The organism is Nostoc sp. (assembly GCF_036917535.1).
In the GTDB taxonomy this organism is placed as follows: domain Bacteria; phylum Cyanobacteriota; class Cyanobacteriia; order Cyanobacteriales; family Nostocaceae; genus Nostoc.
Genome location: NZ_JBALDA010000068.1, coordinates 1 through 57,671, shown reverse-complemented (window position 1 = coordinate 57,671; position 57,671 = coordinate 1). Strand labels below are relative to the sequence as shown.

45 protein-coding genes and 3 pseudogenes (1 of these 48 running past the window's edge) are annotated in these 57,671 nt (G+C 42.2%); 19 read left to right on the top strand and 29 right to left on the bottom strand.

Annotation, left to right across the window (positions count from 1 at the left end; genetic code table 11):
• Nucleotides 1–87, top strand: partial view of a hypothetical protein gene (locus V7K56_RS22490; RefSeq protein WP_094348875.1) — the final stretch only. The gene continues 105 nt to the left of window position 1, outside the view; only the last 87 of its 192 coding nucleotides appear in the window; the start codon falls outside the window, past its left edge; the stop codon is at nt 85–87.
• Nucleotides 88–496: 409 nt separating this feature from the next.
• A pseudogene (locus V7K56_RS22485) lies at nt 497–598 on the top strand (IS5/IS1182 family transposase); the annotation flags it as partial.
• A 320-nt stretch (nt 599–918) separates the two neighbouring features.
• Here the strand turns inward: V7K56_RS22485 and V7K56_RS22480 are convergent.
• Nucleotides 919–2,400: a GTP-binding protein gene (locus V7K56_RS22480; protein ID WP_334913727.1), complete on the bottom strand. Its 1,482-nt coding sequence runs from the start codon at nt 2,398–2,400 to the stop codon at nt 919–921.
• 302 nt (nt 2,401–2,702) lie between these two features.
• On the opposite strand from V7K56_RS22480, the gene tpiA reads away from it, so the two are divergent.
• Both tpiA and folP read left to right on the top strand, forming a co-directional pair.
• On the top strand, nt 2,703–3,434 hold the full coding sequence (tpiA, locus tag V7K56_RS22475; RefSeq protein WP_442940145.1) for a triose-phosphate isomerase: 732 nt from the start codon (nt 2,703–2,705) through the stop codon (nt 3,432–3,434).
• A gap of 52 nt (nt 3,435–3,486) precedes the next feature.
• On the top strand, nt 3,487–4,347 hold the full coding sequence (gene folP / locus V7K56_RS22470; protein ID WP_334913725.1) for a dihydropteroate synthase: 861 nt from the start codon (nt 3,487–3,489) through the stop codon (nt 4,345–4,347).
• Here the strand turns inward: folP and V7K56_RS22465 are convergent.
• Nucleotides 4,344–5,189 (bottom strand): SPFH domain-containing protein, encoded by an 846-nt coding sequence (locus tag V7K56_RS22465; RefSeq protein ID WP_334913723.1) that lies wholly within the window; start codon nt 5,187–5,189, stop codon nt 4,344–4,346. The genes folP and V7K56_RS22465 overlap by 4 nt on opposite strands.
• A 406-nt stretch (nt 5,190–5,595) precedes the next feature.
• Here V7K56_RS22465 and V7K56_RS22460 point away from each other — a divergent pair, with 406 nt between their 5' ends.
• Nucleotides 5,596–5,940, top strand: a complete 345-nt coding sequence (locus V7K56_RS22460; protein WP_334913722.1) for a hypothetical protein — start codon at nt 5,596–5,598, stop codon at nt 5,938–5,940.
• Between the two features lie 304 nt (nt 5,941–6,244).
• Nucleotides 6,245–6,424, top strand: a complete 180-nt coding sequence (gene rpsU, locus V7K56_RS22455; RefSeq protein ID WP_069073049.1) for a 30S ribosomal protein S21 — start codon at nt 6,245–6,247, stop codon at nt 6,422–6,424.
• Between the two features lie 271 nt (nt 6,425–6,695).
• Here rpsU and pth read toward each other — a convergent pair whose 3' ends face one another.
• The 10 genes and pseudogenes from pth to psbH all read right to left on the bottom strand — a co-directional run bounded on the left by pth (nt 6,696) and on the right by psbH (nt 14,033).
• Nucleotides 6,696–7,337, bottom strand: coding sequence for an aminoacyl-tRNA hydrolase (pth, locus tag V7K56_RS22450; protein ID WP_334913720.1), 642 nt, complete (start codon nt 7,335–7,337; stop codon nt 6,696–6,698).
• Between the two features lie 33 nt (nt 7,338–7,370).
• Entirely contained in the window at nt 7,371–7,643 is a 273-nt protein-coding gene (locus V7K56_RS22445; protein WP_334913718.1) for a TatA/E family twin arginine-targeting protein translocase, read from the bottom strand.
• A 213-nt stretch (nt 7,644–7,856) separates the two neighbouring features.
• Nucleotides 7,857–8,000, bottom strand: coding sequence for a hypothetical protein (locus tag V7K56_RS22440; protein WP_334913716.1), 144 nt, complete (start codon nt 7,998–8,000; stop codon nt 7,857–7,859).
• 171 nt (nt 8,001–8,171) lie between these two features.
• The gene (locus V7K56_RS22435) at nt 8,172–9,230 is read right to left on the bottom strand and encodes an RNA-directed DNA polymerase (RefSeq protein ID WP_334913714.1); all 1,059 of its coding nucleotides are present in this window, start codon (nt 9,228–9,230) and stop codon (nt 8,172–8,174) included.
• Nucleotides 9,231–9,251: 21 nt separating this feature from the next.
• Nucleotides 9,252–9,482: pseudogene (avd, locus tag V7K56_RS22430) on the bottom strand (diversity-generating retroelement protein Avd); the annotation flags it as partial.
• A 2-nt stretch (nt 9,483–9,484) separates the two neighbouring features.
• A pseudogene (locus V7K56_RS22425) lies at nt 9,485–10,132 on the bottom strand (formylglycine-generating enzyme family protein); the annotation flags it as partial.
• Nucleotides 10,133–10,543: 411 nt separating this feature from the next.
• Nucleotides 10,544–10,699, bottom strand: coding sequence for a hypothetical protein (locus V7K56_RS22420; protein ID WP_334913712.1), 156 nt, complete (start codon nt 10,697–10,699; stop codon nt 10,544–10,546).
• Nucleotides 10,700–10,776: 77 nt separating this feature from the next.
• Complete coding sequence (locus V7K56_RS22415) at nt 10,777–11,349, bottom strand: hypothetical protein (protein ID WP_334913710.1); 573 nt, start codon at nt 11,347–11,349, stop codon at nt 10,777–10,779.
• 536 nt (nt 11,350–11,885) lie between these two features.
• Nucleotides 11,886–13,445: a GMC family oxidoreductase gene (locus tag V7K56_RS22410; RefSeq protein WP_334913708.1), complete on the bottom strand. Its 1,560-nt coding sequence runs from the start codon at nt 13,443–13,445 to the stop codon at nt 11,886–11,888.
• A gap of 384 nt (nt 13,446–13,829) precedes the next feature.
• Complete coding sequence (gene psbH / locus V7K56_RS22405; protein WP_094348882.1) at nt 13,830–14,033, bottom strand: photosystem II reaction center phosphoprotein PsbH; 204 nt, start codon at nt 14,031–14,033, stop codon at nt 13,830–13,832.
• Between the two features lie 85 nt (nt 14,034–14,118).
• Here psbH and psbN point away from each other — a divergent pair, with 85 nt between their 5' ends.
• Nucleotides 14,119–14,250: a photosystem II reaction center protein PsbN gene (gene psbN / locus V7K56_RS22400; protein ID WP_109011889.1), complete on the top strand. Its 132-nt coding sequence runs from the start codon at nt 14,119–14,121 to the stop codon at nt 14,248–14,250.
• Nucleotides 14,251–14,476: 226 nt separating this feature from the next.
• Here psbN and V7K56_RS22395 read toward each other — a convergent pair whose 3' ends face one another.
• From V7K56_RS22395 to V7K56_RS22380, 4 genes are all read right to left on the bottom strand, one after another.
• Entirely contained in the window at nt 14,477–15,481 is a 1,005-nt protein-coding gene (locus V7K56_RS22395) for a transaldolase (protein WP_334913705.1), read from the bottom strand.
• Nucleotides 15,482–15,630: 149 nt separating this feature from the next.
• Nucleotides 15,631–17,061, bottom strand: coding sequence for a pyruvate kinase (pyk, locus tag V7K56_RS22390; protein ID WP_334913852.1), 1,431 nt, complete (start codon nt 17,059–17,061; stop codon nt 15,631–15,633).
• Between the two features lie 242 nt (nt 17,062–17,303).
• The gene (gap, locus tag V7K56_RS22385) at nt 17,304–18,347 is read right to left on the bottom strand and encodes a type I glyceraldehyde-3-phosphate dehydrogenase (RefSeq protein WP_334913703.1); all 1,044 of its coding nucleotides are present in this window, start codon (nt 18,345–18,347) and stop codon (nt 17,304–17,306) included.
• Between the two features lie 266 nt (nt 18,348–18,613).
• Entirely contained in the window at nt 18,614–20,458 is a 1,845-nt protein-coding gene (locus V7K56_RS22380; RefSeq protein WP_334913701.1) for a vWA domain-containing protein, read from the bottom strand.
• A gap of 259 nt (nt 20,459–20,717) precedes the next feature.
• Here V7K56_RS22380 and V7K56_RS22375 point away from each other — a divergent pair, with 259 nt between their 5' ends.
• Complete coding sequence (locus V7K56_RS22375) at nt 20,718–21,077, top strand: Rieske (2Fe-2S) protein (protein ID WP_334913699.1); 360 nt, start codon at nt 20,718–20,720, stop codon at nt 21,075–21,077.
• A 454-nt stretch (nt 21,078–21,531) separates the two neighbouring features.
• Complete coding sequence (locus tag V7K56_RS22370) at nt 21,532–27,336, top strand: PAS domain S-box protein (RefSeq protein WP_334913850.1); 5,805 nt, start codon at nt 21,532–21,534, stop codon at nt 27,334–27,336.
• Nucleotides 27,337–27,690: 354 nt separating this feature from the next.
• On the opposite strand, the gene V7K56_RS22365 is transcribed toward V7K56_RS22370, so the two are convergent.
• From V7K56_RS22365 to V7K56_RS22355, 3 genes are all read right to left on the bottom strand, one after another.
• On the bottom strand, nt 27,691–29,337 hold the full coding sequence (locus tag V7K56_RS22365; RefSeq protein ID WP_334913697.1) for an ABC1 kinase family protein: 1,647 nt from the start codon (nt 29,335–29,337) through the stop codon (nt 27,691–27,693).
• 32 nt (nt 29,338–29,369) lie between these two features.
• A complete protein-coding gene (yidD, locus tag V7K56_RS22360) occupies nt 29,370–29,666 on the bottom strand; it encodes a membrane protein insertion efficiency factor YidD (RefSeq protein WP_334913695.1) in 297 nt (98 codons plus the stop codon).
• Nucleotides 29,667–29,744: 78 nt separating this feature from the next.
• Nucleotides 29,745–30,911 carry a mannose-1-phosphate guanylyltransferase gene (locus tag V7K56_RS22355; RefSeq protein WP_334913693.1) on the bottom strand — a complete coding sequence of 389 codons (1,167 nt, stop codon included), beginning with the start codon at nt 30,909–30,911 and terminating at the stop codon, nt 29,745–29,747.
• A gap of 115 nt (nt 30,912–31,026) precedes the next feature.
• On the opposite strand from V7K56_RS22355, the gene V7K56_RS22350 reads away from it, so the two are divergent.
• Complete coding sequence (locus V7K56_RS22350; RefSeq protein WP_334913691.1) at nt 31,027–32,547, top strand: LCP family protein; 1,521 nt, start codon at nt 31,027–31,029, stop codon at nt 32,545–32,547.
• A gap of 255 nt (nt 32,548–32,802) precedes the next feature.
• Here the strand turns inward: V7K56_RS22350 and V7K56_RS22345 are convergent, their stop codons facing one another.
• Nucleotides 32,803–33,003: a hypothetical protein gene (locus V7K56_RS22345; protein ID WP_334913689.1), complete on the bottom strand. Its 201-nt coding sequence runs from the start codon at nt 33,001–33,003 to the stop codon at nt 32,803–32,805.
• A gap of 11 nt (nt 33,004–33,014) precedes the next feature.
• On the opposite strand from V7K56_RS22345, the gene V7K56_RS22340 reads away from it, so the two are divergent.
• The gene (locus V7K56_RS22340) at nt 33,015–33,521 is read left to right on the top strand and encodes a pentapeptide repeat-containing protein (protein ID WP_334913687.1); all 507 of its coding nucleotides are present in this window, start codon (nt 33,015–33,017) and stop codon (nt 33,519–33,521) included.
• Between the two features lie 274 nt (nt 33,522–33,795).
• Here the strand turns inward: V7K56_RS22340 and V7K56_RS22335 are convergent, their stop codons facing one another.
• Nucleotides 33,796–36,813, bottom strand: coding sequence for a GAF domain-containing sensor histidine kinase (locus tag V7K56_RS22335; protein ID WP_334913685.1), 3,018 nt, complete (start codon nt 36,811–36,813; stop codon nt 33,796–33,798).
• Nucleotides 36,814–37,577: 764 nt separating this feature from the next.
• Here V7K56_RS22335 and murJ point away from each other — a divergent pair.
• From murJ to V7K56_RS22320, 3 genes are all read left to right on the top strand, one after another.
• Nucleotides 37,578–39,182 carry a murein biosynthesis integral membrane protein MurJ gene (gene murJ, locus V7K56_RS22330; protein ID WP_334913683.1) on the top strand — a complete coding sequence of 535 codons (1,605 nt, stop codon included), beginning with the start codon at nt 37,578–37,580 and terminating at the stop codon, nt 39,180–39,182.
• Between the two features lie 329 nt (nt 39,183–39,511).
• A complete protein-coding gene (locus tag V7K56_RS22325) occupies nt 39,512–40,024 on the top strand; it encodes an outer membrane beta-barrel protein (RefSeq protein WP_334913681.1) in 513 nt (170 codons plus the stop codon).
• 208 nt (nt 40,025–40,232) lie between these two features.
• Complete coding sequence (locus V7K56_RS22320) at nt 40,233–40,517, top strand: hypothetical protein (RefSeq protein WP_334913679.1); 285 nt, start codon at nt 40,233–40,235, stop codon at nt 40,515–40,517.
• 1 nt (nt 40,518) lies between these two features.
• On the opposite strand, the gene V7K56_RS22315 is transcribed toward V7K56_RS22320, so the two are convergent.
• The 4 genes from V7K56_RS22315 to V7K56_RS22300 form a co-directional block, all read right to left on the bottom strand.
• Complete coding sequence (locus tag V7K56_RS22315; RefSeq protein WP_442940143.1) at nt 40,519–43,692, bottom strand: DUF3769 domain-containing protein; 3,174 nt, start codon at nt 43,690–43,692, stop codon at nt 40,519–40,521.
• Between the two features lie 137 nt (nt 43,693–43,829).
• Entirely contained in the window at nt 43,830–43,946 is a 117-nt protein-coding gene (locus V7K56_RS22310; RefSeq protein ID WP_334913846.1) for a photosystem II reaction center protein I, read from the bottom strand.
• A gap of 568 nt (nt 43,947–44,514) precedes the next feature.
• A complete protein-coding gene (locus V7K56_RS22305) occupies nt 44,515–45,216 on the bottom strand; it encodes an acyltransferase (protein WP_334913677.1) in 702 nt (233 codons plus the stop codon).
• 665 nt (nt 45,217–45,881) lie between these two features.
• Entirely contained in the window at nt 45,882–46,019 is a 138-nt protein-coding gene (locus V7K56_RS22300; protein WP_174707946.1) for a hypothetical protein, read from the bottom strand.
• A 622-nt stretch (nt 46,020–46,641) separates the two neighbouring features.
• Between V7K56_RS22300 and V7K56_RS22295 the strand changes: the two genes are divergently transcribed.
• The 3 genes from V7K56_RS22295 to V7K56_RS22285 all read left to right on the top strand — a co-directional run bounded on the left by V7K56_RS22295 (nt 46,642) and on the right by V7K56_RS22285 (nt 50,972).
• Nucleotides 46,642–46,965 (top strand): hypothetical protein, encoded by a 324-nt coding sequence (locus tag V7K56_RS22295; protein ID WP_334913675.1) that lies wholly within the window; start codon nt 46,642–46,644, stop codon nt 46,963–46,965.
• 721 nt (nt 46,966–47,686) lie between these two features.
• A complete protein-coding gene (glgP, locus tag V7K56_RS22290; RefSeq protein ID WP_334913673.1) occupies nt 47,687–50,251 on the top strand; it encodes an alpha-glucan family phosphorylase in 2,565 nt (854 codons plus the stop codon).
• 190 nt (nt 50,252–50,441) lie between these two features.
• Nucleotides 50,442–50,972, top strand: coding sequence for a hypothetical protein (locus tag V7K56_RS22285; RefSeq protein ID WP_334913671.1), 531 nt, complete (start codon nt 50,442–50,444; stop codon nt 50,970–50,972).
• Between the two features lie 236 nt (nt 50,973–51,208).
• Here the strand turns inward: V7K56_RS22285 and V7K56_RS22280 are convergent, their stop codons facing one another.
• Complete coding sequence (locus tag V7K56_RS22280) at nt 51,209–51,943, bottom strand: DUF429 domain-containing protein (RefSeq protein ID WP_334913844.1); 735 nt, start codon at nt 51,941–51,943, stop codon at nt 51,209–51,211.
• A gap of 150 nt (nt 51,944–52,093) precedes the next feature.
• On the opposite strand from V7K56_RS22280, the gene V7K56_RS22275 reads away from it, so the two are divergent.
• Together V7K56_RS22275 and V7K56_RS22270 are read left to right on the top strand one after the other, a co-directional pair.
• A complete protein-coding gene (locus V7K56_RS22275) occupies nt 52,094–53,353 on the top strand; it encodes a glycosyltransferase family 4 protein (protein WP_334913669.1) in 1,260 nt (419 codons plus the stop codon).
• Between the two features lie 165 nt (nt 53,354–53,518).
• Complete coding sequence (locus V7K56_RS22270) at nt 53,519–54,385, top strand: calcium-binding protein (RefSeq protein ID WP_334913667.1); 867 nt, start codon at nt 53,519–53,521, stop codon at nt 54,383–54,385.
• 132 nt (nt 54,386–54,517) lie between these two features.
• Here V7K56_RS22270 and V7K56_RS22265 read toward each other — a convergent pair whose 3' ends face one another.
• The 3 genes from V7K56_RS22265 to V7K56_RS22255 all read right to left on the bottom strand — a co-directional run bounded on the left by V7K56_RS22265 (nt 54,518) and on the right by V7K56_RS22255 (nt 57,617).
• The gene (locus tag V7K56_RS22265; RefSeq protein WP_334913665.1) at nt 54,518–54,994 is read right to left on the bottom strand and encodes a hypothetical protein; all 477 of its coding nucleotides are present in this window, start codon (nt 54,992–54,994) and stop codon (nt 54,518–54,520) included.
• Between the two features lie 80 nt (nt 54,995–55,074).
• A complete protein-coding gene (locus V7K56_RS22260) occupies nt 55,075–56,658 on the bottom strand; it encodes a B12-binding domain-containing radical SAM protein (protein WP_334913663.1) in 1,584 nt (527 codons plus the stop codon).
• Between the two features lie 140 nt (nt 56,659–56,798).
• Nucleotides 56,799–57,617, bottom strand: coding sequence for a PepSY-associated TM helix domain-containing protein (locus V7K56_RS22255; RefSeq protein ID WP_334913842.1), 819 nt, complete (start codon nt 57,615–57,617; stop codon nt 56,799–56,801).
• Nucleotides 57,618–57,671: the final 54 nt, after the last annotated feature.

Here is a 57,671-nt window from a genome sequence, read left to right as displayed (position 1 = left end):
ACATTGGTTGCTCTGGCTGCTGCTGCCATGTTAGTAGTTTACTTTTTGATGGGGCATTGTATGACCTATTTGTTGCAAGTATCCTAGAGAGTACTGAGTGCGAGAGGAGATATTTAAAATTTAGTTTCCAGAAAAAGCTTGACAAAGTAATACCAATTCAAAATTCACGCATTCAAAATTCATGCATTAAAAAAGCCAGACAGAACAAAGGTATGTCCGTATGTATCTGTCACATTCTTTTTTCAAATTGGTATAATAATACAGCAGTTTTCTTTTACATGAAGTACAAAGTTACGGGTTTTGAGGCAGGAGGCAGGAGGCAGGAGGCAGCAATGCTGGAGGTAGAAACTATTTTTATCTGATGTTGAGTCTTGCATTTTGTACCTCATTTACTTGCAAACTGCTGTAATTAAGCAATTATATAGGACTTATTTTAAGGGGTTATAGTGCGGTTGGTAGCGCATCTGTAGATTCACAAATTAGATGTCGCAATTGATTTCGGCGTTTGAGTAAGGGTTATGAGTTTTACACAGAGCTAAGTGAAGCAATGATTTATGGCTCACTGATTCGTCTGATAGTAGAGCAAATGGCATCTTAAGTTTTTCTTGACCGAAAACGAAAAGGATACAAGCCCCTCTCTTACAAAGATAGGAATGCCTGCGGCGGGCTGCGCGAGAGCGTGGAAACCTCCGCTCAACGCCAGGAAAGCCCAAGTCGGGAAACCCTGACTGTGCGACTGGCTCGACTTTGCGCTAAATTTATTTATGGGAGATGATTAATTTTAAATTTTGAATGCGTGAATTTTGAATTCGGAGCGTACCCCTTTGGGGAAGCAAGCTACGCGCAGCGTCTCGTAGAGAAGCGACGTGACGAATCAGCTCTAAGGATAAATATGGCTAACCAAACCTTATTTATGCATCACTTTTTAAGTTTTACTTTGTGGAATAATTCATCTTTAATCCGGTTAAGAATTGAAGTCTCATCCAAGTTTGTCAAAATCCGATTAATCACTGCTTTCGGTCCATCAGGCCCCCAAGTTGCGCCATTGGCTAAATAAACTTTAGTAACTTGTCCAATCCCGTAAGAAGAAACACCAGCTACTCCCCCTTGGGTGATTGCTACCGATATATAAGGGCCTAGCGCAATACCACCTGTAGCTGTTGCAGAGATTCCAAGTAAAGTTTTTAATCCACTCAAGCCTAAATTTGCTAACAATTCACTAGCACCGATGCCGCCCATACTCAGTGCGATTTTCTGTAGCAATTGTACAGCCCCAGCTTCCGTCATGGAGAAGCCATAGAGTTTAGATAAACCTAAAATTAGAGCAATATCAATTACCACACTACTGAGAATATCTACCACAGTTACGGGATTAAGTGCGATCGCTAATGCCTTAGTCATCACAGCCTTCCAAATCAACTGATTGGCATTCTGTTCCCGAATCATCAGTTTTCGTTCTATTAACTGCTCATTTACGATATCGGCATAAAGCATGGTATTAAGGGCAACCAAGGCTTTACCTTCACGATGCAGAATTTCCAATATTTTCAGCTTCAGTTCCTCGACTTGGGCATTTCCTGTACGTAACTGTATGCCCCTCGTACCATCAGGGCGACGAATTGCCGTCTTCACCAATGGCGATGCCGCAGCCATAACAATTTCTAAAGGTGTGAGTAATTCCCGCACCCTTTCATCTCGGATTTTGTGATAAATTGCCATCCGGTCTACTTCTGGATACTGATCTACTTTATTAAACACCAGAATGATCGGTTTACCTGCTTCCCGCAATTGAGAAAGGGCGCCGTATTCCAGCTTTGTCATATCACCAGATATCACAAACAGAATCAAATCCGCTTGTTTGGCAATCTGTTCAGCTAAGGCGGCGCGGGTTGCACCATCTACTTCATCTAACCCGGGAGTATCAATTAATTCCACTTGTGATTGACCTACACCAGGGAGAGTGACACGCAAAGCACGTTCACTTTCCCCAATCGCCTCCTCACTAATACTCCAATTAACTCTTTGTGCAGTACGAGTAACACCGTGCAGCGGCCCAGTTTCAAATACCGTTTGTCCAACCAAAGCATTGAGTAGCGAAGACTTACCACGTCCCACCATGCCAAAAGCCGCAATCTGCACCACCATGCGGTCTAACTTTCCCAGCATGGTTTCCAAATCAGCAATTTCTGCCTCCAATCCAGTTTTTTCCTGGGGAGTGAGGTCGAGATTTGCTACCAAGTTTCGCAACGCTGTTTGTGCTTGTTTATAGCTTAATTCCGTCTGAATGTCTTCAAAACTGAAAATAGCACTATCCAATTCTTCCTCCCAGCTGAGAGAATTTGCGTCAGTGTTAGCAGAATCGCTTTGATCAGGTTCAGGCACGGGCAATATCGAAGTCATATCAATTTGAATTTTGAAATTTAGGATTTTTAAATTAGCCCTGTCTCTTATCCTAGTTATTTTTAACAAGGGTTTGTGGAGATGAGGGAGCAGGGAGAGCAGAAAAGACAAGAGGGATAAGGGGGACAAGGGTGAATTATTGAACAAGTTTCTCTGTTATCTCCCCTCACTGACTTGTCTTTCTTGTCTCTTCTCCATGCCCAATGCCCAATTCCCAATTCCCAGTGAATAATAACTAACAAAAAGTCATAAACTGAAAAATGCATCTAATATAACGCGTTAGGATCTTGACTAAATTACCTGTGCGGAAAATCATTATTGCCGGCAACTGGAAAATGTTCAAAACCCAGGCAGAGACCCAGGAGTTTTTACAAGGATTTCTGCCCCACTTAGAGGAAACCCCCCAAGGGCGAGAAGTGATATTGTGTCCTCCTTTCACTGATTTAAACGTTTTGTCCAAGACTTTGCATGGTAGCCTCATCCAATTGGGGGCACAAAACATCCATTGGGAAGAATATGGAGCCTATACGGGTGAGATTTCTGCCCCAATGCTGACAGAAAGTGGTGTGCGCTTTGTGATTGTCGGTCATAGCGAACGACGGCAATACTTTGCAGAAACGGACGCCACCGTTAATCTGCGCCTCCGAACTGCTCAAAGGTTTGGTTTGACTCCAATTCTCTGTGTTGGCGAAAGCAAACAACAACGAGATGCAGGAGAAACTGAATCTCTGATTACTCTCCAACTCGACAAAGGCTTGGTAGATATCGATCAAGATAATTTGGTGATTGCCTACGAACCGATTTGGGCCATTGGCACTGGTGACACTTGTGAAGTAAAGGAAGCTAATCGAATAATTGGCTTAATTCGCAGCCAGTTGACTAATCCGAATGTATCAATTCAATATGGCGGTTCAGTCAAGCCGAATAATATTGATGAGATTATGGCTCAACCAGAAATTGATGGTGTCCTCGTGGGAGGAGCAAGTCTAGAACCTGAAAGTTTCGCTCGGATTGTGAATTTTCAATCAGTGTGATGTGCTTTTTTCTTGTTCCCATGCCCTGCATGGGAATGCCTAATGTAGATTTATGCCAAGGAACTTGATAATTCGAGGACGCTGTTTCGATTGGGGACAGCGGACTTATTTAATGGGCATTTTAAATGTAACGCCCGATAGCTTTAGTGATGGGGGTGAGTTTAACACTTCCTCTACCGCTTTAGTACAGGCGCAAGCACTGGTGGCTGCTGGTGCTGACATCATTGATGTGGGCGGTCAATCAACTCGACCAGGGGCAAAACAAATAACTCTGAGGGAGGAACTTGACCGGGTACTATCGGTATTACAGGTGCTAAGACCAGAGATTTCAGTCCCGATTTCTGTAGATACAACCCGTGCTGCTGTAGCCCAGGCATCTGTAGCAGCTGGAGCAGATATTATTAATGATATTTCTGGCGGTACTTTTGACTCAGAAATGTTGGCAACAGTTGCAGAGTTAGATGTGCCGATGATTTTAATGCACATCCGAGGAACACCACAAACAATGCAACAACAGACTGATTATCAAGATTTGCTCGGTGAGATTTCTAGTTTTTTGGCTCGGCAAATTCAGGCAGCAACTACTGCCGGCATTGACCTGGATAAAATTATTATCGATCCTGGTATTGGTTTTGCTAAAAACTATGAGCAAAATTTAGAAATTTTTCGCGGCTTGCGATCGCTCGCCTCACTCAACTGCCCTATCTTGGTAGGAGCATCTCGTAAAAGTTTCATTGGTCGGATTTTAAATCAACCAGATCCCAAAGCACGAGTTTGGGGAACGGCAGCAGCTTGTTGTGCTGCTATTTTTAATGGCGCTGATATCCTCCGAGTTCACGATGTTCAAGAAATGCGTGATGTTTCACTAGTAGCCGATGCTCTATTGAGACAAGCCGCACAAGGTAATTGTTAAGTATTACCGTTTTCGAATTTTTTGCCGTTACCTTCTAGATTTTCTCCTGGGTGGGCTATCAACTCCTGAAACATTTCACTTGAGTTAGCTGGGTCTATAAAGACAATTTTGGCATTACTGCTCTCACCAAGTTTTTGGCTAGCATCTACATAATCTTGAGCTACAAGATATCGCAGAATGTCCCTACTTTCGGGATTGGAACGTAGAGCTTGAGAAATGATTTGCACTGAAGCCATAGTTCCTTCTGCTTTTTTAATCGCAGCTTCCTTTTCCCCTTCTGCTTCGGTAATCAGTGCCCGTTTTTTGATGACGGCAGCTTGTTCCTCTTCCCTAGATTGTCGCACACTCTCAGGTAGAGTAATTCTCTGAATATCTAACCGGAGAATATCAACTCCCCAATCTGCCGTTACACTATTCAACTGGTCTAAGATAGCTGAGTCCATCTCCGTTCTAGAGACGTTGGTCTGCTCTAAAGTATTCTGAGCAATGATTTCTCGCAGCGTGGTTGTAGTTATCTGTGTCAATGCCCCTTGCAGATCTTCAATTGCGTAAAAGCTTCTCTCAATATCTCGAATCCGCCAGTATACAATAGCGTCTACTTCTACGTAAATATTATCTTGGGTGATCACATTCTGAGGTTTGATGTCTAAAAACTGCTCTCGTGTGGTATCTTCCATCACAATCTGATCGACCAAGGGAACAATAAAGTTCAGCCCCGGTTTAAGTTTCCGATGATACCGCCCTAAGCGTTCAACTAGGGCTTCATTTCCTTGATTAATCAGTTTTGCAGAACCTAATGCATAACCTATAAGGGCTAAAACTATAGCAATAATTGGCTCCATGTATGCTCCTATTCAGCTTTAGGGAGAATTTAATGTCAAAGATATGCTACTAGCTTGTCATATCTTTGAGTTTAATGTTTTGAGTCTGTAATTTTATCATCACCAGCAGCGATGTCGAGTCACTGCAAGTTTTGTACATATTCTGTAAGTGAGACTGTTTTGCAGAATGCGTAGAAGCTCTGCTTCTTGTCGTCAGACATCGCTATTAAAGCACCTTGATAAAACGCTGGCAAGGACTAATTGATGTAATCAACATTACTTGTACTGACATTTTCAGACATTCGGAATTTTTATTAAGTATATTCACGTAATATAAATTAATTACAGGTAAATTTTTGCATGATTTTAAAACCACCACTATAATCGGATAAAAATTGGCTTGGGCCATTAAAAATATCAAAATATTATGGACAGGTTGTTAATCAAACTCATAGGTTTAATTTTACTTTTGACAGGATTGTACTTTTTTGGTCAAAACATCATATTTGTTAGCGGCTACTATTCATATTTTTATCGTAGCTTACCTGCTACAGCTTCAGTTTTGGCAACGATGATAGGTATATTTGCATTAATCTTTTTTCAAAGAGAAACTGGTAACTTGGGATGGATTTTTCTAGGCATTAGCATAGTACTAGTTTTCTTAAGCGGTGGAGTTATTTTAATGCCAACTAGCTTATGGAATTTCATAATTGCTTTTACCACATTAGCATCTGGATATAAATTACTAAATGAAGGCAGAATCAACTTTTAAAATCTGTAAATATAGTCATATTAGCTCATCTACCTTAGTAGCTAAGATTACATTATTCGCTAGTTCCTAGTACAGCCAGAAAAATTTAGTATTATAATTTCCCCATCTTCTCTATTGCTTCTGAGAGTGCATTAGGGCACTTAGATTAACTTTTAATTAAGTACCGATTTCAAGAGGCAGAAGTATACAGAACCCGCCTCAACCGCAGGAATAGCCTCTTAATCATGACTTGAACTCAGAGGTTTTTACTAAGGTTGAGGGTAATATTAAAATGGAAACTATTGATGATGAGGAAAAGGGAAGAATGACCCAGGTGGTTCTAGGAGAGAACGAAGGAATAGACTCAGCTTTGCGTCGGTTTAAACGCCAGGTTTCCAAAGCTGGGATATTAGCTGATGTGAAATATCATCGACACTTTGAAACACCAATAGAAAAACGCAAACGTAAGGCAGTGGCAGCTAGACGCACAAGACGTTTTAAATAAACCTATTCGGTGTGATATCGGCGTTGCTTGAGGTTATGACCGAAAACAGGCAATAGCGCGAGCGCCATTATTCTATACAAACATTAAGCAAAGTCTGCCGCACTGCTAATTAGGGTGTAAATGAGTTACTTTTCCTATACTTAGAGCGCGTTAGAGGCTTTATCTTGGTTAGATGGAGTAAGCTAAAATCGCTGCCCATCAACCAAAATAAGCGCCTTTAAACATCGGTTAGCTTTCTTTAATAAGCTGATAGGACAGTATTCATCCAGCCCTAAGACTCAGAATTATTAATGGTGCGGCTATTACAAACATTCATTGCCTTTTCTACTCCTTGTTTGAGACTTAGTTCAATACACTCAACTACGAACTGAAGTACAAAAGACATCTGCTGATTTTCGGCAGCGGAAAATCGCCCCAGTACATGGGAAATAGCACCGGAATCATCGTTATTAGCTGTATCTTTGGGTTTACCAATACCGATTCGCAAACGGGGAAAGTTTTGGCTACTAAGATGTGCGATCGCACTTTTCATACCGTTATGTCCCCCTGCCGAACCAGATAAACGCAAACGAGTTTTTCCCAAGGGCAAATCCATATCGTCATAAATCACCAACACTGACTCAGGCGGCAATTTATACCAACTTGTCACCGCTTGTATTGCTTGTCCTGAGCGATTCATATAAGTTAACGGCTTTAGCAAGCGAATCTTACCTCCATTTGGGGCCATACCCTCACCATACTCACCCTGAAACTTCCGGTTTTCTGTTAAGGAAATGCGCCAAGAATGGGAGAGAGTTTCTAAAGCAGCAAAACCAATATTATGGCGTGTTTGGTCGTACTTAGCTTCTGGATTCCCTAACCCGACGATTAGTTGTGGAATCACCAAAGCTGGTTGCGTAACAGCTTCTGTCATTTTGCCTATAGTCAATTGATATGAAGCATCCTACTAGCTAGGTTGGGAAGAACTAGCGGTATCCTGCTCAGATTTAGCAGGGTGGATTTGCTTAGGTTCCAATTCAGCAGTAGTTTTTACAGTTTCTTCTAACTGTTCTGCTTCTTTTTGAAACTCGCTTTGAAATTCCTTGGAAGCTTCTTGAAAACTACGAATTGTTTTGCCCACACTCCGACCGATCTCTGGCAGCTTCTTTGGGCCAAAGATTAACAGCGCTACTACCATAATTACAGCCATTTCCGGCAGACCGATACCAAATATATTCATTTTTTGTCTCCGATAAACTCTAAAATCACTACATAGACTCACATATTTATGTAGTCTACTCAATAATTACCTATTATAGAAAGCGATGATCTCCCCACGAGCGAGTGATGGCTTAAGTAAGTCAGCGCTAATATTTCCAGTTATCTTAATAAATTCAAATGTAAGGTGCGTTATCGCGCAGAGCAATGCACCGCCAACAATTCTACATCTGCCTTAATATATTTCTTCTGTAGAGTTGAGCAACTGTTCGGCTGTAACACTTACCAAGCTACCCAACTCAGTTTGATTTTTGGATATCGTCACCGACATCACAGGAATAGGCTGGACTCTTCGGTTGCACCCTCGACAGATTCCCACCTGGCGACTCTCGCGGTGAAGAGACCTCCCAACAGCGCAGACAACACGAAAACCAATATTGTTGTTGATGTTGTCGCGCTCCGCCCTATTGTTGTTGCGGGATGCCGAACGGCAGTTTTTAGGATTATTGATCCAGGAACCGCCCCGCAGTCGGGTTCGCCTACCCCTTCTCTACTCCCTCGACCAAGCGAGTGAAGTAAATATCTGTTGGCGCAGCTGCCAAGTATCTCCATGCTCTAAGTGAGCAAACCAGCTTTGTATAGACTGATCCACTTTTTCACGTTTGATTTTACCTTGAACATAGTCTGTTTGCAATCGCTTAAGTCTGCGCCTTGCTTGATGTAAATTACTATTTCGCACCCGAATTAGGTCAGGAAATACTCTAAACCCCAGAAAAGTTGCGCCAATTTTTGTTTCAAATAATTGGCTTTTAACTTGATGAATTTTCAACCGCAATTGAGTTAAATATTCTTCGATAGCTAGTCTGGCATCTGCTAACAATTCTTGCTCATCACTAAATAAAGCAAAGTCATCGACATAACGGATATATTTAGATATCTTTAGCTTTTCTTTCACAAAATGGTCAAAACCATTTAAATAAATATTGGCAAAAAACTGGCTGGTTAAATTCCCAATTGGTAAACCTTTCCTGCGAGTCACAGGAGCAAGTAAATCATCTCCAGGAAAATAATCAATTACTGTTTCTTGCTCGTTGCTGTTGTCAATGATAGTATCAATCAACTTAATTGTATCAGGACATTTTAATTTGCGACGCAGTAATTGTTTTAATGTTATATGGTCAATGCTGGGAAAGTACTTTTTGATATCGCACTGAAGTACATAGCGACTATTGCGTGCAAAGTGAGTAAACTTTCTCAGAGCTAGATGCGTTCCAAAACCAAGTCGGTTAGCATAAGAATGGTGGATAAATGCTTTTTCAAAAATCGGCACGATGATATTGCATAGTGCATGATGAACAACTCTATCCCGATAGGGAGCGGCTGAAATTAAACGACTTTTAGGGTTTGTTAAGTGAAAGGTTCGGTAAGTTACTGGCTGATAATTTTTATCTGTTAACTCTTGCTGCAATCTAATTAATTCAGTCTCTAAATGATAATTAAACTCTAAAATATTGTCCCTAAATCGCTTCCCTTTTTGTGCCTGATGGGATGCTAAAAGTATGTTTTCAAAATTAATTATTTGAGAATAGAGATTGCCGTAACGCTTCATGATATTTTTATTTAGATGAACTCAGTTTTCTCTGTATCTTTGTTTTTTAATCCATCCACCTAATTCTATTCCAATTTTATCTATAATTTTTATAGCATATTCATATCTTTGAATTGACATCAAATTGAAGTCGAGAAGCATTCGTGTTTGATAGCGCAAAATATCTAGTTGAGTATTCAGAGATTCTAATTGAATAAGTTTATCTTTAGCATATTTGGCTTGAATTAATCCCTCTAATAAATCGTACAGTTGCACACATTCCCGTGCATATCGTATAACCCAAAAGCATTACCTACTTTAAAACTGTCCACAGGTGTAGTCTCTTGTCTGTAAGTTCCTTCTACACCAGCACCATAAACTTGATTAACATTGTAGTTAGCTAATTCCGATGTAATTGTTTTGCCAAAATAGAATGGTGTTGTTGTTCTGGCTCTACACGCATATTCCCATTGTGCTTCACTAGGAAGGTTGTAGATTCTGCCTGTATATTGAGATAGGCGCGAGCAAAATTCAATTGCATCGTACCAAGAGACACATTCGACAGGGCGATTTGCTCCTTTAAAATAAGATGGATCTTGATCTAGCTTCCGGTTCACCTCGGGTAAGTGTGCCACAAATTGCCACTGCTCTTGAGTGACTAGATACTTAGCCAAGAAAAACGGCTGTACAGTGACTTCATGCTGGGGATTTTCAGAATCACGGCGTTCCGGCTCATCTTGTGGCGACCCCATTTTAAAAGTTCCTCCAGGGATAGCCACCATCTCTATCAAGGGTGCTGATGGTTTTCCTGCTGCTTCAGCGATAGATTCTACAAAATAAGATGCTTGGTTTGGTTTTCTGTGAATTACTCCCCCACGATCATTAACTGTTACCGTTTCAAACTTAAAAGTTTGTAACTCTTCCTCATGAAAAATAATCTTACAACGCCAAGCTTCGATGTCCTTTTCATGATCTTTACCTTTGACTAGTTCCTTAGTAAAATACGGTTGTACATCATCAGGAAGAATATTAAACGTTGACTTGTCAACATAAAACCAGCCTGATTCGGCTGTAACAAGCCGTGAAAGTGGGGTCAAAACATAGTGTCCAATTATCTTATTAGCACATGGTTCAGATTTATCAAAATTAACCGTTCCAGTTGTTGCAGCAATGCGAAATTCTCGCTTTTTATTATTAGGATTTTTATTATAATTTTCAACGATTTTGCGAAATTCTTTGACAAATTGATAAGCATTATTACTGTTTTCAAATAAGATACGATAACCATCGCCGCCTAATGATATAATTAAGTCATGAACGGGAAGTTTTATGACTTAATTCAAAGCTTTTTCGACAAATTCTTTTTGAATATCGTTTATTAAAATGCGTGTCCCTTTTGGCCCTAGTTGGCTTTCAATCGCATCACTAGATTCTGAAGACTTGACTAAATCGAGTTGGACTACAGTTAATGTAATATCACCAGATTCCATAAATACCTAGTTTTTTCAGATGAATTACGCCAATAAATTTGATTGTAAATCAATCCTTATTGATTAAGATAGATTAATTATAATTTTTTATAAATAAGCAGATTTATAATAACTGAAAAAGGAATTATCAAAATTGAAGCAATTAAAATATATATTGCATATGTAAAAACCTGAAATTTTAAAAAGGCAATTTCGGAATTAATAGTAATTTGTTTAGCAATATCCTCATATTCTTTTTTATAAGGTGTATTGATTGTACCTTCAAAGTAGTGCTTGTTCAATGCATCTAGCAGTTCTGTAGAACTATATTTCTGTAAATGTCCGAAATAGTAAAAATTATCTGTGTCTTTCTTGACAAAATTTGAATTCTTAGGTGGTTTAGTTCGCAACCATAAAATACGTTCCAAATTTGTTTTAGGAAGAAAAGAAAGTGAGCAGATTAAAGAACAAATACAAAGTAAAGTTGTTGTTAGCAATAAACCAAAATTCAATGATTTTGGAATATTTTGTGCTGTAGCGAAAAGAGTTATAGTTGCAGTAATTCCAGCACCAGAAAAAGCAAGCAGAATACCGTTTTTAGCCTCGGCAAACTTGAGCCACTCATTAACATTTTGAAAAATTGCTATGAGCTTGGAAGAAACTTCATCCATAGATATCAAATTTAATCATGAATATAAAGCAAAAGTCACGTCGCTTCTCTACGAGACGCTGCGCGTAGCTTGCTTCCCCAAAGAGGTACGCTCTGAATTCCAAATTCCAAATTCCAAATTCCAAATTAATCATCCCCATAAATAAATTTAGCGCAAAGTCTGAGCGGAGGTTTCCTCTGCTCAGACTTTGTAAGAGAAAGGCTTGAATTAGCGGACGTAGTATTTCTCGACGGCAGTCCGTTCAAGTCGGGAAACCCGCCCACACGGCTGCCTCCGCTGTGCTTCTTGACAAGACATTTTTTTGCTTCTCCATAAACAAAATTTAGGGGCTTGTATCCTTATATTCGCGAACTACTTTGTCTTTTCCATATCCCGTGAAAAGTCAGATTCCTATTTCTCACCCCACGCAATGTGTTTCTTAAAAGTTATACCAATTTTAAAAAAGAATGCGACAGATACATACGGACATACCTTTGTGATATCTGGCTTGATTAATTTTGAATTTTGTTAGCGCAGCGTTAGCGAGTCCGCGAGCGTCATTTTGAATTTTGAATTGGTATTACTTGCTGTGAAATGCGAAGAGCGGCTTTAATTAAATCGGCTGCTTTTTCACCGATCATAATTGTTGGCGCATTCGTATGTCCCGTGATTAAAGTTGGCATAATTGAGGCATCAACGACACGCAACCCCTTAACCCCATATACACGTAGTTCGGGGTCTACAACCGCCATTGGGTCAGTTCCCATTTTGCAGGTGCCGATAGGATGATACACAGTACTGCAAACTTCTCGGATGTAAGCAGCGAGTGCTTCATCGCTAGTCACATCGGCACTAGGCGCAACTTCTTTGCCTCGAAACTCATCAAAAGCACTAGTATGAAACAATTTGCGTATTAATTTAATTCCGTCAACTAGCTTTTGCACATCGGATTGACTTTGCAGATAGTTTAGCTGAATCATTGGTGTATCTTTGGGATCAGATGATCGCAAACTGATACTGCCAATGTTTTGGGGATGAGCCAAAATGATTATACCTGTGAAACCGAAACCAGAGTTGGGATAGCCAGGAGGTACCCTCAAAATGGGAGCGAAGATCAGCTCTAAATCTGGCGCAGTGTCTAGATGACCCTCGCTATGCAAAAACAATGCAGTTTCACCGATCCCATTACTGTGTAAATCCTGAGTTGCCTCGTATGGTACAAAAACACAAATGTGGTCTTGGAGGTTTTGTCCAACACCTGGTAAATCAACAACGACCGGAATTCCCATTGCTTGCAGGTACTCTGCATCGCCAATGCCGGAAAGCATCAGCAGTTTGGGCGAATCGAACGCGCCAGCACTTAAAATCACCTCTTTGTTGACCCTGACCTGGTGCAGTATGTTCTCATGCAGATATTCCACCCCAACAGTGCAAGTTCCCTCAAAAAGCAACCGAGTCACTAACGCTCCAGTCATTGTTGTCAAATTGGGACGCTTGAGAATTGGCACCAGGAATGCAGCAGCAGTACTGTGTCGTTTCCCGTCTTTGATAGTCACCTGAAAAGGTCCCGCACCTGACTGCTGCATTCCGTTGAAATCAGGATTTTCGTCATAACCCATTGTCACACATGCATCTACAAATCGTTGGGATATTACAGATGGGGAAATGACATCGGTCACGCTCAACTCGCCATCTACACCGTGGTATTCGGAAATACCTCGTTCTTGGTTCTCAGATTTTTTGAAATAGGGCAATATATCTTGGTAACTCCAACCGGGATTCCCCAATTCCCTCCAGTGGTTATAATCATGATAATTGCCTCGAATATAAGTCATGAAATTAATCGAACTGCTGCCGCCCAAGACTTTGCCACGGGGACAAAAGATTTTGCGGTTATTAAGGTAGGGTTCTGGTTCAGAGAAATAGCCCCAGTCCACTTCTGAGCCTGGTAGGTTCATACATTCCGACGGGATTTGAATCTCCGGTTTTGTATCCTTTTTGCCTGCTTCGAGTAACAACACAGTGGTTTCAGGTTCTTGTGTCAGACGGTTGGCGACAACGCAGCCTGCTGAACCTGCACCAATCACAATGTAGTCATATTGGTTTTTAATTACCATTCCCCTGAACCAAGAACGTTTTGCTGTGTAATATCATTTACCCAATACCACAATTACCTCCCGACTTTCAAGAGCAGCTTTGAGAGCGTGTATTGCTCAACCTCTGATGTAACACCAATTCCAAGTCACGGCGATCGCTAACACTGGTGCGATCGCCTTCAACAGGTGATTGATGATAGCATAGACGGTAATTATTTCGTTTAGCATATGCCCCTGCTCATTTACTTTCTGGAGGGGATTTTATTATTTAAGATTTAAGTGACTATGCGCTCTCTCGGCAGCATAACTAGCAACTTGGATCAGTAGCAAATCACAACTCACAAAAAAACCCGGAAAACCGGGTGTAACTTAACTTGTTATTCAAACTCAATTGCTATGTATCCGTTAGCGTCCTAAACTGCGCCAATCGACAAATACATCCTGAACCAACAGTGATTTATTGTAAAGTTGCAGAATAATCAGCAAAAACACGAAAAATAGCGCCATAAAAACAGCCATCACAGGGGTAGTACCCCAACCTGGAGCCACTTTCCCATATTCAGAGTTCAGTGGTTTCAGGATATCTCCCAACCTAGTCCTTTGTGCCATAGTTCACCTAAGATTACTTGCCAAAGCTTTTTTTAATCTTCTGTAATATTCTATAAGAATAGCACTGATCATCTATCTCTCAATTATGGAACCCGCAATAGTTCTTAGCATTTCTGTGGCTGCCGTGGTGATTGCCATCACCGGAATTTCGATTTATACCTCCTTTGGCCCTCCTAGCAAGCAATTGAACGATCCGTTCGATGACCACGAAGATTAAAAGAGTCATATCATGTCCGCATAAATTGTTGGTGCGATGTTTACGACGGGCTACGCCTATGTAGACAAAGATTGCTGTCGCTTGTCGGAGTTTCCTCCATAAACGACTGGCGTTTGGGGTTAAATGACTATGGAAATCATAACTAATTACCCGGACATGATATTTGAAGTGCGTTACGGCTCAAGCCGTAACGCACATTACTTTGGATGTTTTTTAATTGCAAGTCCTAATGGCTTGCCACTACCTCTCCTTCCAGGCGAACGAGTCGGTCTGCCAAAAGTTTCTCAAGGTCTTCTAGTGCCTTAGTGAAACCTTTAATACCTTCGTCTAATTTGTCAGTTGCCATGCGGTCAGCAGCGTGCATCTTGTCATAGCTAGCTTTGTCAATGGATATCTTTTCGATTGACAAGTTTGCTACCTTGGCAGGATCAAGTTTACGTGGCAGTTCTCCGATGGTTGCTTGCAATTCAGCCAAAAGTGACGGAGAAATGGTCAGCAAATCACTACCTGCAAGTTCAGTAATTTCACCAATATTACGGAAACTAGCTCCCATAACTTCGGTTTTATAGCCAAATTTCTTGTAGTAGTTGTAGATTTTGGTGACAGACAAAACTCCTGGATCTTCGGCTGCTGGGTAGCTATCGCGTCCGGTATCTTTTTTGTACCAGTCAAGAATCCGACCAACAAAGGGAGAAATTAGGGTAACGCTAGCTTCTGCACAGGCGATCGCTTGGTGAAGACCAAACAATAAGGTAAGGTTACAGTGAATACCTTCTTTTTCAAGAATTTCCGCAGCGCGAATGCCTTCCCAAGTGCTGGCAATTTTAATTAAAACGCGATCGCGACCAATCCCGGCAGCTTTATACTGGGCAATTAATTCCCGTGCCTTAGTTATGGTAGCTTCGGTATCATAAGACAAACGAGCATCCACTTCTGTAGACACGCGACCAGGAATAATTTGTAAAATCTTTAATCCAAAGGCAACTGCCAAACGGTCAAAAGCTAGAGAAACTATCTGTGCTTGGTTAGCTCCGGCTCCAGCATCTTTCTTTGCTTGGAGTAAAGTTTGATCGACAACTTCCTGATATTCTGGCATCTGCGCCGCAGCAGTAATTAGAGAAGGATTGGTGGTAGCATCTTGAGGTTTGAACTTTTCAATTGCCTGGATATCCCCCGTATCCGCAACCACGACAGTCATTTTCCGCAATTGTTCCAGTAAACTCTTGGACATAAAATACTCCGTGATGTTTGTTTAGGATTTACTTAATTCCCCAGTTGTTTAAACTCTTGACTATTCTTTGAATTCTGATTCTGGCAATTTTTCGGAATCATTGCCCAACTCTGCTTACTATTCACAACCACAGCCCTATTTTAGGTGGGTTATGCCGAAATTGGCTGTCCAATGGAATGCACTTTGATTAAACTAGTTGTTCCTGATTTACCAATTGGAACACCAGAGGTAATTACCACTTTATCGCCCTTATTCGCTAGACCCATATCTACAACTGTGTTCACCACATTGGTAAACATCTCTTCGGCATTGTGAACCGGTGGAATCAGCAAAGGTTCCACCCCCCAAGAAAGTGCTAATTGGTGATAAACAGTGATATCAGGTGTTAAGGCAATAATGGGAGAAGTTGGCCGATATTTAGACACCATTCTCGCCGTACTCCCTGAAGAAGTGTTACAGAGAATTGCCCGTGAGCCTGTTTCGTATGCAATGCGACACACTGCTTCTGCCACAGATTCAGTAACGCTGAGACTACCTGCTTCATGACACCAGGAATGTCCGCTACCCTCATCTAGAGCCTGTTCTGTCCGTACAGCAATGTTATGCATCATCTGTACAGCGGCGATGGGATATTGTCCAACAGCTGTTTCACCAGAAAGCATTACCGCATCTGTACCATCCAAGATGGAATTAGCAACATCTGTGGCCTCGGCGCGGGTAGGATCGGGGGCGCTAATCATCGACTCTAGCATTTGTGTGGCTGTAATTACCGGCTTACCAGCCTGATTGCAACGGCGAGTTATATCTTTTTGAATCAGAGGGACTTCATGAATCGGCATTTCTACGCCCAAATCGCCACGGGCAATCATAATGCCGTCAGCAACTTTGAGAATGGAGTCAAACTGCTCTACTGCCTCTGCTCTTTCGATTTTGGCAATTAAGCGGATGGAAGCGCCAGCGGCTTCAATCATCCTTTGGGCGGGTTCTAAGTCTTGTGGCGATCGCACGAAGGACACAGCTACCAAGTCTACACCCAACTGAATCCCAAAACGCAAATCCAGCAAGTCTTTTTCGGTGATCGAACTGACAGGTAAAGGTGTTTGGGGTAGGTTCACTCCCTTATGGGTGGAAATTAACCCACCAATTTTTACCTGTGCCCGAATGCGATCGGCGTCGCGATCGGTAACTATCAATTTGACGCGACCATCATTAATCAAAATCGGTTCGCCTGGTCGCACCATTGCGAACAAAGTCGGCAATGGTAAGGGTAATTCCTCAATACTCTCACCCTTTTCTTGCAAAACAAAAGTAACTTCAGTACCCGCTTCTAAATTTAAGCCTTCCGGTGGTAAAGTTCCCAAGCGAATTTTGGGGCCACATAGGTCTTGCATAATCGCGATCGGCTTTTGCTGCTCAGTACTAATCTGCCTAAGATAGTGAGCCGTTTGGGCGTGGAATTCATAAGCTCCGTGGGAGAAATTCAGCCGTGCCACGTTCATTCCAGCTTCTACTAAGGCTTGCAGCCTTTCACGTGCAGATGTAGCCGGTCCAACAGTACAAATAATTTTGGTTCGACGCATAGGGATTGGGGGTTGAGGAGTAACCTGCAAATTTGGATGCTTTGAGCGTAGGCGTAGCCCGTCGTAGACATCGCACAAAACATCCAAATTCACACGTGCTTCATATCACTGGTTTGCTAAATAAAAATACTAGATTCCGTTTTATTTTCGGAGTATTTACCATTTCACCCAAATCCCAAAAGTCCTTAGTCAAGAGTCAGCAGTCAAAAGCTAATGACTAATGACTAATGACTAATGACTAATCAAACCACAGCCGCTGTCGGGGCGAGTTGTTCCTTCTGTGACATAGACAACATTAGGTCAATGACGCGATTTGAGTAGCCCCACTCGTTGTCATACCAGGCAATTACTTTGAAGAAGTTGGAATTCAACTCAATCCCAGCACCTGTGTCGAAGATGCTGGAATGAGTATCACCTTGAAAATCTGTGGAAACTACTTCTTCATCTGTGTAGCCCAAGATACCCGCTAGAGAACCTGCGGCAGCCTCCTTCATAGCAGCACAGATTTCCTTATAACTGGTAGCTTTGGCTGTTTTGAAAGTTAAATCAACTACAGAGACATCGGGAGTTGGAACTCGTAATGCCATCCCAGTTAACCTGCCCTTCAATTCTGGTAAAACAAGTGCTACGGCTTTCGCTGCGCCTGTGGAAGAGGGAATAATATTTTGGGATGCACCTCGACCACCCCGCCAGTCTTTCTTGCTGGGGCCGTCTACAGTTGGCTGAGTGGCAGTCATAGCATGAACTGTGGTCATCAACCCTTCAGTCAACCCAAAGTTGTCATTAATGACTTTAGCTATGGGAGCTAGACAGTTTGTAGTGCAGCTAGCATTGGAAACAATGATATCCTTGCTGGGGTCAAAAAGGTGATGATTTACACCCATTAGCAGAGTAGGAACTCTATCTGGATCTTTAGTGGGAGCGGATATTATTACTCGCTTTGCACCTGCCTTCAGGTGGTTAGCAGCTCCTTCATAATCAGTGAAAAGCCCAGTAGCTTCCACAACATAATCTGCACCTAATTTTCCCCAAGGTAACTCTGCTGGATTCCTCACCGACACACAAGGAATGAAATGTCCGTCAATCAGGATGCCGTCTTCCTTGGCTTCAACCTTGTGCTTTAATTGACCGTGGGTTGAATCGTACTTTAATAGATAAGCGAGGTTATCTGGTGGTACTAGGTCGTTAATGCCCACAAACTCAATATTGGGATTATCGATACCAGCGCGAAGCACAAGTCGTCCAATTCGACCGAAGCCATTGATACCAACTTTCAATTTAGTCAAAATTAAACCTCCCGTTGTGGAAGTTGAACAAAAGGAGAAAGTTAAAAGTCAAAATAGATTGCCTTTTACTCTTTACTCTCTGATCCTGACAGTCTCAGTCAGCTAAGGCATATTTACTTGGCATATTTTAAGGATTGGGCATGGGGCATGAAGAAGAGACAAGGTAGACAAGGAAGAGGGGGGAGACAAGGGAGAGACTTGTTCAATAATTCCCCCTTGTCCTCCTTGTCCTCACTGTCCCCCTGCTCCCTGCTCCCCAATTCAACTCAATTAGTAGTAGATTGGACAAATCGCTTAATTTCGCCACAGGCAATATAAGACTTGCCATCTGGTGCAGTTTTGACTTCATCAACGACGTAAAGCATTCCTTCCTCGCGAACCGATCGCGGAAAACGCATGTTCCAATCTGGTTCATACCCGTCAGAAACCACTCTAGCGCGTAGCTTGCTGCCATCTTTGACACACTGAATTAAAATACTGTCCCCTACGCTGTCAGTTGTGGGAAGATCGGCAGCACTGGCAGGGCCTTTTGAAGCTTTACCTGTGTTAGCTGGATGCGATTGTCTAGGGGCAACGAAGATATCTGTTTCACCGGGTTGAGCAAAACGGGTGATTTTACCACGTACTCGATAGAAAGTAGCATCGCTTGAGAGTTCGAGTCCTTCAACAATATAACGTGCCCTCTCGGCACGAATGGCGCGGGGAAACTGGATGTTCTTGGTTGAATCGTAACCTCCAGACATGACTTTGACCCGCAGTTTACCCCCTTCACGAACGCAGTGCAATTCAACACCTGAACCTACTTCATTCACAATGGGCATCGCGTACACTTCATCGCCAGTAGTGACACCGCGACCCACCAGATCGCTGCGATTGCGCGTCATCGTCTGGTAAGTCTGATCTCGCATCTCTTTCCGTCCGGCATTGCCTAAAGCTTTTTGAGCGATCCGACTGGCGAAATACTCAAGCTGATCGATCTCTTCAGCAATTTCAAAATTCTCGTTCAACCCTTTATCCCGCAAATCTTTCACAAGCGTCCGCAGGGTTTGTTCAGCTTCCTGATGCTTGCCATGTTCAGCGAGATTAAGGCCAGTCTCTTTAGCCTTAGCAATGGTAAGGCGACTCAGTTCCAGAATAATATGGCTCGTAGCAGCAAAAGCTGCTTCCTCAACAGTGCCAACTTTGGCAACGATATCTATAGTACCTGACACGCTTTGAATGCGGTGATCTTGCACAACATCGGCGCTGTAATGCAGCTTCATCACAGGTAATTCACCAACTTGAGCGCTTGATATCCCCAGACTCAAACCGAGGAGTTTATCTTCACCCTCGTAAAGCTCTCCCAAGGTGATGACAGCTTGACCAGCATCATTCTGGCTAACTTTAGCCAGACTTAAGGTATCAACCAAGCTGACACCATCTGCCAATTCAAGTATTACCTTGAGGTTCTGTCCCACTACCGCTCTGAGACTGTCTAGCTCAATACTAAACACTTCAGTTGCTTCGTCGATGCTCTGAATGAAGTAGAAGTTGCCCGTGGCGGCTCTTGCCATCCCAATTAGCAGGTCTTCATTGAAACCCTGAGCAAAACCTAACGTAGTTGTGATAATGCCTTCTTCAGCTTTTTGTCCTGATGTCGCCGTCAGTATCTTGGGGTCTTGAATGCCCATATTGGCGTGACCATCGGTAAGCAGGAGAACACGGTTGATTTTTTGCGGATCGAGTCGCGTTTTCACGTGTTCGCAGCCTTTGAGCCATCCCCCCGATAAGTTGGTAATACCGCCTGCTCTCACCTTGCGGATGGAATTTTTCAGTGCGGCTTTGTTAGTCACAGACTGAGGTGGCACAACACTGTCCACTTCATCGTCGTAAACAACTACCGAGAGAATGTCATCTAGCTCAAGTTGATCTACCACAGACTCAGCGGCTTTGAGTGCGTGATGCAAGGGAGCGCCTGCCATAGAGCCGGAACGGTCAATTACAAGTGAAAGGTTAAGGTTACGCCGAGGAGATTTAGCTATGTCAGCACGAAAACGTAGCAGAATATTAGTCTTTAATGAAGATCCTGCTGCGAGGATAGACTGGTCAAATTCGTAACTTGTCTTAATCATTTTTTATATCCCTCATAATTGTCTTTTATCAGCTACAAGCCTTGTGAGGTAAAGACAGTAACTACTTTATTTAGTTTACTCAGAAATAATTATGTACAGTATAAAAATGTACTTTAATGTAATATTTTATAGTTATATGTTTTCGCCATGTTAGACAAAGCCCGTCGCAGACATTTTCGACTCTCCAGTACTCAAAGGCGATCGCACTGGTCACTATTGCGGGAAACTGTAAGCAGATATATTAGGAGAGGAGAACCTAATGAGTTGGACTAAAGTTCTTGCAGTCGATGCACTTTCCCCTGGTGCGCGAGAAGTGGTGAAAGTCGGCAACCGGAAAATTTTGCTTTTGAATCACGAAAGTCAGCTTTATGCTTTAGATAACACTTGTCCTCACTTAAAATTACCCTTGAAAAAAGGGAAAATAACTGATGATGGAGCAATTGTTTGTTCCTTCCATCACAGTGCTTTTGACCTGCGGACTGGTGAGGTAAAAGATTGGTGTTCTTGGCCACCTGGTGTAAATAAGGTACTCTCGTTAGTTTCACAACCAAAAGCACTGCCAGTGTTTCCGATTCGTGTTGAAGAAGGCAGTATCTGGGTTGATGTGCAAGAGGAATAGCACTCTCTCCCTGAATTTACTGAAACAGTGCTAAGTAAAAAAAGAAAAACCCCAGCTAAACTCATCGGCTGGGGTTTCTATCAAAATTTACCTATTTCAGAGATATTAGGAGCTGCTGCCTCTAGTCAGACATTGAGTTTCTGACTCAATCAATGCACTGCGAGGTGGAGACTGGGAACGAGTCAAGCCTCATCAAACTAGGTTTTTAGGACTTGTGTGTACACCGTAGCTTTAGCTGTTTGGGATTCTTCAGATTTAATTAAGTAATGAAGCAGACATGATATAAACAGTTATCCTACTTTATTTGCAACTTTTTTATACACCCTGCGCTGAAGTATGGTTGTAAGCGACAATGATTTTATTTACAATCTGGTGACAGAGTTTTGCTTTCTGATTTTATGTTCGGTTTTATTCAAGAAATTCTTCCTGATTGAAAATTAACTTAGTAACTGATATGGATGCTCAAAAAATAAAAATTTTATTAGTTGATGACAACTTAGAGAATTTACATTTTTTATCAGACATCCTTCAAAACCAAGGTTATCAGGTAGAAAATTTAATTTCTGGGCAATTGGCAATCAATACGGCACTCACTTCTCCCCCGGATTTGCTTTTACTAAATGTTCTCATGATCGAGAAGGATGATTATGAAGTATGTCAATATTTGAAAGCTAACGATCAAACTCAAGAGATTCCGATAATTATTTTCGGAATTTTCGATGATTTTTTTGAAAAAATAAACGTCTTAAATTTAGGCGATATTGACTATATTACTCAACCATTCCAAACTAAAGAAGTTTTATTACGCGTCCAAAATCAACTCACTCTCCAAAGACTGAAAAAACAGCTAAAAGAAAAAAATTCCCAACTGCAACAGGAGATTAAAGAGCGTCAACGGATTACAGTTGAGTTAAATATTCGCAACAGACAAATAGAAGATATTTTTAAAGAAATTCCCGTTAGCATTAGCAAAGCCTTTTGTAGAGAAGTTTATCAAAGCGAACGCCTTGTAGTCGAAGCCGCCCTTAAGAAGAGTGAAAGTCAGTATCGGCTCCTAGTGGAGACATCCCAGGACATGATCTGGTCGGTGGACATTGATGGACTAATTACCTTTGTCAATCCAGCAGTCAAGCAGATTTATGGCTACGAACCCCAAGAAATGATTGGGCGTGCCTTAATTGATTTCATCTCACCTACACAAGTTGCTCAAGATAAAGTAGCCTTTGAGCGTGTTCTTCAGGGAAAGTCTATCTTTCAGCATGAAACTACCTGTGTAGCTAAAGATGGTACCTCACTTTATCTAATGTTGAATGCGATCGCCTTACGCAACGAAGAGGGTCAGGTTATAGGCATAACGGGCTCTGTTAGTAATATTACGCAGCATCAAGGTATAGAAAAATTACTCCAAGAAAGTGCAATTAAGCTCCGCAATCATAATCTAGTGCTAACACAATTGGCACAAAATCAGACGCTTTATCAGGATGATTTGAAAGCAGCCTTGAGTAAAATCACAGAAACAGCAGTTAAGAATATTGGCATAGAACGAGCTAGTGTCTGGCTGTATGACAAAACAGGCATGAAAATCCAGTGTTTTGATCTATTTGAGGGCAGTCGCAATCAACATAGCGAGGAACTTTTTTTATCAGCGGTAGACTATCCAATTTATTTTGCAGCTTTGCAGCAAGATCAACCAATCGCCGCAGATGATGCTCATACCGATCCCAGAACTAAAGAATTTTCTGCTTCTTACTCAAGATTAAACATCACCTCTATACTCGATACACCCGTTAGGCTGGAGGGAAAGACCGTAGGAGTTTTATGTCTGGAAGCAGTGGAAGTTACTCATCATTGGACGTTAGAAGACCAAAATTTCGCTCGCTCTCTGGGTAATTTAGTATCTTTGGTATTGGAGGCAAAAGAACGCCAACGCGCAGAAGCAGCACGACGGGCTTCTGAAGAAAAGTTAGCGTCAGCTTTCCGGTCATCTCCCGATCCAATTGCCTTAATTACTGTTCAGGGCAAACGCTACATCGAAGTAAACGACAGCTTTTGTCAGTTTTTTGGTTATTCTCGCTCTCAAGTGATTGATCGCACCGATGAAGAATTGCATATTTGGGTGAATCCAGAAGAATATAATTTTCTCACCAACATCCTGCAACAAACAAAAGCCATCCGCAATTATGAGATTGATGTCTGCACTTCAACAAGAGAAATCAAGACAACACTGTTGAGTGCAGAAATGATCGAGATTGATGAACAATGGTACGTACTCGGCACTGCAAAAGATATTACTGAACGCAAGCAGGCAGAAAATGAAAGCCGTTTGTTACTGTTGACAACCCAAGCTATCACTCGCGCCAGTGATGTCAACAGCGCCTTAGCAGTGGTCTTGCGCTTAATTTGTCACACCATTGGCTGGGATTTTGGTGAAGCCTGGATACCTAATGAAGATGGGACTGTTTTAGAACACAGTCTGGGCTGGTACGGTGAGGATAGCAGTTTAGAAGAATTTTGCTACCAAAGCCAAACTGCGAAATTCCCTCTGGGAGTGGGATTACCAGGAAGAGTTTGGCACAACCAAGAACCAGAATGGATAGAAGATGTTTCTAAAGTTACACAACCAGTTTTCTGGCGATCGCTACAAGCCGCAAAGGTGGGATTAAAAGCTAGTTTTGGTGTTCCCATCTTGGCTGGGAACCAAGTATTAGCTGTTTTAGTGTTTTTTAAACGTAGCTCAGTATTAGTAGATCGGCGCTTACTCTTGCTAGTCAGTGCTGTTGCTGCTCAGTTGGGTGGGTTGATTAAGTGCAAAACCCTAGAACAAGAACTAGCACTTAGAGAAGCTCGTCTCAATGCCTTTTTTAGCAGTGCTCCCGTCGGCATGAATATTGTAGATAACCAGCTGCGATTTGTGCAGATCAACCAACTACTAGCGGAGATTAATGGACTACCCCAGCAAGATCATATTGGCAAGACCATCCATGAAGTCTTACCCCGCATCGCCCCTTTAATGGAACCAATTTATCAACAGGTTCTAATAAGTGGTCAACCCATTCTCAATCAAGAATTAAGCGGCGCATCAATTAAACAACCAGATATTATCCGCCACTTCTTAGCTTCTTATTTTCCGATTGTTGGTGAAGACAATCGCCCCTCTGGTGTCGGCACAGTTTTAGTAGAAATTAGTGAACTGCATGCAGCGCTACGCGAACGCAAACACGTCGAACAAGAACTGCGTTTAGCCAACGAACGTCTACAATATCTGCTCACCTCTAGCCCTGTAGTCATTTATAGCAGCAAAACATCAGAGGATTTTAGCACTACTTTTATCAGTGAAAACGTTAAAGAAATGGTGGGCTACGAAGCGCGGGAATTTATCGATAACTCCAGTTTTTGGCTTTATCGCGTGCATCCACAAGATATTGAACTGATCTCAGAAAAATTATCCCACCTTGTTGAGCAGGAGTACATTGCTTACGAATACCGTTGGTTACACGGTGACGGAACTTATCACTGGTTCTACGAAAAAATGAGATTAATTCGTGACGAAGCTGACTACCCAATAGAATGTGTTGGTTATTGGGCAGACATTAATGATCGCAAATTGGCAGAACTAGCTTTGCAGTCAGGTCAACAACGATATCAACTACTAGCAGAAGCCTCACCAGCTTGTATCTTTCATACTGATGTGGATGGCAATGTTTTATATTTTAATCAACGCTGGAGTGAAATTACTGGATGTAGTTTAGAAGGATCTCTGGGAACAGGTTGGGCAAATGCCGTACATCCAGACGACCGCGAACAGCTATTGTTGGCATGGAATCAAGCGACAGCCGCTAAGTCAAGCTATAAATACGAACATCGTTTCTTGCATGATGATAGTACAGTCGTCTGGGTAATTTGTCATGCTTTGCCAGAATTTAAAGATAATGGAGAACTTAAAGGCTACATCGGTACAATTACAGATATTACCGAAAGAAAATTGGCAGAAGAAGCCTTGCGTGAGAGTGCAGAGCGAGAAAGAGCGATCGCTCAAGTTATTCAAAGAATGCGCCAAACACTGGATTTAGAGACAATATTTGCGGCTACAACGGAAGAATTACGCCAAGTACTCAACTGCGATCGGGTTGTTGTCTATCGTTTCAATCCCAACTGGAATGGCGAATTTGTTTCGGAATCGGTGGGTAATGGTTGGATTTCCCTCATAGAGGAACATAACAACGATCCTCATCTCACAGAAGGTGTCTTACAAGATGGGCACTGCCTAGCGAAAATTTTGGATGGCGGTAATAACCACGTAGAATACCCCGATCTGCAAGTAACTCCAGGTGCAAGTTTCATTTGTGTCCCAGACATTTACAACGCTGAGTTTCATCCTGCTTATATCAACCTCTTAGAGCGCTTTCAGGCCAAAGCATATATTATTGTTCCCATTTTGCATGGTAGTCAGCTTTGGGGATTGTTGGCGAGCTATCAAAATTCCGATCCCCGTCAATGGAAATCAGGAGAAATCAACATCGTAGTTCAAATTGGTAATCAGTTGGGTGTTGCTTTACAGCAGGCACAATTGCTAGCGCAAACTCAAAGGCAGTCCCAAGCATTGCAAGAAGCTGTGATCGTTGCTGATGCTGCTAACCGTGCCAAAAGCGAATTCCTGGCCAACATGAGTCACGAACTGCGTACTCCACTTAACGCCATCCTCGGTTTTACCCAAGTCATGAGCCACGATCATGATTTATCAACTGAACATCAGCAAAATCTAGCAATCATCAATCGTGCTGGCGAACATCTCCTGAATTTAATCAACGATATTTTGGAAATGTCTAAAATCGAAGCTGGCAGAATAACCTTAAATCTCAACAGTTTTGACTTAATTCGCCTCTTGGAAAACCTCGAAGAGATGTTGCGCTTCCGCGCCACCTCCAAAGGATTGGAATTGGTCTTTGAATATACATCTCACCTTCCCCGGTACATCCAAGTTGATGAAAGCAAACTACGTCAAGTCTTGCTTAACCTCCTGGGAAATGCAATCAAATTTACCGATACTGGCAGGGTAACGCTGCGGGTGGGGATGGGGAGTGGGGACTGGGGGAGGCAGGGGAGACAAGGGGACAAGGGGACAAGGGGACAAGGAGGAATTATTGAACAAGTCTCTCCTTTGTCTCCCTCTTCTTCGTCTACCTTGTCTCTTCTCCATGCCCAATGCCCAATGACGCCACTTGCTCCACTTGGGGAGACCCCAAGACCGCAGTGGCTCCCCAATGCCCAATCCCTAACCTTCGAGGTACAAGATACTGGCCGCGGTATTGCCCTACAAGAAATTGACTTGTTATTTGAAGCTTTTGGACAAACTGAAACCGGAAGAAAATCGCAACAGGGAACTGGACTAGGTTTAGCAATTAGCCGCAAATACGTGCAACTAATGGGAGGAGATATTAGCGTCACCAGCACTATTGGCCAGGGAAGTAAATTTGCTTTTGATATTCAATTTGGTCTAGCCGCAGCCAGCGAAATCCAGATCCAACAAACTAGACCCCAAGTCATTAGTTTAGCACCTGCTGAAAGCGAATATCGTATTTTAGTGGTTGATGACTCCACAGACAGCCGTTTAGTGCTAATGAAAATTCTCACATCCATCGGTTTTGCAGTCCAAGAAGCAATAAATGGCATCGAAGCGATCACACTTTGGCAGACATGGCAACCACATCTAATCTTAATGGATATGCGGATGCCAATTATGGACGGCTACGAAGCTACAAAAGTTATAAAAACTAGAGAAGAAACCTCAATCCAAAATTCCGAATCTCAAACCCCCAATTGGAAGACCATTATTATTGCCTTAACTGCTAATGCTTTTGAAGAACAACGAGAGGCAATAATCAAAGCGGGTTGTGATGATTATATTAACAAGCCTTTCCGCGAGGAACTATTACTAGAAAAGTTAAGCGAATATTTGGGAGTTCAATATATTTATCAAGAAGAAAGCTATCAGCTAACAAACCTAAAGCAACGAAGACCAAAATCAATATTGACACTCACGGATTTAGTGACTCTGTTATCTGAAATGTCGCCTGAATGGATAAAACAATTGTACACTGCCGCAGCTCAATGTAGTGATGATCTGATTTTAGAATTGATTGAGCAAATTCCTTCAGAAAATGCTGTATTGCAAAATTTTATTAAGAATTTAGCTCATGATTTTCAGTTTGAGAAAATTATGGAATTGACGAGTATTGCAGGAGTATTATCCAATGAATAAAAATTGATGGGTAAGCAAACTCGTAATAAGGACTTTAGTCCTTAATTTTCTAAGCACTTTAGTGCTTACTACAAACTTTTCATTATAGCCGTAGCCACATAGGTTAGGACAATGTTGATTGATAAAAGCCTTGATTTCACGCTTGTTTATACTCAGCACGGGCTAAACGCCCCGCTACAGCTAACAGCACTCAACACTTTGCTATACTACGCTACTTAGTAACGGATCGAAATGTATCGTATTGGTGCAAAACCGGAGACACTCTGCCTCCGGTGAGGATGAAAATAGCAGGAGTAATTCAATTTTAAATTTTAGATTTTTCCTTCAATTCAAAGTCCAAAATCCAAAATGGTTTTACCGTAAACGTCCCGATCGCAATGTACTAATAATTAACCACAAACCCAATAAACTAGCGACGGCAAACAGGGTGGTGCTTAAAAAAGATAGCTGAGTTGTCTGTGCTCTGGTGGAAATAATTGCTGCACCCATAATCAGCGAACCCACTAAAATACTAAAAGATAGTCGGTTAGCTGCATCGTCCATAGTGCGCCGCACACCATCTAATCCCCGCAGCGATAGATTCCACTGTAAGGTTTCTGAGGTAACTCGGTCTAATAATAGTTCAATTTGGCGGGGAGATTGAAGAGACAGACTTTTAATATCCAAGGCTGTTCTCAGGAGCGATGGCACTGGATTATCGCCCAGCAACTGCCGACGAAACAAGTCTGTAATCAATGGTTTGACTTCATCAAAAAAATTAAGCTCTGGATTGAATGTCCGCGCTAACCCTTCTAAATTTGCTAGAGTTTTGGCATACAAACCCATATTACTAGGCAACCTAATTTTATTGTTGCGGGCAACTTGTAAAACTTCATAAATTATCTGACTGAAGTTTATTTGCGTGAGGCTGACATTATGATATTTACGTAACATGCGATCGTAATCATTTTCTAACCGCGACAAAATTACTGGTTGAGCAGAATTTGATAGCTGTAAAGTTAACTGAGCGCACCTTTGAGCATCTAAATCAACGATCGCTAACAACATTTCCGTTAATATCTGCTGTGTACGGGGATCGAGTCTTCCCACCATGCCACAATCTAAGAGGGCAACACGACCATCTTTGAGATAAAACAAGTTTCCTGGATGGGGATCGGCGTGAAAAAAGCCATCAATATATAGTTGCTGGAAAAATACCCGAAATAACAAAGTAGTTATTTCTTTACGCTTTTCGGCAGGATCTTTAACATTGGGGTTACTATCCAAATCCGCCTCCAAGAACGGTACCCCATCCAGCCATTCCATTACCAGTAATTTTGGTGTGGTCAATTCCCAGTTAATTTCCGCAACCACTATTTGTGTGGGATCGTACCAGCGACTCTGTGATAAGTTGCGCCGCAGTTGGTCTGTAAAACCCGCTTCCCGTGTAAAATCTAACTCGGCTTCTAAGGCTTTGGTAAATTCTTCGGCGATGGATTTGATTTCGTAGGTTTGCCCAAAATCAGTTCGTGCTACTAAATCGGCAATACCTTGAATTAAAGCAATATCTTGGGCAATAGTCAGATCAATTCCCGGACGTTGCACTTTCAAAGCGACTTCTCGACCGTCTGCTAGTGTAGCTCGATGTGTTTGGGCAATTGATCCGGCTGCGACTGGGATCGGGTTAACTGTACTGAAGGTTTCTGCTAGTGGAAGTTTTAATTCTTTACGGAGGATTATTTCTATTTCTGACCAAGGAACTGGTGGTACTTCATCTTGTAGAGTTGACAATTCCTCAATGTAGGAGGCGCTCAGTAAATCGGGGCGGGTAGACATTAACTGACCAAGTTTGACGTAAACTGGGCCCAAATCTACCAGAATATTTTTTAAAACCGCAGGTGTCGGAAGTTGGGGTTCATCAGTTTTGCCACCAGTAAGTAACCTTCGCATATAGTCCCAGCCATTGCGAAGGAAGACTTCAAGAATTTCTCGTTGACGGGGAACAGTTTGGGTCAGGAACATTTTTGTAAAATAACTGCAAAGATACAGAAGAGTTAAAGAGGTAGGCAGCAGGGGATGACAATACAACGAAAATCGGCTCTAGTTTTGATGCTTGTTAAAGTCTTGCTAGCTGCCGCACATTCTTGAAATCTTTTTAAGGATGATTGTACGGCTTGGTGGAACCTCTGTTCGTTCAGCATCCGTTTGACGTAGTTTGAGCAGGAATCCCCGCCGTGTAATAAGCGATGGGAACAAGAAAATCCTTTGGATGGAGAAATATATTTTTGATAGGCAGTAATAGAATCGATCGCCATTGTCTTGGCCAGAGGCTCAAAGCTAATAATGTCCATAACTGTCAGATAAGATAACAGACTGTCAAGTTATAATGGGAAAATAGACTTTTTCACCTCTGCCAAGAGTTCTAACTTTTATAGCAGGTCAGTCAATCGGGAATCGCTTTGGAGAATTTTAAGGATCTGCTTAATTTCCTGGGTACGTTCTTTTTTGACAACGAGGGTGACATTGCGATCGCGCACAATCACCACATCCTCTAAACCAATAGTAACAACTACATCCTCTGAATTTGAGGCGTAAATAATCGCCCCTTGCGTATCTAAACCTACGTGGGTAGCGAGTTCCACATTGGGAGTCTCTTCTTTTTTCAGTAAGCGTTCGATCGCATTCCAATCTCCTAAATCATCCCAACCAAAATCAACTGGCAAAACGTATGCTAGAGTGGTCTTTTCCATTAACGCATAGTCTATACTTTTCTTGGGCAACTGAGGATAGATATCAGGGCCATGTTGTTCTAAAGGTTCGATAATTTCTGGAGCATGGGTATGTAGTTCCTTGAGAACAACCCCCGCCCGAAAAACGAACATTCCACTATTCCAGCTAAAACGTCCCGTAGACAAAAAAGTCTCTGCCGTTTCCCGGTCGGGCTTTTCAGTAAAGCGGTTGACGTGATAAGCTGGCAACTCATTAAAGCTACCTATTTTTTCACCTTGTTCAATGTAGCCGTAACCTGTTGATGGAAAAGTAGGCTTGATCCCCAGTGTAACGATCGCTGCTGTGCTTGTTGCCAGTTGCGTTGCTGCATTTAATGTGTGTGCAAACGCCTCTTGGTCAGCAATCCAGTGGTCAGCAGGGAAAAAGCCAATAACAGCGTCTTCTCCATAGCGCTGTTTGATTTCTAAACTTGTCCAAGCAACGGCTGCGGCAGTGTCTCTTCCTTCCGATTCAATCAGCAAGTTTTCAACTGGTAGATCAGGTAATTGTTGTCTTACCCCTTCAGCTATCTGACTAGAAGTGATAACCCACAAGGAATCCCATCCCTTTCGGGTTCGCCAGTCGCCTGCGGAGGAGCCAGCGCGGTCTTGGGGGTTTCCCCCATGAGCGACTGGCGTTGGAAACCCTCCCGCAGCGCTGGACTCACCGCCACCGAGTTCAATCAATCGATCGGCGGTTGCTTGTAATAGACTTCTAGAGCTACCATCAAGACTTAAAAATTGCTTGGGTCGGTCTTTGCGGCTTAGGGGCCAAAAACGTTCACCTTTACCACCAGCTAGGATTACGGGGAACAATAAAGTATTCATGTTGTCATACACGCCTACCGAAGAACATTACAAGTTTACAGTGAGCTTTTCCACTGGCAATATTTGTAGCTTGGATTAACATACTTTTAGGGAGTGGTTGAGTGGGGAGATAATTGTGATAAAGCAAGTCGAATGGTCGGAAAATCCGGTTACGTCTCAACAAGTAGTAGAGTTTGAAAGTGACGTGCGATCGTCGCAACTTCAACGGACAGAAAATCAAGTAACGCCAGCACCAGTAGCCGACTCAGAGGAGAAGGTTGAACTAAACCAGCCAGCGAATCCGAACCACCGTAGCGTCGTCGAATCTGTGGGCGCGATTCCCAATCAGCTTTCTGAGAGGCTGGGCTTAACCATGCCTCGATGGCTGTTATGGTTTATGACGGTTGTCATTGGCATCATCTTGTCTGGGCTGCTGGTGTCAACATTAGCGCTGTGGACTCCTTTATGGAGCAATCTAGATCGAACAGATGACGATTTAGGAACTACTGCTAAAGACGAAGTAAAAATCCCATTACCAGGGGAGTTATGGGGCAAACTCTCCCAGTACAAGCTTTCACGTCCGATGAATATTTTAATCATGGGGATTGAACCAGTCAGCGGTACCGTTGATGGCTCACCAGAAAGCTTTGCCGGGAAAAGCGACTCCATGCTACTGGTACGACTTAACCCTAGTGAAAAATCTGTAAGAGTGCTTTCCATTCCCAGAGATACAATGATCGCCATCCCCGAAAAGGGAGAAAAGGGATTAACTAAGGTATCTGATGCTAATGCCAAAGGCGGTCCAGTCTTGGCAGCACGGGTAGTTAGCCGTACCTTAAATAACGCCCCAATTGATCGTTACATCCGTATTTCTACCAGCGGCTTACGCCAGTTGGTCGATCAGTTAGGCGGAGTAGAAGTCTTTGTGCCCCAATCAATGGAATATAAAGACTCCAGCAGTCGGCTGTCGATTAATTTAGTCAGTGGCTGGCAAACCCTCAATGGCGAACAAGCAGAACAGTTTGCCCGATTCCGTGAACCAGGTTTAGGAGATTTGCCGAGAGTACAGCGTCAGCAAGCACTAACAGCAGCCCTGCTGCAACGCCTAAATAGTCCTACCATCTTACCCAGGTTGCCTCAATTAACTCGCCTAATGCGAAAATATTTTGATACCAACCTGAAGATGGAAGAAATGATGGCGTTGGTCAATTTCGGACTCAACCTAGATCGAGATAATTTCCAAATGACTGTGTTGCCTGGTACGTTTAGCCGTTTTAGCAAAGACCCTGATAGCTATTGGCTAAATATGACTGGACAGCAGAGCCTATTGAATGATTATGTTGGGGTAAATGTACCTGGTTTAAAGCCAGATATGCGTCAGGTTCCTAGCCTCAAAATTGCTATTCAAAATGCTTCAAATCAACCTCAGCTAACTGAAAAAGTTATTGCTTATCTTAAACAGAAAGGCTTTAAGAATATTTACAAAGTGCCTGATTGGCCAGATACCCAACGTCAAACTCAGATTATTGTCGAAAAAGGCAACCGACAAGTTGGGGTTGATTTGCAAAAAGTCTTAGGCTTGGGTCAAATTGAGGTGTCTGCCATTGGTGATTTAGAATCCGATCTGACAATTCGCATTGGTAAAGATTGGAAATAGTCATTTGTCATTGGTCATTGTTAACTAACAAAGGACAAGGCGCAAAGCCTGAGCGGAGGTTTCCTCCGCTCAGGACTTTGTAAGAGAGGACTAATGACAAAGCGCAAAGTCGAGCCAGTCGCACAGTCAGGGTTTCCCGACTTGGGCGAACTGGCGTTGAGCGTTGGAAACCAGCGCTCAGAACTTTGTAAGAGAGGACAAATGACATAGACACGCCAGCGGTGAAGCAGCGCGGTCTTCTCCCAAAGGGAGAGGCTAGCGCCAAGGGGGTTTCCATGCCAGTTGCTTCAAGTCGGCAGAGCCGACGACAGTCGCCTCAAGTCGGGAAACCCGCCCACGGCGCTGTCTCCCCAACGCACTGGCTCCCCATGAGCGACTACTGTTAGCGCAGCCTCTTCGACGCAGGAGCGTCACCCGAAGGGCTTCCCGCAGGGTAGGACAAAGGACTACTGACAAATAATAAAGTTATGAAAAAGATTTTACTGCGCTTTTTGGGTTTGATTGTGATTTTACTACTAGCATTTGGGTGGATAATACTTAATCCCAAACCGGCTTTTGCTCAGATAAACACAATTAATTACAACAATATAAATTTAGAAAATCGTGACTTTTCTCATGCTGACTTGGCAGGTGTAACTTTTGTCGCAGCAGAAATGCGGGGGACAAATTTTCAAGCAGCGAATTTAACTAACGCAATTTTGACTAAAGGAGTTTTATTAAAGGCAAATTTGGAAGATGCGAACTTGAGCGGCGCTTTAGTCGATCGCGCCACTATGGATGGTGCTAACCTAAAAAATGCCATATTTACTGAAGCAACTTTGACGCGCAGCCGCTTTTACGATGCTGATGTCACTGGTGCTGATTTTAGCGATGCTTTAATTGATCGCTATCAAGTGTCGTTGCTGTGTGAAAGAGCCGATGGCGTAAATCCAGTTACAGGTGTGTCAACGCGAGATAGTTTGGGTTGTAGGTAAAAAATCTCCGCATTGAGCATAAAAACAGAGAATGTTTAGAAAAACAAAATAAAACTGATAAAGAGGGAAAAATATTATATACATATCAAGTTCAGTTATTAACTAATTCGCATCCCAAAAAATGATCATAAACTATAAAGAAAATAAATTATTATATTGATTCAAGGGTTGGTGCATTAGTTTGTTATGATGCCCTTGGGGAACAGAGGAAATCTATACTTATCCTGGCTCCCCTATTTAAGATTGACTGAGAATTGTCAAAAAGCAGTAGCCTCTAATTACCAATGGGAATTTCAATTAAAAATTCTGTTCCTTCCCCTGATTTAGAAGAACATTTCATTTTACCATGATGTTTTTCAACCACTATTTGATGGCTAATTGACAATCCTAACCCCGTACCTTTACCTGGTGCTTTGGTAGTGAAGAAGGGATCAAATATATGCGATCGCACTTCTTCTGGAATCCCAAGACCATTATCAGCTATGCTAATTACAATCTGGTTATGAACAAATTGCGTATTAATCCAGATAGTCAAGGGTATTCTCGGACACGTTTGTAATAATTTCAAATACCTCTGCTGTATAGTGTTAAACTTTTCCTCTAATGCATCAATACTGTTACTCAAAAGATTCATAAACACTTGATTTAATTGCGCGGGATAGCATTCGAGTAAAGGTAAATTATCATATTGTTTAACAATCTCAATAGCTGGGCGTTCATTATTGTTTTTAAGGCGATGCCCTAAAATTAGCAAAGTACTATCCAAGCCTTCATGAATATCTACTGGCTTCAATTCAGCCTCATCTGTACGAGAGAAATTTCGCAGTGATAGCACAATATCACAAATCCGCTCTGTTCCTACTTTCATTGACTCAAGGGTTTTGGGTAAATCTTCGATGAGAAAGTCCAAATCGCTTTTGTCGATTTGCTCTTGGACAGTTGGCAATATTGAGGAGTTTTGACGGTAAAGTTTCACTATCTTTAGTAGTTCTTGAGTATATTCATTTAAATGGACAAGATTGCCAAAAATAAAACTGATAGGATTGTTAATTTCATGGGCAACTCCAGCAAGTAGTTGTCCTAATCCTGCCATTTTTTCACCCTGAATTAACCTAGTCTGAGTTTGTTTTAATTCTTGGAGGGTTTGAGTAAGTTCTAAGGTTTGACGTTTAGTTTGCTCGAGTAATTCTGCTTGCTGAATCGCAATTCCTAATTGCACCCCAACTTGAGCCAGTAAATTAATTTCTTCCTCTTTCCAATAACGCGGTTGCGAATTTTGATAAGCAACTAATAATCCCCATAATTTTTCACCTTCCCGAATTGGAACAAAGGTTTCGTTACGCGGAAGTTCGTTATCGTCGTCTGTGTCTTCAAAAGTTTCTATAATCGTTACTTGGTCTTGTATAACAGGTTTCCAACCATCTTTAAAGGAATCTGCGACAAATTTACCGCTCCAATCTGGGTTGAAGCGGTAAATTGCAACTCGCTCGACTTCGAGTAACTCTCGCACAGCGTGAGTAGTAGTTCTAAAAATAGTTTTAATATCGAGTGACTGGCGGATTTTATCAATAGTTGCAGCCAGCAGTTCTTGCCGTTCCATTGCTTTCTCCCGTTCAGTGGCTTCTGCTAACTGGACAATCTGCATTTGAACTTGCTTTAAATAAGAATCCTGTTTTAATGCAACTCCCAATTGTTCGGCTATTTGACTGATAAATTCAATTTCAGAGGGTTGCCAATAACGAGGAGCGGTGCATTGATGAATACACAGCAATCCCCAAAGTTCACCTTTTTTTAATAGAGGTGCAACCATATTTGCCCGCACTTGAAATTTTTCTAGGATTTGGACGTAGCAACCGGGGAACTTTCCTTGATAAATGTCAGTGATCGCATTGACTCGACCTTGGGCGTAAAGGTGTGCAAAGTGTTCTCCAAAGCAATAGTCATAAACTTTTTCTGCCATTACCGAATTACACTCAGGTACAAAATCCTCAGAAATAAATTCTCCTTCCCAATCTTTTTGCGGGTCAAAACGAAAGACTCCCACTCGGTCTGCTTGCAGCATTTGCCGTACCTCAGTGACAGTAGTCTGGAAGATTGTATCTAAATCTAGAGACTCCCGAATTCGAGTAATTACACTTGTTAACGTCTTTTGTTGCTCTGCTTGGTACTGAGCGTATGCCAGCAATTTATGGTGTCGCACTGCTACACCAATTTGTGTACCGATTTTGCTCAGTGATTCGACTTCATAAGATTGCCACTCTCTGGGTGAAGCATTTTGGTAGGCAGCGATGATTCCCCAAAGTTGATCTCCTTGGAGAATAGGGGCAGTAGCAAAGGCTTTTGCCTGAAATTGTTCCAACAGAGTGACATGGCAGTTTGTTAATCCGGCTTGGTAAATGTCATTAACTATAAAAGTCTGGTTGTTAACGTAACGTCCACCTTGCGTCTGTTGTAAATAACTATCAGCGATCACAGCCTGAACTCCAACTAAAGGAGTCCAGCCTTCAGTAAATGATTCAGCAACAAAGTTACCACTCCAATCGGGATTGAAGCTAAAAATGGCAACTCGATCGGCTTGCAGCAGCTTGCGTATTTCTTTAGTTGTGGTTTTAAAGATGGTTTCAATATCAAGGGGTGAGCGAATTTCATCAACAATTTTAGCTATTACTTGGTCGCGCTGAACTGCTTGAGCCAATTTTGCAGCTTGCAATTTGACTTCATGGAGATGCTTTGCTTGTTGAATCGCAACAACAAGATGGTCAGCGATTTGACGAATAAACTCAATTTCCGATTCTTTCCAGTCACGAGCTTTACTGCACTGATGAATGCAAAGCAATCCCCACAGTTCCTTCTGGCGCAATACAGGGACAACAAGGTTGGCCTGTACCTGAAATTTACTCAAAATTGCAGCATGACAATCACTCAGTCCCGCCTTGTAAATATCTGCTACTGCTTGCACTCTACCTTGTTGATAACTCGAAGCAAATTGTTCTCCAAAGCAGTGGTCGTAAACTTTTACTGCCAGTGCTGAGTCCCAGCCAATTGCAACATCTTCACAAACAAATTCTCCCTCCCAGTTTTGTTCGCAGTCGAACTGGAAGACTGCTACTCGGTCGGCATTTAGCAACTGACGCACTTGTGTAACAGTCGTTTGAAAAATTGTTTCTAAGTCTAGAGACTCACGAATTCGGACAATAACACTCGCCAGAGCTTTTTGTTGCTCTAGTTGCTCTTGAAGTTGAGCGCTTGACAAAAGAAGTTGATTTTCTGTGAAATTTAAATTGGGTTCCATTGCTCTGGATTATCTCGTTTTTATACAAAGGTTCCTCATACCAAAGTTCATGGGGTTAAGAAGTGTCACAAATATGACAAACTGCAAAGTTTTACAGTCTTCAACTGGCCGCGTCCAGAATTTACCAATTTCAGATGGATGGCAATTTGTTGGAAATGGGCGCTCTGGGACTGTGTACTGGGTACTAGGGAAGAAAATATGAGTAAAATTTGTTTGGGATTGCAATCCCCATTCACATCTCGCCCGATATCCAGTCCCTAGTCTCCAATCCCCAGTCCCTAGTTCAACTATTTCCCAGAAGATGGTTATTGTTATAGTTCCCCTTTCTCGATCTATCCTTGTAATTGGTTAAAAAATAATTTTGGCTTGTACACAACAGAGGAGATGACTAAGTACACAATTTTGTAAATTCGTCGTCAATTGAGGGTTTAATTTTAAACACAGAGGAGCGCAAAGTTTATTTGAGTATATTCACTACGAACTTAGGCAAGGCTGTTATTAAGTTAGTGTTGCCAAGGCAGACCAGAAAATCGGTCTGACCCCTTTGAAATCGTGATCTAACTAACTTGTAATTCGCTGTATTATAGCAATCTTAGGAATTTAATTTTGAGCATAGGCGTAGCCTGCTGTAGGCATCGCTTTGCCTTTGCTTTTAGCATAGGCATTTGAAATTACTAATTTGTCAAAATTTACCTGACAGACTGCGGAATTTCAGGTTAAATGTTTTAAAGTATGCACTCTGCAAGAGTTGTCGGGTATTATTCGTGACACAACAAGACCAAAAACCCTCTCGTTCTTTCGCTGGAATTGCTGGCATTGTTGCCGCAGCCACATTAATTAGTAAAGTCTTCGGTTTAGTGCGGCAGCAAGCGATCGCTGCCGCCTTTGGTGTTGGTGCTGCTGCCACCGCCTATAGTTATGCTTATATTATTCCTGGCTTTCTATTGATCTTACTCGGTGGTGTAAATGGGCCATTACACAGTGCGCTCGTCAGCGTTTTAGCCAAGCGGCGGCGAGAAGAAGCAGCTCCCCTAGTGGAAACTGTGACAACGCTGGTAGCTGGATTGCTGTTGCTGGTGACAGTGGCTCAAGTTCTATTTGCGGATGTGATCGTTGATTTAGTCGGTCATGGTTTGGAAGAAACAACTAGAGCGATCGCCATTCAACAACTCCGCATTATGGCACCAATGGCTTTATTTGCCGGTTTAATTGGCATTGGCTTTGGTACTCTCAATACAGCCAATCAATATTGGTTACTCTCTATTAGCCCTCTATTATCCAGTATTACCGTTGTTGGCGGTATTGCTATCTTAGCGATGCAACTGGGCAAGGACATTATTAAACCGGAGTACGCTTTAATCGGGGGAATGGTATTAGCTTGGGGAACCTTAGCAGGAGCAATTCTCCAGTGGTTAGTGCAGCTAATTGTCCAGTGGCGGTTAGGATTGGGCACATTACGCCTGCGGTTCGATTTTAAATCTCCAGGCGTTCAAGAAGTCATTAATATCATGACTCCGGCAACAGTTTCCTCTGGAATGATGCCAATTAATGTTGCCACTGACCTTTATTTTGCTAGTCCTATTTTTGGTGCAGCAGCGGGATTTAACTATGCCAATCTATTAGTCCAAACTCCTTTGGGGATTATTTCTAATATCATTTTGCTGCCCCTGTTACCAATATTTGCCAAACTTGCTGGCCCCGAAAATTGGCAAGACTTAAAATTACGAATTCGCCAAGGACTCCTACTCACTGCCTTTACCATGCTACCGCTAGGGGCGCTGATGGTGTCGTTATCTGTACCCATTGTGCAAGTAGTATATGAGCGCGGTGCTTTCAAGCCAGAAGCTACACAGCTAGTTTCATCCTTGCTAGTGGCTTATGGAATTGGGATGTTTGCCTATTTGGGACGTGATGTTTTGGTGCGGGTATTTTATGCTTTAGGCGATGGACAGACACCTTTTCGCATCAGTATTTTTAACATCTTGCTCAATATCATATTAGATTGGTTTTTCGTTAAACCTTTTGGCGCTCCCGGTTTGGTATTAGCAACAGTGGGTGTAAATTGTAGCTCAATGTTAATGTTGTTATGGTTACTTGATCGCAAACTCAATGGTTTACCTTGGCGTGAGTGGAGTTTGCCGATTTTGGGTTTGGCTGCTGGTAGCGTAGTCGCTGGGGTAGCAAGCTATGGGACTTTGTTTGCTTTTCAGCAAGTCTTAGGTAAAACGGGTTTACTGATTGTAGTGTTGCAGTTGTGTGTATCTGGTTTCGTGGGGATTGTGGTGTTTGCGGCGATCGCTTCCTGGCTGAAAATACCAGAGGTAAATATTTTTATATCTCGTCTACGTCAGCGCTTTTTGAAGAAATAACTGTTATTTAAATAGAATTCAGGAGTCAGGAGTCAGAATTCAGTATGAATTGGAGTCCGAAAAACCGGATAGCGCAGTGTAAAGACAAGACAGTGGTGAGTCTGAATCTTCCACTTTCTTGTTCTAACCGGAGGCGGAGCTTTCCTTGCTCCGCTCCTGAAGTCTGACTTCTGAATTCTTCAATTAAATATTTCAGTTGTTACACCCAGGTGGGTGAGAAATAATTCAGCCACTTGGGTGAACCAAGTGCGTGAGGTTACATTTTGTAAAAAAAGAGATTCTAGTACTAGAGAATATTGATTTTACCTAACTCTAGTGAGAATAATTCTATGAAACTTACAAAATTAGCTGCCTCTTTCTTTGCTGTTGCTTCCATTGTCCTCTCAGCCGGCATTGCATCTGCTCAAACAGCAGGTACTAACGGTAACTATATCGGTGCTGGTGTTGCTGTTGGTGCAACCAGTGGCGGACAAGGAAACGATGAAGCACAAATTGGTGGTAATATTCAAGGACGATACGCCGTTCCCAATGCCCCTGTTTCACTGCGGGGTTCTGTATTGTATGGTGGTGATGCTGCTGCAATTATGCCCATAGTGACTTATGATGCGCCCATCGCCAAAAATACTAACGTTTACTTTGGTGGTGGTTATTCCTTTGTAACTGACGAAGGTCAAAAAACTCCATTGGGTAATCAGAATGCACCTGTAGTTACCCTTGGTGTTGAATCAGAAGTTAGGAAAAATGTCATTGCCTACGGCGATACTAAATGGGGTATTGACGCTTATAGAAATAGTGATGCTGATGCTGTTAGCTTCCAAGCTGGATTAGGCTATCGCTTCTAGTAATTACGAGCTAGAAAACGGCCTATTCAGAAGCTAAAGTAATGACGTTTACTAGCCGTAATAAAATTCATTTTTTCATACCTGAGTATTCTATTCAGGTATGAATAATTTTTATTGATGATTTTGATAAAAAATGATATTGGCTAGTATTGATACTTTCTTTTAAAGTGAAATGAGTAATTGAAAATATACGTATAAGATATTACTCATGAAAAAGATTAATCCCATTCCAGAAATAGTTGGTGAAACAACTGACGTGGAATCTTGGCTGATGCGAGCAGGGCTAAAATTTTCCGACTTAGGTGACGATGCCGCAAGTATTGCAATCCGTAGGCAATGGCGAGAATACCAAGCCGCAGTTCACAGATGCTGTGTTACCCTACATCAACCACCATCACGCGTTCAACTAAGTGGTAACTATGCCAGCTTGAGAATACCTGGTGGCACATCAACCAATTGTGCGATCGCCTGTCGAGTTGTCCCTAGTCCTTAAACTAATTATCCTGTTGCACGCCGTTCACTACTGGCTTAATTTCCGAAAATGGATCGGTGCCGCCACCCCAATTAAAATCACTAATTCGGATGGTGAAGCCGCCTAACTCTAGCACCGGATTGTAACGTAAGGTAATGCCATAGGTGCGACGGCTATATTCCAAAATGTAGTCGGTACTAGTTTCTCTACCAGTATCCAAGTTAACAGATGTTTGAAAGCCTAAGCGAATAGGGCCATAGATTTGCTGTGATATTCCAGCGGTCAATACTGTGTTATCAACGGAGCGATCAAACAAAAAGGGTGATAATCCGTTATTAAAGCCTTGAGAATAACTGATATTAAAGGCGGTATAGTCGAAAAAAGGCCGGGAAAAATGACCAATTTGCCCTTGTAAGCCAACTGTACCAATTAGGGTGCTTTGGTTATCACCATTACTGTAAAAACTGGTAGTGCCTGTGACAGCAGCGATCGCTTGCAAGTAAGGAACTACAGGAGTAGCAGTGTATCGTAATCCTTCAGTGGCAGTGGGTGGTAATGGTTTTCCGCGCCACAGCAACAGCCCTCTACTGAGGGTAGCACTGGCTTGAAAACGACCAAGTGAAATGCGATCGTTTTCCCGTACTGGTTCTAGCAAGTCTGGGCGATCGGTGTTGGCATCAATATACTGGGCACTTGCCTGATAGTTGAGGTTGATACCACTTTTTCCTAAAGGAATCACTGGAGAAGTAATAATGCCGCCTAAACTGCTCTGGACAGTTTGAAAACCCAGAGTACCGTTGTAGAGACGCTCGCGGTAGTTATATTGCACATTCAATGTGTGGGGAAGAGAAGTACCTAATGTCTGGCGCAATCCTAAATTCACCCGCAAATTGTCTTCCACATTGTTCAAATTAAAACTAGTTAACTCCCCAGTTCCTTGAATTATCGACCGTGGACTCAAAACAGAATTTATCTTGGTCTTCACACCAAACAGTGCGCCAAAGTCACCTACGCCTTCTTGCACACCTCTCTGTAATAATAACTGGGGTGTAATTGTCCAGCGTGTCCGCTCTGTATCGATTAATGGAAAGCCACGCTCAACAAACAAACCACCCCGATCTTTTCCATCGTAGCCGGGAGAAACTATTGCAGGTGTAACCTCCCGTTCTCGGCGGTCAATAGTACGCTCATTCAGTGGAATTGGTAAGGAGACTTTTTGATCGAATACTAAACGCTGTCGCTGTGTCCTGATGCGGTCTACCAAGGGTGATTCTCGCGTCAAAGTTACTTTATCTGCGCGTAATTCTAATTCAGGGGGCGAAAAAGGATCGTTGGTGATGCGGACATTATTTGCTTGCCAGCCTTGCGGATAAAAGTCAATTTGTTCAGCTTCAAACCTGAGCCGATTGACTCTACCCCCTGTTCTCGATGGCGGGATGTTGCTAGCATCTGCTTGACCACCAAATGTTACATCAATGCCTCCAGGGCTACTCACATCGGAAACAGGTTGATTAGCTCTAATGCGATCGCTAGGCGGACGTCTTGAAACTCCACTAGCATTTACAGCTGTGGGTGAAAAAGCCAAATCTGTTTGTGCTGAGGGTACGTAAATTTCTCCTCTACCATTTTCCAGTTCCCCACTATCTTGAACAAAGTTATAGGTGAAGCGTTGTCCACGCAGTATCTGATCGCCCCGTGTTAAGGTTACGTTGCCTTCCCCCGCAGCGATCAAGTTGTCCAAATTAACTTGTAAGCGATCGGCATCCACCACCGCCCCATCAAATCGCACAACTACATTACCTACAGCTGTAATAATTCGCTGTTTCTCATCATACTCTTGCCGATCTGAAGTGACTTCTACAATTCTTTGTCCGGCTGGCGGTGTGGTAGCTGGTGCAGTTGTAACAAATGGTTGAGCTTGTGGCTGAGTGGTATTTACTTGTGGTGTAGGCGTTGGTATTTGGCTTTGTTGCTGGACTTGAGACCGAAATTCTACAGTGATGGGCGCTGAGAGTTGGTTTGTGGGTGTACGAGACTTGAATGTGATAAAATTTTGTACTGATTGAGAACTCGGTGCAAGATCGGCAGCAGATACAGAGATATTGTCTTTTTTTAGAGCCTGTTGTGTAGTAATATCGCCTTGCTGTTTTTGTTGGGTTAACTTCTCAGCTAAAATTTCTGCTTTAGATTTGACTAATTTGTTGCTGTTTGTAATAGTTGGGGCAATTTCAAGAGGGTGCGGAGATTGGGTGACAAGGGGACTTGGAGAAACTCTATAGCTAAAGCTAGAAGAGTCCAAAAAGGTTGGTTTTTCTTCACAACTAGAGTTTGGATTTAGCGTAGACGCAAAGCGGTGAGGGGGTCGCAGTCTTCTCTCAAGGGGAGCCACTGCGGTCTTGGGGTTTCCCCAAGTGGAGCAAGTGGCGTGAGACGCTAAGAGCGATGGCGGTTCCCGTCGATTGCGATAGCGAAGCGTTAGCGAGTCTTCTCCTGTTGGAGACGCTACGCGAACGAGCGTCACCCTCGAACCCGTTGGCGCAGCCTCTTGTAGAGAAGGGCTTGTCGTCAGACATCGCTGACTGAGTTTTTGAGAAGGTTCACCTTTTGCATCTTGGTCGCAAGCCTCCACTCCAACTTTTGTTGGCAATGCAGCAGCTTCTCTTTGCATCTCCCGTTTACGCAACGCCGACATTAGAAGAAGTTCCGAGCGTCGAGCCCTACCGTTCGGACTTGTCTTTGTGTCTTCTTTTTCTTGGCGATTAGAGGTTATAACTTTCTGCGTAGGATAACCAACGACCAGTGGTTGCCCCAAAAGCCCAGCAGTCGCAGAACTGATGATTGGGGAATTTTTTGGTGGAAAGGTTTCTGGTGAATGAGGTACAGAGAAAGTTTCAGGAACTACCGAGCGATCTTGAGTTGAGTTAATCGGAATTGACAATAAAGGATCGCTGTTGGTGTTAGCCAAAATTGGCAACTGAACCAAATTCTTGGGCTGCTTGGATTTGTCTGTTTTTTCGTGTATTCCAGTATCTACACCTGAAAGAAACTTTGTATGACTAGCAGATGAGGCGGGATTTACAGGTTGTAAAGATTTAACGATAGGAAGCGGATCGGGTGGCAGAACTGGATGAAGCATAAGTGAGCAAAATCGGGCTAACAAACAGCCAAATGACAAAGGGAAGGATAAAACATACATTTTGCCTTCCGACTGTCGCCTTCTGCTACCTACAGCAAGCTACTTGGAGGAAGAAACTTACTAAATTTTCGCTTAGTAAGTTTCTGTGGCGTTTAGTATTTTCCGCCTTCCAAAGTCGCGGATGATTTATCGCCCTTTTACTCTAAGTCCCGACGGCCGGGGTTACGAGCTGGATCGTTCGACAAAAATCCGAAGATGAAGATAGTTACGAAGAAGGCAACAACAATATAAACAACGATTTTTAAAGTCAGCATACAAATATCTCCAACGGGTAAAACAAAGAAAGCTTTTCTTTCAGTATCTGCCATGCAGAAAAGATAGCTACTTTATATTACCCAAATCTCGTCCCTTTTTTAGAAGACTCTGGGGACTCAGGACTAGCAATGTCTACCCTAAAGTTATTGATAATGTACAAGATGTCAGTTGTCTGACTTATAAATGCCCTTAAGAAAGATAACTCACAGACGTTTACCCTTGTGACGTTGAATGATGACAAAGGTTTCCTAAAAAAGGCAACAGGTTACAGGGGATAATTACTATTCCCTATGCCTTTCAACACTGCTGAGTCCTGTTAGCAGTAGCTGGGCGTGCGTTGAGTCAGTGCTGAGCGGGGAATGGGCAAGGGGAGATGAGGGGACTGGGGAGCAGGAAAGATGAGGGGGACAAGGGGAAATTATTGAACAGCTCTCTCCCCGAAGTTCTGATGCCTACGGCGGGCTGCGCCAACGCCGGAAGCCGGCGCTCAGACTTCTCTCCTTGTCTCCCCCATCTTCCTTGTCTACCTTGTCTCTTCTCCATGCCCCATGCCCCATGCCCAATGCCCTATTTCTCAACTTGAAGCTTTACTATTATATCTTTGCTAGTTCGGTTTTTGATTACTCGTGCAGGTATGCCGACAGCAACGGAAAAAGCAGGAATATCTCTATTAACAACTGCTCCCGCACCAATAACACTACCTTTGCCGATAGTAACGCCATCTAATACTGTTACTCCATGTCCTAGCCAACAATCATCCTCAATCACAATTCCCTTACGAGTAACACCTTGGTATTTAATTAGCTCCATCGGATCGGCAAAATTATGATTATTGGCATATATCCCTGAATGAGCAGCAATCAAGCAGTGTTTACCAATTTTAATGTCTCCTGGCCCTTCAATACACACGTTGGGAGCAATGAAGGTGTCTTCATCAATATGTATATACGTATCTGCCAAAGACCCAATATCAACGTTACGCTCAATCGCAACTCTATCTCCTAGATGAATTCTATTATTTTTGTGTCCTCTCGCATCCATCCGCACACCCTTGAAAATATAGACTTCTGCACCGATCTGAATACAAGAAGTACCGTTAAATTCAACACCATTTTGAATATACACTGGGCTGTCTATCTGGGCAAAAATACTACGGTATCCTAAATTACGCAACTTTGGGCCGAGAAGAAGTGTCGGAATATCTCCTAACACTGTAGTTACTAAAAGTTCTTGCACGCGCTGCAATTTTGAAAAATATTGCTCGTTCATAGCTATATATATCTTTAATCAATTGTTGTTGACAGTGTTTAAAGTTGTTTTGGCTGTATTCTAATCTTCTGCCAATACCAATAAGCTCTGTGTGTACTAATACATGAGCTAAATTAGCAGTATCACCAAAATTGCCCAAAATCTTTAGATAGTTTTCCAACATTTGAAAAACCAGAGTCTGGCTTTGACTATACGAGCAATTCTTGAGGTTAGGTGTGTATAAATCCTCAATAAATATGCACAAGTGCGTTAAGTCACTAGCAGATTTTGTACTATATGCACGTAAAATTTTGGCTTATTTTTCACAAAATCAATTAGCAAAAAAATTCCAGTGCATTGCGGGTCAAAACTTAGACTCTTAAATTGTTTGATGGAAAATTTGCTGGTTTAGATAGGCTACTATTTTGGTTCTTTGGCAAATTTGAAAAGCTTGCTACCGCTAACAACACTCCTAAAGCAAATAGGGATACTGTTGTTTGTCTTGAGGCTATATCCTCACAAACAGTTTTAGTCTTTTGAAACAATTCAGTTTCACAAGCTATTTTGCAACAAAAAATACATTTAACTAGACTATATTCAAAGTTTAGATAAAATTTCTGCCTAGCATGACAATGTAATAATTATTGTTGGATTTTTCTGGGTATTTTTGCCCAAATAAAATCCAATTAGGGTGGATTATCTCCCACATCAGCCATCACATTGAAGTTAACCATCGGTGCAAACAAGTAAGCGCTTCCCCGACTGCTATGACGGCTTTCTTGCAACGAATTTCTAGAGTATGCTGCTCCAATCATGTTGCACACGGATGATTTACAGACTAGCCAATTCACGTTTGTAATGACATGAACGGTTTTTTATAACAATTGTTTTTAACGATAACACATTTTATTTTTAGTGGAACACTCTCATGAAATAAGTTGATTTCCAGATTTATTATTGATGAGAATACTGGAAATAAGTTAACTTTTTTACTAGAGCAATGCCAGCGATGCCTACCGCGGGCAAAGACTACGCTACTTAGAAATATTTTTATACACTTAGATAAAATCTATTAAGGAGGGAGATTTAAAAAATGCTGTCAGTAGTTATTAACATTTTTGCTTATATTTAGATTGTTACTAGTAAAATTAATTTTATGATTGAGCGTTAAATTTAGAATGATATCTACTATACTTGTGACACCCTCTTTATGAAAAAGCCTACATTAGCTCAAAATATTGCTTTTGTCCACATACTTACTATCTAAAATATTATAAATCACCCATTCGGGTGAGCCAAGAGGGTGATGTGTGCTTGATACTAATCGTTATAAATTTTATTTAAAGAAAGCTAAAACCTAGTTTAATTTCGAGGATAAATCTCCAAAAAAACATCTAATTTCCCAAATTGAGGTATCGGCTTTAACTCACACACTTGGTTCAAATTATGGTTTTAATTAAAGAAATTGTACAAGAAGCTTTAACTATCGGCTATCTGAGTGTTGTAGCCGAAGATCAACTGCGATCGCAGCTTCAAAGTAATTATGACTCAGAAGACCTAGATGCCTGGATCATTTTACAGCGAGCGATTGCAGCAGGTGATGTCAAACAAGAATCGCGTCGAAAAAAAGCTTCCCCCTCTCCTAAAGCCAAGGACACTTCATCAAGTATCAAACTTGCTTATCAAATGGCAGCGGAGATTGCCTATGCAGCAGCTGTAGCTCTGACGATGACAAAAAATAGTAAAGATCAGCCTTCACTAGGTGCATAAAATAACACCTTTGTAAATTATTTTCCTGATTTAGTGCAAATATTTCATACCAAGTAGTTAGCGTAGGCGTAGCCCGCACTTTTCTACGAGACGCTGCACGTAGCTTGCTTAAGAGCAGGGGTACGACAAAGCTCAGTGACCACCGCAGGCATCGCTTTTCTTGATTAATTGCTTGGTAGGGCTTTCATCCGATTCTTTATGGGATTTCCCTTCTGCTTCCTGGCTTGAAAGTGCTGCACATGGGTGGCGGGGCGTTGAGCCAGTGCTGAGTAAAAATCCCAGTCTTTAGAAGATTTTTACACGAGGCTTTTGAAACTCGTTTCATCGAGATTGCTTTCTTTGGCAGCACAATTTGATTAAAAGATAATTAAAAAATTTAACTTTACTGGACACAGCTATGGGGAATTTTCACCCTCAGCCAAGACTCTCGAATTGATCCCCGAAAGCAATACTAAAATAAATATAAATTATTTATTCAAAACTAGATTTTTTTAAGTGATATATACCGCTAAATGATTAAATCTTAATATACCAAGTATATGGCTTAGAGTCAGGCATAGAATTAGAAACACCTTAGTGTAAACTTTAGCAACGAGGTTAAAAATAATTCTCAATGCTTAACAAAGTCATCGCTTTTTCACAAATTACAGTATAAAGAATTGGCAACATTGGTAAAGAGAGTAAACAATAACCATAGCTAAACTTGGAGTTTTGCCAACCTATGCAGCCAATTCGCACATTTAACGTATCCCCTTCACTACCGCCGCGACTCGAACCACTACGGCGGCTGGCATATAACTTGCACTGGGATTGGAACGTTGATACTAAAGATTTATTCCGTCGCTTGGACTCTGACCTGTGGGAGTCTAGCCATCATAATCCAGTGTTAATGTTGGGTACAATCTCTCAATCGCGGCTTCTGGAAGTTGTCGAAGATGAAGGCTTTTTAGCGCAAATGGATCGAGCTGACCGTCAGTTAGACGATTATTTGCAAGAGCGTACCTGGTATCAGAAACAACGGGAGGAGAAACCTAAAGAATGTTACGCCTATTTTTCGGCGGAATTTGGACTTGTAGATTGTTTACCCGTCTATTCTGGAGGTTTAGGTGTTCTGGCGGGGGATCACCTCAAATCTGCCAGTGACTTGGGGCTACCGCTTGTCGGTGTCGGTTTGCTGTATCAGCAAGGCTACTTTGCCCAGTATCTCAATGCCGATGGCTGGCAGCAAGAACGCTACTTGCTCAACGATTTCTATAATATGCCTTTGCATTTGGAGCGCAATGCCGATGGTTCAGAACTGCGGATTGCGGTAGATTATCCAGGGCGTAAGGTATATGCCAGAGTTTGGCGCGTACAGATAGGAACGGTTCCCCTGTATTTGATGGATACCAACATAGAACCGAACAACACTTACGACCACGACATCACAGATCAGCTGTACGGTGGCGACATCGATATGCGTATCCACCAGGAAATTATGTTGGGGATCGGTGGCGTGCAAATGCTCAAAGCTTTGGGGCTGAAAGTTACCGCCTACCACATGAATGAAGGCCACGCCGCCTTCTCTGCCCTAGAACGCATCCGCTTGCTGATTCAGGAAGAGGGACTGAATTATGCCCAAGCTAAACAGGTGGTGGCTTCCAGCAATATTTTTACTACTCACACGCCAGTACCAGCGGGAATTGACTTGTTCGCTCCCGAAAAAATGTTGTACTACTTGGGGTACTATGCAGAGATATTTGGATTGCCCAAAGAGCAATTTTTAGGACTGGGGCGTGAAAATACAGGCGATTTATCTGGGCCTTTCAGTATGGCAGTGCTGGCGCTGAAAATGGCAACATTTTCTAACGGTGTTGCACAACTCCACGGTGTGGTGTCGCGGCAAATGTTCCAAGGCTTGTGGAAGAATGTGCCAGTGGAGGAAGTACCGATCGCCGCAATTACCAACGGTGTCCATGCTCGGAGTTGTGTGGCAAAATCGACTCAAGAATTGTATGATCGCTACCTCGGCCCAAATTGGTCATCAGCACCACCAGATAGCCCATTGTGGGAGCGGATGGACGCCATTCCCGATGAAGAATTGTGGCGCAATCACGAACGCTGCCGCTTAGATATGATTTTGTATGTGCGCGAGCATTTGGTCAAGCATTTGCGTGATCGCGGCGCTTCCGCTTCCGAAATTACCCAAGCCCAAGAAGTTTTAGATCCTTACGCGTTCACCATTGGCTTTGCCCGTCGTTTTGCCACCTACAAACGTGCTACCCTGTGGATGCGCGATTTGGATCGCATTAAGCGGCTTTTACTAGCTAACAAAAACCGGAAAGTGCAATTTGTGATTGCTGGTAAAGCACATCCCAAGGATATCCCCGGTAAAGAACTCATCCGCGAGATCAATCACTTTATCCGCGAACAGCATTTAGAAAAACAGGTAGTGTTTGTTCCGAATTACGACATTTACATCTCCCGGTTGATGGTTGCAGGTTGCGATATCTGGTTAAATACACCGCGTCGTCCACGGGAAGCCTCTGGTACTAGTGGCATGAAAGCGTCTATGAATGGATTGCCAAATTTAAGTGTGCTAGATGGCTGGTGGGATGAAGCTGATTACGCCCGCACAGGCTGGGCAATTGGACATGGAGAGAATTACGACGATCCTAACTACCAAGATGAAGTAGAAGCAAATGCTCTCTACGAATTGTTAGAGAAGGAAGTTGTACCGCTATTTTATGAACATCGGGATACTGATGGTTTGCCGCGTCCGTGGGTTGCCAAAATGAAGGATGCAATTCGGTTGAATTGTCCCTTCTTTAATACAGCGCGGATGGTAGGAGATTATGCCCAAAGGGCTTATTTCCCAGCTAGTGATCGCTATCATACTCTGACTGTTGATAAATATGCTCCAGCCAAAGAACTAGCCGCTTGGAAAGAAAAACTGAGCGAACACTGGTTCAACATCAAAATCAAAGATGTTGACGTATCGGCAGCTTTAGACATTGAGGTTAATCAAACCGTTGCTGTCAAAGCCAAGGTTGACTTGGCAACTTTGACTAATAATGATGTGCAGGTGGAGTTATATCAAGGTGCGATCGATGCCAATGGTGAGATTGTCAACGCTGTGCCAGTAGTGATGGATTACCAAGGCGAGGATGGACAGCAATTGAGTATTTACACTGGTAATATCATCTATACTGCTTCTGGTTTACAAGGCTTGTCTTTGCGTGTATTGCCGAAAAATAAAAATCTGGCTAATCCTTATGAGCCAAGGTTGATTGCTTGGGCAGAGTAAGAGTAGTGAGTAGTTCTTAAATACTCAAGATTAGGCGTTGCTAATTCAAGTTTAGCAACGCTTTTTATTATGCTACGCAGTCACGCCCAAAAAATAACTACTGCTAGAATTATTCCAGTCTCAGCTTTTTTTTGCTCCTTTTTCAACCCGTCGATCTCACGTCCTCTTAGGGGTTTCAAAGGCTATTTTTATGTCTCGTTCAAGTTTTCTAGTTACCCAAAACACACCACAGATTCAGCAAGGCATCCTCGACTTCTACCTGAAAAAGGCTGACAGGTTTCGGGCGTACTTTCCAGGAGGGGAGGAGTTAAGTGGCAGCAGACCAGATTTTTTAGCGCTTGAGGAAGTGTCTGTACAACCTTGGTCAGGAATGGTGGGCTGTATAGTTGTTGAAGGCACTTTAACGTCAGCAGCAAGAGCGCTCATCCGAGAACGCGGAAAATTTCAGGAAGATGGCTGCTATCATCCTTTGCAATTATGGAGCTATGAGTTAATCAATGACACTGAGGTGTTACTGCGGATCACAGACTTTTCGGTTTGGATGGTCTTCGCTACGCTCTCTGAGCTACAAAGCTTGGAGAAACAAAAGATTCCCGTCAGTGAATGGCAAGAAATTTCTTTTGAACCTGAGGAAGGAGTGACGCCACTGCCGATGGATGAAACTGACCTAGAGCAAATCACCCAGGCAATTAAGGAAACGTTTTTTCCCAAACACAATTAACTACAAATCTACAATACCCCCATTGATTAGTCGGCGTTGCAGAACAGTGGGATGAATTGGGGCAAGCAGGGGAGGCAGGGGAAGCAAGGGGAGAATTTTGGATTGGAAGTTACTAAATCATCCCGCAACTATGCAACGCCGATTAGTCTAGTTTACTAGGGATAAGATATTGCGATCGCGTCGCAATATCTAAATCAGAAGCAAGGACTCTAAAGCAGTATACGCGAAGCCTTTGCTCAAATTCTTTGAGGGATAACAATGTAGCCAGTGGTGCGATCGCCTAATACCAAATTACGTTCTTCTCCCCAATACCACCAATAAGCAGCAACATAAGCGCAAATTAAGCTATCTAGTTTATCTTCGGTTGCTTTGAGTGCTGCGCCTGTGGTGGGGATTTCCAGAAGGAAGGAACCGCAGAGGCGCAGAGGGCGCAGAGGAGGAGAGAAGGAGGGGAGAATATCGAGAAGATAATTTTGGAGTTTAATTAGTTCTAGACGGCGCTCATTGAGGCGTCCTTTTTTATATTTGAGGATGCGTTCTAAGTTGAATAAATTAACAATTGCTGGATGGGGAAAGACTTCTATTTGATATCTGCTGAGTCTTTGCGGTTCAATCGTGGGAGCGTGTACAAAACCACGTGATTCCAATTCTAAACCAAAGTTGATGGTGCGCTCTGCGAAGGGTAGGTTTTGATTAGCTGGGTAGCATCCCGCATGATATTTACCAAAGTATTTGTGGCTGAGTTTGTCAGGGAGGCGACTCCCGTTAGCGTTGGGTATAAGGGTAGGTGCATCTACGGCAATAATGGCTGGTTCGTCTGCTTGTACGCTTTGATCGATCCAAATAAGGATATCTGCAATGGCATCTTTGCAGTCTAAATCCAGTAGTTGTAGTTGTCCATCTACCCATTCTAAGCAGCACAGTCCACTTGGTTGCGATCGCCAGCCTAAATCAATGCCAATAAACTTCATGGTCATAACACGAACTTGCAATTATTTTCGCATTTTCGGCAACCATTTACCTAAATTTACTTGCTAAAAATTGTGATAAATAATCTTATAATCTTAAGCAGCTTGTCTTAATTTATTTTATCTGGCAATAAGTCAATCAAGATTATTCCAATGAAAATTTTATTTTTACATCCTAATTTTCCCTCACAATTTCGCAATCTGGCGACAGTTTTAGGTAAAGATCCTAATTGCCAAGTCGTCTTTGGGACAAATCGTCGGGAAGGGGAAATACCTGGCGTTTATAAAGCTATTTACACTCCTTCTCGTGAAGCGGCGCCTCAAACTCACCACTACGTTCGCAACCTAGAAAATGCTGTTCTCACGGGGCAGGCTATCTATCGCGTGGCAGAAAAATTAAAGGCTGAGGGTTTTGTTCCAAATATAGTTTATGGTCATTCTGGTTGGGGGCCAACTTTATTTATCAAAGATGTTTTCCCCAAAGCAGAATTATTGTGTTATTTCGAGTGGTTTTACCATGCTCACGGTTCGGATGCAGATTTTGATCCCAGTGAACCACTAAATGCTGATGATGAATGCCGCATCCGCGTGAAAAATGCACCGATTTTGACTGATTTATATAGCTGCGATCGCGGTCTTTCTCCCACCAATTGGCAGCGTCAGCAGTTTCCCAAAGAATATCATAGCAAACTCACTGTAATTCATGATGGTGTTGATACCAATTATTTTGTCCCCAAACCAGGTGCAAAGTTAGCTTTACCAAGAATAAATCTAGATCTTTCTCATGTGGAAGAGTTGGTAACTTATGTAGGACGAGGAATGGAACCTTATAGAGGTTTTCCACAGTTTATGGAAACAGTGGCGCTAATTCAGCAGCGACGACCTAAGTGCCATGTAGTAATCGTAGGAGAAGATCGAGTTGCTTATGGTAAAAATCTCCCCGATGGTCAGACTTATAAACAATTAATGCTAGAAAAATTATCTTTAGATTTATCGAGGCTGCACTTTACAGATAGGCTTCCTTACAATGAGTACCTTCAGATTTTACAAGCTTCTTCTGCCCATGTTTATTTAACTCGTCCTTTTGTATTATCCTGGTCAATGTTAGAAGTAATGGCAGCAGGATGTTTACTAATAGCTTCTAAAACTCCGCCAGTATTGGAAGTTGTCCAGGATGGGGTGAATGGACTGCTGGTAGATTTCTTTTCTCCCCAGAATATTGCTAATCGGGTTGAAGAGGCGCTGAATCATCCTCAGGAGATGAATGCAATTCGTGCAAATGCGCGAGAGACAATTATCAAACGTTATGCTTTGGCAAAACTGTTACCACAGCATTTACAATGGATATTTGCTGGTAAAACTTCTGATAGTTTAAAAAAGCGTCCAACTTCTAAAGGATTTGGCAGAAATTAGATGACATTGGTCATTAGTTATTAGCCTCTTGCATAAATATTTTTGCCTCAAGTAAAGAGGCAAAAAAGCCTGAAAATAAGGTTTTTTGTAAGAAGTATATTAATTATAAGTTATTGGTAAATAACAAATAATAAATGACGCACAAATACAAAATCGATATTGAAAATGCGAATTATTTTGACTATTGCTCATTTTTTTAAACCTAGTAATGAGGGTCGTCATGCTTCCCAACGCAAAGACCCACAACCCCGTTTGGAGGCGTTAACTATAAGTATTACCTCTTTACACCAATTATTTGGCAAATCTCAGAGTATAATCAATATTGCTCAACGACTAGCTTTTCCTGCTAATCAGCCGCAGTCTCACGAACTAGATATTGTTATTTGTACAACTAAAGATAATCATCTTCTTAATCAGCTTCCCTTACCATCCCATTTATATAGGCATCATTCTAGCAATGCAGAACCTCTATTTTTAGGGTTTGAGTGCCAAGCTGTTCTGCAAAGTTGTCTTGGTCAGTATGATTACTACTGCTTTCTTGAAGATGACTTAATTATCCACGACCCTTGGTTTTTTATAAAATTAAACTGGTTTACCCAACAAGCGGGTGATTTAAATTTGCTTCAGCCAAATCGTTATGAAGTCTCTCCCAACGGTTTGGTTCACAAAGCTTATATTGATGGGGATTTGGCTCTACGAGTAACTGCTCCCTTTCAAAATGTGCAGGAGCATCAGGAACTCAAGGGTACAATTATGAATGCACCAATTACCTTTCGTCGTGCCCTCAATCCTCATGCAGGCTGCTACTTTTTAAATGCAAATCAAATGGCTTACTGGACTAATCAAACCTATTTTCTTGACCGAGATATTAGTTTTGTTGGGCCTCTAGAAAGTGCTGCCACTTTAGGAGTTATGAAGACATTTAAAATTTACAAAACTTCGCCTGCTCAAGCAAGCTTTTTGGAAATTCAGCACTTTGGAACTGGATTTTTGGGACTAATTGGAGGACAGGTTGGTTTGGCAGAAAGGTAAATCAAATTTAATATTTTGACCATTTTTACTTATAAAAATAGATTTAAATTTTTATTTATTGTTTGATAGTTTTATATAAAAATAATAGGGTGAGCATTGTAACGCCCACCCTATTAATAGCAACAAATTTATTTAAGCGTGTTGTTTTTTCTTGCGAAGCTGTGGAAGTTGGCTAGCCATAAAACTCAAACCTGTCAAGAGTAAACCAATTGTCCCGGCAGATTCTGGTACGGACTTAAGATCGCCCTTGAGAGCTATTCCATCATTACCGCACTCTAGGAAGATATTAGTAACATAATTACCCTCGCCGATTAAAGCCTTATCAAAGGAAAAACCAATCGTGTAGTCGCCACTGGCAGAAAAGTTAGCAAAATTTAGTCCAGCACTATTGAGTTGCTGATCATTGAGCATGGAGATATTTCCAACTTTTGTACCTGACCCAATGGCGTTGAGAATTGGTGTATTATTCCAAGTAGGATTCTGAGCAACATCAGATTTGTAGTAGTAATTGTAAACGTCTTGTTGGGTCGCTAGGTCTGTACCTTGGGTATTATTCTGACCTATTGGTTTATACGTAAAAGCGATTACCGTCCCCAGAGTAAGACGCAAAGAGATGAAAATCTTGAGTTTAAGAATCCGATACTTGGTAAGTAGAGACAGGATTAATTTTATCTCTACTTACACAAACATTAACTAACAGGTGATAACTGATAATTTGCTTTTTCCGTCTCTTGTGTTTGCTGCTGTTGTTTCAATGCTTCTAATTGTGTCTCTAGTTGTAGCTTTACTTCATGACGAAAGCTGAAGAAGTGTTCACCAAAGCTCAATGCTACGAGGTAATCATACAATAAATCCGGTTTCTGGAAAGCGATCGCAACCAATTGCCACCAAAAACGCCAACGAGTTGAGCGAACAATACCCTGTCGCCAAACAATTATCGGAAACAAACGCAGCTCATGCCAAGTTATAGGACGTTTTCCCTTGGGACGCTTACCTGACATCAAGTTAAAGTGGTGGAAGGTGCGCTGAAGATAAAGTATCGGGTCGTATAAATTCCAAAAAGTATCAATATACTCTTTGATAATTTCTTCCAAAGGACGAGTAGGTACAAAGTTCATCAAACCTTTCTGAGAACCCATGAAATCCATTAACCCTTCTTTGAGGCGTCCTTCTTGCTTGAGGCGATTCCACATCGTTGTGTTAGGTAATGCTTGAAGCAACCCAAGATGGGCTTGGGGAATACCGGTTTCTTCTACAAATGTTTGAATGCGTTGTCCTGCACCTGGTTTTTCGCCATCAAAACCGATAATGAACCCAGACATAATTTGTAGTCCGGCTCGTGTAATCTTGTCGCAAGACTCTAACAGCGATTGGCGGGTATTTTGTTCTTTATGGGCTACCGCTAAACTTTCTATATCCGGTGTTTCAATGCCCATAAATACCATTCTGAACCCAGCTTGCACCATCAACTCAATCAGCTCGTCGTCCTCTGCTAGATTCAAGGACGCTTCTGTGAGTAACATAAATGGATAGTTACGCTCTTGCATCCAGGGAATTAGCGATCGCAAAAACACTTTAGCATTGCGTTTGTTACCAATAAAGTTGTCATCTACAACAAATACCAATCGTCGCCAGCCCATTTGATATAAGACTTCCATCTCAGCCAGCATTTGCTCTGGTGTTTTTGTGCGCGGCTTGCGACCAAATAAGGTGATAATATCGCAAAATTCACACTGGAACGGACAGCCCCGCGAAAATTGCACGGTGATTGCTAGGTAAGCATCTAAGTCTAGCAAGTCAAAACGGGGTATAGGTGTTTGAGTAACATCGGGTTTTTCTGTAGCGCGGAAAATTCCTTTTGTTTCTCCCTGCGCCAATGCTTCTAAAAATAAGGGGATAGTACATTCCCCTTCATCCAAAATTAAATAATTAGCTCCTGCTTCCAAGGCAAATTCTGGTACTGAGGTAGCAAAAGGCCCGCCAACTACAACTTTTTTACCTAATGCTACCCCTTTTTGAATTAATTCCCACAAATCTTTTTTCTGGATAATCATTGCAGAGATGATTACCAAATTACACCAATCCCAGTCTTCATCTGTCTCTGGGCGGATATTACGATCCACTAATCTGATTTCCCAATCACTTGGTAGCATTGCTGCTACTGTAATTAAACCTAATGGCGGATTTGTAGAGCGTAAACCTGCCAAATCGAGGGTTTCCTGATAAGACCAGAAAGAATTGGGCATTATAGGCCAGAGTAGTAAAGCTTTCATCAGCAGACTCCCCGGAGTGGAAAAATTAACTAATAATTTCCAGATTACTGCTACTTTCTCTAACAAAAAATTAAATTTTGTCTAATAATTTTATTTGGCGATCGCCTAGAGTACTCAATAAGGGCAATCTCAGTTGTCAGTTAATCGCGGCGTGAATGTGACAGTTGTAATGAGCGATCGCTTTTCCAAGTTTTAGCTTGATAACGATACCGCCACATCACAAAGCCAGTGATAAATAAAATTAACGGTGCAAATCCGACAAAGATGTAGAAAATACGAGATGGCAATCCCCAGAAAGTACCATAGTGCAAATCGCCAAAAGAATTGAGGACGCGATCGCCTAATGATGCAGTCGCCATCGTAGATACCTGTACCTTGCCACTGTGTTGGTCAAGAGAAACATCACCAAGATCAAAGCTAAACCCAAAAGTGTCTTCTGGGTTATCTGGAATGGAAATATACTTAAGTGATGCATTGGGCAAAGCAGCTTGAGCGATTTTTAACTGGTCTTTTAGTCCTAACGGCAACTTACCTGCAATGGGCACAGATATTGCTGGATTGCTGAAAGTGATAGCGTAGATTATCGGGTTGACAAATTCAGATAAATTCCAGCAAAACCCTATGAAAAAGGAAAAGACTAAAAATACACCTGCGATCGCACCAGCAACTTTGTGAACATCAAAGTTGACTCGCTTGGGATGAGCATTCCACTTGATTTTGAAACCTGCGATCAACTTGCGCCAACCAGGCCATAAGATAATGCCCGTAATGCTCAAGATTGTGAACAGTAATCCAACAATGCCCACAAACTTACGACCAATCTCACCACTTAAAAGAGTGTAGTGGAGTGGATACATGACCGAAAATATCTTTTGGAGCAAACTGCGCTTGGAGTTGAGAATTGCTCCTGTATAGGGATTAACGGGACTTAAACAAAAAAGAAAGCCAAAAGAAGGTATGATAATTTAGCAGTATAGCTTTTACGTTAAAGCCACACCAGATCAAAGAGACAA

What these genes read in the sequence shown, in the direction of transcription:
- V7K56_RS22460 (WP_334913722.1), top strand. Translation starts at nt 5,596, where the DNA reads ATGGACAGGTTGTTAATCAAACTCATAGGTTTAATTTTACTTTTGACA.
- psbN (WP_109011889.1), top strand. Translation starts at nt 14,119, where the DNA reads ATGGAACCCGCAATAGTTCTTAGCATTTCTGTGGCTGCCGTGGTGATT.
- V7K56_RS22270 (WP_334913667.1), top strand. Translation starts at nt 53,519, where the DNA reads ATGCGAATTATTTTGACTATTGCTCATTTTTTTAAACCTAGTAATGAG.
- V7K56_RS22375 (WP_334913699.1), top strand. Translation starts at nt 20,718, where the DNA reads ATGAGTTGGACTAAAGTTCTTGCAGTCGATGCACTTTCCCCTGGTGCG.
- folP (WP_334913725.1), top strand. Translation starts at nt 3,487, where the DNA reads ATGCCAAGGAACTTGATAATTCGAGGACGCTGTTTCGATTGGGGACAG.
- V7K56_RS22260 (WP_334913663.1), bottom strand. Translation starts at nt 56,658, where the DNA reads ATGAAAGCTTTACTACTCTGGCCTATAATGCCCAATTCTTTCTGGTCT.
- V7K56_RS22465 (WP_334913723.1), bottom strand. Translation starts at nt 5,189, where the DNA reads ATGGAGCCAATTATTGCTATAGTTTTAGCCCTTATAGGTTATGCATTA.
- V7K56_RS22395 (WP_334913705.1), bottom strand. Translation starts at nt 15,481, where the DNA reads ATGTCCAAGAGTTTACTGGAACAATTGCGGAAAATGACTGTCGTGGTT.
- glgP (WP_334913673.1), top strand. Translation starts at nt 47,687, where the DNA reads ATGCAGCCAATTCGCACATTTAACGTATCCCCTTCACTACCGCCGCGA.
- V7K56_RS22285 (WP_334913671.1), top strand. Translation starts at nt 50,442, where the DNA reads ATGTCTCGTTCAAGTTTTCTAGTTACCCAAAACACACCACAGATTCAG.
- pth (WP_334913720.1), bottom strand. Translation starts at nt 7,337, where the DNA reads ATGACAGAAGCTGTTACGCAACCAGCTTTGGTGATTCCACAACTAATC.
- V7K56_RS22340 (WP_334913687.1), top strand. Translation starts at nt 33,015, where the DNA reads ATGAAAAAGATTTTACTGCGCTTTTTGGGTTTGATTGTGATTTTACTA.
- V7K56_RS22280 (WP_334913844.1), bottom strand. Translation starts at nt 51,943, where the DNA reads ATGAAGTTTATTGGCATTGATTTAGGCTGGCGATCGCAACCAAGTGGA.
- V7K56_RS22320 (WP_334913679.1), top strand. Translation starts at nt 40,233, where the DNA reads ATGAAAAAGATTAATCCCATTCCAGAAATAGTTGGTGAAACAACTGAC.
- V7K56_RS22420 (WP_334913712.1), bottom strand. Translation starts at nt 10,699, where the DNA reads ATGGAATCTGGTGATATTACATTAACTGTAGTCCAACTCGATTTAGTC.
- V7K56_RS22315 (WP_442940143.1), bottom strand. Translation starts at nt 43,692, where the DNA reads ATGTATGTTTTATCCTTCCCTTTGTCATTTGGCTGTTTGTTAGCCCGA.
- V7K56_RS22310 (WP_334913846.1), bottom strand. Translation starts at nt 43,946, where the DNA reads ATGCTGACTTTAAAAATCGTTGTTTATATTGTTGTTGCCTTCTTCGTA.
- rpsU (WP_069073049.1), top strand. Translation starts at nt 6,245, where the DNA reads ATGACCCAGGTGGTTCTAGGAGAGAACGAAGGAATAGACTCAGCTTTG.
- V7K56_RS22365 (WP_334913697.1), bottom strand. Translation starts at nt 29,337, where the DNA reads ATGTTCCTGACCCAAACTGTTCCCCGTCAACGAGAAATTCTTGAAGTC.
- V7K56_RS22325 (WP_334913681.1), top strand. Translation starts at nt 39,512, where the DNA reads ATGAAACTTACAAAATTAGCTGCCTCTTTCTTTGCTGTTGCTTCCATT.
- V7K56_RS22380 (WP_334913701.1), bottom strand. Translation starts at nt 20,458, where the DNA reads ATGATTAAGACAAGTTACGAATTTGACCAGTCTATCCTCGCAGCAGGA.
- psbH (WP_094348882.1), bottom strand. Translation starts at nt 14,033, where the DNA reads ATGGCACAAAGGACTAGGTTGGGAGATATCCTGAAACCACTGAACTCT.
- V7K56_RS22370 (WP_334913850.1), top strand. Translation starts at nt 21,532, where the DNA reads ATGGATGCTCAAAAAATAAAAATTTTATTAGTTGATGACAACTTAGAG.
- V7K56_RS22480 (WP_334913727.1), bottom strand. Translation starts at nt 2,400, where the DNA reads ATGACTTCGATATTGCCCGTGCCTGAACCTGATCAAAGCGATTCTGCT.
- V7K56_RS22275 (WP_334913669.1), top strand. Translation starts at nt 52,094, where the DNA reads ATGAAAATTTTATTTTTACATCCTAATTTTCCCTCACAATTTCGCAAT.
- V7K56_RS22445 (WP_334913718.1), bottom strand. Translation starts at nt 7,643, where the DNA reads ATGAATATATTTGGTATCGGTCTGCCGGAAATGGCTGTAATTATGGTA.
- V7K56_RS22335 (WP_334913685.1), bottom strand. Translation starts at nt 36,813, where the DNA reads ATGGAACCCAATTTAAATTTCACAGAAAATCAACTTCTTTTGTCAAGC.
- V7K56_RS22295 (WP_334913675.1), top strand. Translation starts at nt 46,642, where the DNA reads ATGGTTTTAATTAAAGAAATTGTACAAGAAGCTTTAACTATCGGCTAT.
- V7K56_RS22410 (WP_334913708.1), bottom strand. Translation starts at nt 13,445, where the DNA reads ATGGTAATTAAAAACCAATATGACTACATTGTGATTGGTGCAGGTTCA.
- V7K56_RS22305 (WP_334913677.1), bottom strand. Translation starts at nt 45,216, where the DNA reads ATGAACGAGCAATATTTTTCAAAATTGCAGCGCGTGCAAGAACTTTTA.
- pyk (WP_334913852.1), bottom strand. Translation starts at nt 17,061, where the DNA reads ATGCGTCGAACCAAAATTATTTGTACTGTTGGACCGGCTACATCTGCA.
- yidD (WP_334913695.1), bottom strand. Translation starts at nt 29,666, where the DNA reads ATGGACATTATTAGCTTTGAGCCTCTGGCCAAGACAATGGCGATCGAT.
- V7K56_RS22415 (WP_334913710.1), bottom strand. Translation starts at nt 11,349, where the DNA reads ATGGATGAAGTTTCTTCCAAGCTCATAGCAATTTTTCAAAATGTTAAT.
- V7K56_RS22435 (WP_334913714.1), bottom strand. Translation starts at nt 9,230, where the DNA reads ATGAAGCGTTACGGCAATCTCTATTCTCAAATAATTAATTTTGAAAAC.
- V7K56_RS22355 (WP_334913693.1), bottom strand. Translation starts at nt 30,911, where the DNA reads ATGAATACTTTATTGTTCCCCGTAATCCTAGCTGGTGGTAAAGGTGAA.